Here is a 55,626-nt window from a genome sequence, read left to right on the forward strand (position 1 = left end):
CTGCGAACATGACGTACACCGGAGCGGTGAAGGTCGGCGGCCCGGCCGATGTGCACGAGCTGCAGGACCTGATGATCACCAAGATCGCGGTCGGCCCCATGGACAACAACGCGTACCTGCTGCGCTGCCGGGCCACGGACGCGCAGCTGCTGATCGACGCGGCCAACGACGCCCGGACCCTCCTCGGCAGCATCGGCGACGACTCGATCGCCTCGGTCGTCACCACCCACCGCCACCCCGACCACTGGCAGGCGCTCGCCGAGGTGGTGGCCGCCACCGGGGCGCTCACCTACGCCGGCCGGGAGGACGCCGAGGGCATCCCGGTCCCGACCGACGTGCCGCTGGACGACGGCGACGTGGTCCGGGTGGGCCGGGTCGAGCTCGTCGCCCGTCACCTGGTGGGGCACACGCCCGGCTCCGTCGCGCTGGTCTACGACGACCCGCACGGCCACCCGCACGTCTTCACCGGCGACTGCCTGTTCCCGGGCGGCGTGGGCAACACGCGCAAGGACCCGGAGGCGTTCGCCAGCCTGATCCACGACGTCGAGACCAAGCTGTTCGACGTCCTGCCCGACGAGACCTGGGTGTACCCGGGCCACGGCGACGACACCACCCTCGGTGCGGAGCGCCCGCACCTGCCGGAGTGGCGCGCCCGCGGCTGGTGACCTCAGGCCTTCGCGACGCCCGCCCCGGCCAGCGCGGCGACGCGCTCCACGGCGAAGACGTAGCCCTGGAGCCCGCAGCCCGCGATCACGCCGTCCGCCCGCCGCGAGACGTAGGAGTGGTGCCGGAACTCCTCGCGGCGGTGGATGTTGGAGATGTGGACCTCCACCACCGGCAGGCCGTCACAGGTGTTGAGGGCGTCGAGGATGCCGACCGAGGTGTGCGAGTAGGCCGCGGGGTTGATCACGATGCCGCAGTGGTTCTGCCGGGCCTCGTGGATCCAGTCGATGAGCTCGCCCTCGTGGTTGGACTGGCGCAGGTCGACGGTGCCGCCGTGGGCGGCCGCCGCCTCGGCGCACATCGCCTCCACGTCGGCGAGGGTGCCGGTGCCGTACACGTCCACCTGGCGCTGGCCGAGCAGGTTCAGGTTCGGCCCGTTGAGGATCATGACGGGGGCGTCGGCGAGCGTGCGGGGCATGGGCGGACCTCCGGTGCGTGGATCTTCTGTGATCGGCTCCGAAGGGTCTATCACGGCCCGCTCAGGGGATGACGGACAGTTCCAGATACGCGGCGAGGATCGCCAGGTGCAGGCCCGCCTGGAGCGGTGTGGCCCGCCCCGGGGCGATGGTCAGGGCACCGACCAGGACGGTCAGCGCGAGCAGCACCATGTGCGTGGCGCCCAGGCCCAGGACCAGGGGCCCGCTGAGCCAGATCGACGCCACGGCAACGGCCGGGATGGTCAGGCCGATGCTGGCCATGGCGGAGCCGAGGGCGAGGTTGAGGCTGGTCTGCACCCGGTCCCGGCGGGCGGCGTGCACCGCGGCGATGGTCTCGGGCGCGAGCACCAGCAGGGCGATGACCACACCGACGACCGCGTGCGGCATCCCGGCGGCCTCGACGCCGCTCTCGATGGTGGGCGAGACGCCCTTGGCGAGTCCGACCACGCCGATCAGGGCCAGCAGGAGCAGACCGACGCTGATCAGGGCCGTCCGGGCGGAGGGCCTGTCGGCGTGGTCGTCCTCGGTGAGGACGCCGCCCTCGCGGGCCACCGGCAGGAAGTAGTCGCGGTGCCGCCGCGTCTGGGTGGCGACGTAGAGACCGTAGAGCACGAGCGCGGCGACGGCGGCGAACACCAGCTGGGCGCCGCTGAACTCCGGGCCGGGGGCGCTGGAGGTGAAGTTGGGCAGGACCAGGCTGAGGGTGGCCAGGGTGGCCACGGTGGCGAGGGCCGCGCCGGTGCCCTCGGAGTTGAAGATGGCGGTGCGGTGCCGCAGCGAGGCGACCAGCAGGCTGATGCCGACGATGCCGTTGAGGGTGATCATCGCGGCGGCGAAGACGGTGTCGCGGGCGAGGGTGGCGCTCTGCTCCCCGCCTCCCACCATCAGCATGACGATCAGGCCGACCTCGATGATGGTGACGGCGATCGCGAGGATCAGCGAGCCGAACGGCTCGCCCACCCGGTGGGCTATCACCTCGGCGTGGTGGACCGCGGCGAGCACCGCGCCGGCCAGCGCCAGGGTCATCAGCGCGACCATCACCCCGGGGACCGAACGCCCCCAGGTGAGGATCAGCAGAACGACGGAGAGGACCGGCGCGGCTGTCGCCCAGATCGACCCGGAGGGCCGCTTGCGGGCAGACAGGAATTTCATGCGCCGATCCTCTCAATCGTTGGTCAGGTCCGCACCGTGAGCCGGGTCCCGGCCGGCGGGGTGTCCGTCGGCCGGGACCCGCGCTCAGGAGCCGGTGGTGTCGGCCGCGACCTCCGCCTTCGCCTTCTTCCGGTTGGCCATCAGGCTGGTGATCGTGGTGATCACCAGGACGGAGCAGATGACGCCCAGGGAGACCGGGATGGAGATCTCCGGGACGTGCACCCCGGACTCGTGCAGCGCGTGCAGCACCAGCTTCACGCCGATGAAGCCGAGGATCACGGACAGGCCGTACGACAGGTGGACCAGCTTCTCGAGCAGTCCGCCGATCAGGAAGTACAGCTGACGCAGACCCATCAGGGCGAAGGCGTTGGCGGTGAAGACGATGTACGGGTCCTGGGTCAGGCCGAAGATCGCGGGGATCGAGTCCAGCGCGAACAGCACGTCGGTGGTGCCGATGGCCAGGATGACGACCATCATCGGCGTCATGACCCGCTTGCCGTTCTCACGGATCCACAGCTTGGTGCCGTGGTAGCGGTCGGCCACGCCGAAGCGGCGCTCGGCGGCCTTGAGGAGACGGTTCTCCTCGAACTCCTCCTCCTCGTCCTTGGCCCGCGCCTCCTGGATGAGCTTCCAGGCGGTGTAGATCAGGAACGCGCCGAAGATGTAGAACACCCAGGAGAAGCTGCTGATGATCGCGGCGCCGGCCGCGATGAACACGGCCCGCAGCACCAGGGCGATCAGCACACCGATCAGCAGCACCCGCTGCTGGTACTGCGACGGAACCGCGAACTTCGCCATGATCAGGACGAAGACGAACAGGTTGTCGACGCTGAGCGACTTCTCGGTCACGAAGCCCGCGAAGAACTCACCGGCGGGCGCGCCGCCGGCGAAGACGAGCAGACCGAGGCCGAACAGGATCGCGAGGCCGATCCAGACGGCGGTCCATATGCCCGCCTCCTTGATCGACACGTCATGCGGCTTGCGGCCGATGAAGAAGTCGGCGCCGATGAAGATGGCCAGCACGGCCACCGTGGCAACCCACAGAGACATGGAAACTTCCACAGACACCTCCGGTCACAGAGAGAAACCGGAGGTCTCTTCCACCCGCGGCCTGGACCACGGGCCGACGCCCCGGGCTCGGGACTTCTGGCCCGAGCCGTATTGACGGGAACGCCGCAGCAGACAGGGAGTACTCCCCTCCGTCTGCTCGAAGGTACACCAACGACCAAGGAAAGGTAAAGGGCGTCTTTACCTTTCCTTGGTGCCGCTTTGCCTACGGGGAGTCACCGTCGGCGGGCGGCGGCCACGCCGTCCAGCACCCGCTCCAGGGTCGCGCCGTCCCGGGGCGGCAGGGACGGCTCGTAGGTCCAGGCATGGCAGACCCAGGGGTCGGCGAGGTGGTCCTCGGGCACCGGGGTGAGGCGCAGCAGCGACCTCCACAGCGGATCGAGGAGGGCGCCGAACCCGGCGGCGTCCTCCCGGTCGGCCACCATCAGCAGGTGGACGCCGGCCCGCGGTCCCTCGTCGGCGAGGTAGCGCAGCGCGGTGACCGCCCGGTCGTCGAAGGCGTGCGGGAAGTCGTGGACGATCAGCAGCCGTTGCGACAGGTCGGTGCCGGGCGGCAGCGACTCGGCGGCGCCGGCCCGGACGGCCATCTGCACCAGGTCGACGTGACCGGCGAGGCGGGTGAGCAGCCCGGAGACGCCGCCGGGGCCGACGGCGGGGGGTTCGGCGAGCACACCGCCGCGGGAGAGCGGGGTCAGCGACCGGGCGCCCGCTCCGGCGGCGTCGATGACGTGGACGGTGAAGTCGCCGGGCGGGTGTGTGGCGAGCAGCCGGGTGGCCAGCGCGACGGCCATGTCCAGCGCGAGGCGGCGCCGTTCCTCGGGGGCGACGAGAAGGCTCTCGGCGCCCCGGCCCTGGCCGCTGTCGATCCACAGGCCGCGCTCCAGCGGCAGCTTGAGCAGCAGGGGTATGCGCAGGTCGCCGCTCTCCGGGAGGCTGAGGTCGCCCAGGCGCAGCGCCTGCGGCTGTTCCTCGGGGGCGCGGTAGGCGGCCCACACCGGGCTCTCCCAGCGCGCGTACGCCGGGGGAAGGGCCGGTTCGACCACCGCGGACTCGGCCCTGAGCTGGCCGAGCTGCTGGTCGAGCACCTGCTGGGCGCGCTGCACGAGGTCCTCGCGGCGGGCCCTGGCCTCCCTGCGGACCCGGTCGACCGTGCCGTCGGCCCGGGAGCGGTAGTCGCCCAGCACCCCGTCGAGCTCCTGGTCGAGCCGTTCGTCGGCGAACTCGACGGCGTTGCGGTGGGCGGCCACGGCCCGGGCGAGGTCCTCGAACATGCCCCAGACCTGGTTGTAGAGCCGCTCGTCCATGGACCATCCGGCGGCGTCCCCCGCCACCGGGGCGTCCTCCGCCGTGGGGCCGCCGGGCCGGTCGTCCTCGCGGCGCGGATGCCGGTAGTCGACCCGCTGCCCGCCACCGGGGGTCACCGGCGGCGGCGCGTCCGGGGTCCCGGGGACGGCTCCGGCGGGCGCCGTGGGCGCCGCGTGCTGCGTCGGACCGGCGGGCGCCGGGGGCCCGGCCGGCGGCAGGGGCGGCGTCGGCCCGGCGGGCGCTGTCGGCCCGGCGGGCGCCGCGTGCGGCGTGGTGCCGGTGTCCGTGAACGGCTGCCCGCCCGGGACGGCCGTCGTGCCGGCGCCGTCCGTGCCGCCGCGGCCGGGGTGCCGGTAGTCGACCCCGTGGCCACCGGTGCCGGCGGTGGACTCCACCGCCCCGTGGCCCCCGGTGCCCGCGGAGGACTCCACCGGCGGCGCACCGGGGTCCGGGGAGGGGACGGTCCGCGCCGCCGCGCCGTCGTCGAGGTGCGCCACACCGGCCGGGACACCGGTGCCGGTGCCGCCCGGCGGGTACGGCTGCGGCGTGGCGGAGCCGGTGGCCGCCGGGCCCGCGGCGGGGACACCGCCGGACGCGGCCACGGTCCCGCCCGGCGCCGGGGCGGGCTCTGCCGGGCCGCCCGCGGCGACGGAGTAGGAGGCAGCGGCGCCCGGGGACGGCAGGAGCCAGTCGCCGTCCGCGACGGCCGGAGCGGCGAGGCGCCGCGCGTCGGCGGCGGTCAGGCCGTGGTCGGCCAGCAGGGCCTCCAGCCCCGCGGCGTATCCCTGGCCCACCGCGCGGACCTTCCAGCCGCCCTGCCGCCGGTACAGCTCCAGCGCGACGACCGCGCACTCGCTGTCCAGCCCGGTGATCGTGTAGCTGACCAGCGGCGGCCCCGAGACCCCGCCGGCCACGACCGTGACCGGCGCGGGACCGCCCCCGAAGCGCTGCCCGGCGGGCAGGGCCAGCAGGATCCCGACCCGGTGGACCGTCTCCGGCAGGGCCGCGAGGTCCACGGCGACCCGGTGGTCACCGTCGCCGGCCGGATGCGGCAGGCCCACCCCGGGCGGCCCTGCGGGCCCTCCGGGCAGGACGACGCCCTCCACGCCGGAGAGGCGTCCCTGTTCGTCGGTCAGGACCGCGCCCACGGTGACCGGGCGGCCGACCGACACCCGGACCTCCGGTCGGGGCTCGGTGAGCGGATGGTTCTGGCCCCGCACCAGCTCGGCCGTCATCGCGGTGTTTCCCTTTCGTGTGCCCGCCCCGGACGCCCGCCGGGGCCGCCGCCTGGGTCAGAGCTGCCGTGCGATGTCCGGCAGCAGGTCCTGGAAGGTGCGGCCGTTGGACGGCGTGCCGATCGCGGTCATGCTCCAGCCCTGGCCGCTGCGGTGGACCTTGGCCATGATCTGCGCGGTGTACGCGCCGCCGCCGGCGAGCGTGTAGCGGGCGAGCTCGCGGCCGTTGGTCTCGTCGACCAGACGGCAGAAGGCGTTGGCGACCTCCTCGAAGGTCTGCCCGGTGAAGGAGTTCACCGTGAACACGATCTGGTCCACGTGCACGGGGACACGCTGGAGGTCGACCAGGATGGCCTCGTCGTCCCCTCCGGTGCCCGCTCCGCCGACCAGGTTGTCACCGGTGTGCCGCACCGAGCCGTCGTCGCTGACGAGGTGGCGGAAGAACACCACATCCCTCAGCTGGCCCCCGGCGAACAGCAGGGCGGAGGCGTCCAGGTCGATCTCCCGGACGCGGCGGCCGAACAGACCGCGGCGCGGGGCGGACTGCCAGCCCAGTCCCATGCGGACGGCGGTGAGACTGCCACCGTCGTCCTTCTGCAGACTGATCGCCTGGCCCTTGGTCATGTTGACGGTCACGCGCGGTCCCCTCTCGGGACATGAGTCCCCGTTGATCCCCTCACCCGCGGCCCCCCGCAGGCGCTACGACCCTATGGGCGGGCGCCACCACGGCGCCCGCCCCTTGCGGGTTTTGTGTCGGTCCTGCAACACAGCGGCCCCGGCCCGTCCACCCTCAGGCCACCCCGGCCTCCTTCATCTGCCGGAGCTCCTTCTTCATCTCGGACACCTCGTCGCGCAGCCGGGCGGCGACCTCGAACTGGAGGTCGGCCGCGGCGGCCCGCATCCGCTGGGTCATCTCCTCGATCTGCTGCGCCAGCTCGGCCGCCGGGCGGTCGGTGACCGCGCCGTCCGCCCCGGCCTTGGCGCCCTTGCCCTTCTTCGTCGCCCTCGCGGGCTTGGACGGGACCGGCGCCGTGCCGGCGGCCTTGCCGCCGGACTGCCGGTAGCCGGTGCCGAGGAGCTGCTCGGTGTCGATCTCCTCGCGGGCGATCTGCGACACGATGTCGTTGATCTTCTTGCGCAGCGGCTGCGGGTCGACGCCGTTCGCCTTGTTGTAGGCGACCTGCTTCTCCCGGCGCCGGTTGGTCTCGTCGATGGCCTTGGCCATCGCCGGGGTGATCTTGTCGGCGTACATGTGGACCTGGCCGGAGACGTTGCGCGCCGCGCGGCCGATGGTCTGGATCAGCGAGGTGCCGGAACGCAGGAAGCCCTCCTTGTCGGCGTCCAGGATGGCCACCAGGGACACCTCGGGCAGGTCGAGGCCCTCACGGAGCAGGTTGATGCCGACCAGCACGTCGTACTCGCCCGCGCGCAGCTCGCGCAGCAGCTCGATGCGGCGCAGGGTGTCCACGTCGCTGTGCAGGTAGCGGACCTGGATGCCGAGCTCCAGGAAGTAGTCGGTGAGGTCCTCGGCCATCTTCTTGGTGAGGGTGGTGACCAGCACGCGCTCGTCGCGCTCGACCCGCTCGCGGATCTCGTGCACCAGGTCGTCGATCTGGCCCTCGGTGGGCTTCACCACGACCTCCGGGTCGACCAGGCCGGTCGGGCGGATGATCTGCTCGACCTGCCCGTCGGACCGGGAGAGCTCGTAGGCGCCGGGGGTGGCGGACAGGTAGACCGCCTGCCCGATCCGCTCCTGGAACTCCTCCCACTTCAGCGGCCGGTTGTCCAGCGCGGAGGGCAGCCGGAAGCCGTGGTCGACCAGGGTGCGCTTGCGGGAGGCGTCGCCCTCGAACATGGCGCCGATCTGCGGGACCGTGACGTGGGACTCGTCGATGACCAGGAGGAAGTCCTCCGGGAAGTAGTCCAGCAGGGTGTTCGGCGGGGTGCCGGGGCTGCGGCCGTCGAAGTGCATCGAGTAGTTCTCCACGCCGGAGCAGGTGCCGATCTGGCGGAGCATCTCGATGTCGTAGGTGGTGCGCATCCGCAGCCGCTGGGCCTCCAGCAGCTTGCCCTGCTTCTCCAGCTCGGCGAGGCGCTGCTCCAGCTCCGCCTCGATGTCGCGGACCGCGCGCTCCAGGCGCTCGGGACCGGCGACGTAGTGCGAGGCGGGGAAGACGTAGAGCTGCCGCTCGTCGCTGATGATCTCGCCGGTGAGCGGGTGGAGCGTGGTCAGCGCCTCGATCTCGTCGCCGAACATCTCGATGCGGACGGCGAGCTCCTCGTACACCGGGAAGATCTCGATGGTGTCGCCGCGCACCCGGAAGGTGCCGCGGGTGAACGCCACGTCGTTGCGGGTGTACTGGATGTCCACGAAGCGGCGCAGCAGCTCGTCCCGGTCGATCTCCTCGCCGACCTTCAGGGGCACCATCCGGTCCACGTACTCCTGGGGCGTGCCCAGGCCGTAGATGCAGGAGACGGAGGCGACCACGACCACGTCGCGGCGGGTCAGCAGGGAGTTCGTCGCGGAGTGGCGCAGCCGCTCGACCTCCTCGTTGATCGAGGAGTCCTTCTCGATGTAGGTGTCCGACTGCGGGACGTAGGCCTCGGGCTGGTAGTAGTCGTAGTACGAGACGAAGTACTCGACGGCGTTGTTCGGGAGCAGCTCGCGGAACTCGTTCGCCAGCTGGGCGGCGAGGGTCTTGTTGGGCGCCATCACCAGCGTCGGCCGCTGGAGCTGCTCGATCATCCAGGCGGTGGTGGCGGACTTGCCGGTGCCGGTCGCGCCGAGCAGCACGACGTCCTTCTCACCGGCCTTGATGCGCCGGGACAGCTCGGCGATCGCGGTGGGCTGGTCACCGCTCGGCTGGTAGGGACTGACGACCTCGAAGGGCGCCACCGTGCGTTCGATGTGGGAAACGGGCCGCATGCCTCCACGTTACGACCCGCCACCGACAACGGGCGCGGACCGCGGCGACGGGCGGGGGCCGCGGTCGCGCGGTCAGCCGTGCCGGGCGGCGCTGCGCTCCTCGTGCCGGGCTCCGGCCGGGGAGCCCCGGCGGGCGCCGCGGGGCGCCGGGTGCCGGCCGGGGCGGGCGGCGGGCACGCTCCGGGGCATCGGGGCGTACGGGTCCTCGGGGTCCCGCTTCGGGGCGGGGTGGCTCATCACCATCTGCGGGTCGAACATCACCACGACACCGGCCAGCAGCAGGAAGGCCAGCGGACCGGCCAGCATGGGGCCGAGCAGGGTGTCCGCCGCGTCGCCCGGCGGGACCGCCGCGACGTCCGTGTGCAGGTGGACGCTGGCGGCGGCCATCCCGGTGTAGTGCATGCCGGTGACCGCGAGGCCCATCACCAGGCTGGCGCCCACGCTCCAGAGCAGTCCGCGCACCTGGCTCGCCGCCCACAGGGCGGTGGTGGCGGCGACGACGCCGATGAGGACCGACAGGGCCACCGTGACGGTGTCGTAGCGCAGCTCGCCGTTGAGTCGCATTCCGGCCATGCCCAGGTAGTGCATGGAGGCGATGCCCAGTCCGGTCAGGGTGCCGCCGGTGAACAGCGCCGCGCCGGTGGCGTTCCAGTAGCCCACCAGGAAGGTGCCGATGCCGACCATCACCACCGCCACCGCCAGGCTGGCGAAGGTGGTCGGCAGGTCGTAGTTGACCGGGGTCTCGGCGACGGAGAACCCGGACATGGCGATGAAGTGCATCGTCCAGATCCCGGAGCCTATGGCCGCGGAGCCCAGTGCCAGCCAGGCGGCCCGGCGGCGGCCGACCAGCAGCGCCCGGGTGGTGCAGCGCAGTCCGAGCGCGCCACCGAGGCAGGCCATCACAAAAGCCGCCACCGGAGTGATCATCCCGTGGCTGAAACCGTCGACCGTGCCCTGCATGCGCGGCTTCCCTTCCGCCCCGTGTCGTCCGTGTCGGTGCGTCGCGTCCGTCGTGCCCGGTACCCGCCGAAGCGGCCCGGTACCGGTGGGGAGAGTATGACTCTCACCTGATGGGACCAACGATTCTGCGTCAAAGAATCACATCGTCGACCCACTTGTGGGGCACCGACGAGCGGACTTGGGCACTCCACGTCAATCCACGCGCATTCCGGCATCCCTCCACCGTGCACGCACTGCTGTCACTCTGGAACCGTCCGTGACAGTCGACGCGAGGAGAACGCATGCACGCCCGCGCAGTCGCCGCGACCGCCTCGGCGCTCCTGGGCCTCGCCGCCCTGCTGCTTCCCGTCTCCGGAGCACGCGCCGACCAGGAGGCCGGACGGCCCTCGGTCATCGCCCACCGGGGCGCCTCGGCCCTGGCGCCCGAGAATACGCTGCTCGCCGTCGACCGGGCCCACCGCCTGGGCTTCACCTGGGTGGAGAACGACGTCCAGCGCACGAAGGACGGCGTCCTGGTGGTCATGCACGACGCCGGGCTGGCGCGCACCACCGACGTGGAGCGGGTCTTCCCCGGCCGCGCGCCGTGGCGGGTGCGCGACTTCACGGCGGCGGAGATCGCGCGGCTGGACGCGGGCGGCTGGTTCGGCAGCAGGTTCCGGGGGGCGCGGGTGCCGACGCTGCGGCAGTACCTGGCCCGGGTGGAGCGCAACCGGCAGAGCCTGCTGCTGGAGATCAAGAACCCCCGGCTCTACCCGGGCATCGCCCGGCAGGTGCTGAACGAGCTGGGCCGGTCCGGGTGGCTGGACCGGCGGCACCTGGAGCGGCTGGTCGTCCAGAGCTTCGACGCGCCGACCGTGCGCGCGGTGCACCGGCTGCGGCCGGCCGTCCGCACGGGGGTGCTGGGTTCGCCCTCCGTGGCGCGGCTGCGGGAGTACGCGCGGTTCGCCGACCAGATCAACCCGCAGCACCTGAAGCTCACGGTGGGCTATGTCGCGGCCGTGCAGAGGCTGCGCGGGCCGCACGGGCGGCCGGTCGAGGTGTGCGCGTGGACCGTGGACCGCCCGGTCGACACCCTGCTCGCGGCGGGCTACGGGGTCGACTGCCTGATCACCAACCGGCCGGACGTGGTGCGGCGGGCGCTGTCGGTCTTCTGACGGGCCCGCGGGGGCGGGGAGACGGGCGGTCGGCGGTCGTTGTCGGTGGTGGGTCGTACGGTGGGCGCATGGACAGCTGGGAGCTCGTCGACGGGCCGATCGGGCCGCTGCTTCTCCTCGCCACGCCCCGGGGGCTCGCGGGAGTGGTGTTCCACGCCCGGCCCGAGGTGTGCGAACGGTTCCTCGACCGGGCCGCGGGTCGGCTGGGCGCGCGGCCGGAGCGGGACGCCGGTTCTCCGGTGCTGGCGGAGGCGATACCCCAGCTCACCGGGTACCTCGCCGGCGAGCTGCGGACGTTCTCGCTGCCGCTGGACTGGTCCCTGCTGCCCGGGGGCGCGGAGGGGTTCAACGGGCGGGTGCTGCGGGAGCTGGCGGCGTCGGTGCCGTACGGCTCGGTGGTGGGGTACGGGGAGCTGGCCCGGCGGGTCGGGCGGCCCGGCGGGGCGCAGGCGGTGGGGATGGCGATGGGGGCGAATCCGCTGCCGGTGGTCGTTCCGTGTCATCGGGTCGTCGAGAGCGACGGAGGGGTGGGCGGGTTCTCGGGGGGCCTGGAGACCAAGCGCCGCCTCCTCGCCCTCGAGGGCGTCCTCCCCGAACCCCTCTTCTGACCCCACCGCCGCACGCCGCCGCACACCCCCACGGAGGCCCTCCGCCGGTCCCGCGCCGGGCAATGCCGGGGCACCTTCCGCCCGACCTGGCGCTCCGCACGGGACCTGTATCGCGGCGAGGCACAGGCGCGGCCCGGGCGAACAGCGCTGTCCGTCGCCCGGGCCGCCCAGCGGCACGACGGTCCGCGGGGTAGGGGCACGGTTGCCGCGCGCCCGGTCCGGCGTTCCGCGGGCCGGCCGCGCGGGAGGGTCAGGGGCGGCGGGCTCGGGTGGAGACGAGGGGGGTGGCGGCGAGGTCCATGGTGCCGGTGGCGACGTGGGCCAGGTGGCGGTCGATCTCCTCCGCCGTCGCGACCCCCGCCGCGACCAACGCCTCCCGGTGCTGCCCGACCGTGGCCGCCTCCAGTTCCCCGCACGCCTCGGAGGCGAGCGGGAAGTACACGTCGGCCTCGACCCGCCGCAGCCCCGCCTCCCGCAGCAGCCGCGGCAGGCGGCGCCCGTACGCGAGGTCCACGCCGTGCTCGGCGAGGAGCCTGCGCAGCCCGAGCCGCAGCCGGTTGGCGAGCTGCTGCTCGGGGCCGGACTCCTCGGGGCACAGCAGCGGCTGGAGCTCCAGGTCCGCGTCCTCCACCAGCAGCCGCCCGCCCGGCCGCAGCGCGCGGATCATGGTCCGCAGCGCGCGTTCCCGGTCCGGCGCGCCGACCAGGGCCAGCCGGGCGTGCACCAGGTCGAAGCCCTCGCCCGGCGGCTCGTCGCGGCCCAGCCGGTGGACCCGGGTCTCCACCGGCCTGGTGACGGCCTCGGCCCAGGAGACGTCGGTGTCGGTGAGGACGACCTTCCCCGTCGGGCCGGCCTTCTTGGCCAGCCAGGCGGCGACGGTCGCGCCTCCCGCGCCGATCTCCCAGCAGCGCCAGCCGGGCCCGACGCCCAACTCCTCCAGGTGCCGGCAGGTGACGGGGTCGAAGAGGGCGGCCACCGCGCGACGGCGGGCGCCGAGCGCCTCCTGCCGCGGGCCGTCCTGGTGTCGTGGGGCCTGGCCGGGGTCGGTCCGGTCGTCGGTCCGGTCGTCGGGCGGGTCGTCGAGCTGGTAGCCGTCGAGAGTCGTCATGACGGAATCATCCCAGTTTGCCCGGTTGGGGCATGCCGTTCCACGCCGGATGGCGGGGGTCGTCGGCGCGGACCAGGACGTCCGCGGAGACGGCGGGCTCCGCCTCCCGGTCGTAGCGCTCGAAGGCGGGCAGGGTCCACCGCTCCTCCTCGGCGGTGCGGCGGCGGAGCGCGCCGGCGGAGAGCGAGAGGTGGACGGTGAGGTCGAAGGGGAACCCTTCCCGCAGCAGGAACGGGCCGTGCAGCAGGAGCGGGGAGCCCGGCGGCAGGGCGACGGCGGGGGTGCGGGTGGCCCGGTCGGTGGCGGGGTCCCACAGGTCGGGCAGGACGCGCCCGTCCTCGCCGGGGTACAGCGGGCCGAAGACCTCACGCCACAGGGCGCCCGTGTCGAACCAGCCGTCGTAGTAGGTGTCCACGTCCCGGCGGCCGTACTCGTACCGCAGCGAGGCGGGGCGCAGGAAGCCCTCCGTGCCGACCACCAGGGCGGCGCGGCCGCGGGGGCGCAGGGCCTCGGCGGTCAGGGCGGCGAGGTCGCCGGGCCGGGCGGCGGGGGCGCCGTCGAGGGCGACCCGCGGCCAGGGCGATCCGTCGGCGGGTTCCAGGTCGAGGAGGCGGTCCGCGAGGCGGTCGGCGAGGCGTTCCCAGGTGATCGCTTCGAGTCGCACTCCCCCACCGTAGCGGGGGCCCGGTGGGCCCCCGCCCGGTGCGGTCAGGCCTTGCGGGCCACTGCGACGTAGCCGCCGCTGACGATGTCGTCCTGCCCCGGCACCGGCTCACCGAGCTCGGGGTGCCAGGCCTCGGCGGCCACGATGCCGGGCTCGACGATCTCCAGGCCCTGGAAGAAGCGGGCGAATTCGTCGTGGGTCCGCGGGGCCAGGTTCAGCGCGTTGTTCCGGTACATCTCGTCGACCTTGGCGGCGGCGTCCGGGTGGAAGTCGGCCGTGAGGTGCGAGATCACCAGGTAGCTGCCCGGGGCGAGCGCGTCCATCAGCCGGTCCACCAGTTCGTACGCGCCGTCCTCGTCCTTGACGAAGTGCAGCACGGAGATCAGCGAGACCACGGTCGGGCGGCCGAAGTCCAGGACCTTCCCGGCCCGCTCCAGGATGAGGTCGGTCTCGCGCGCGTCGGCCTGCACGTAGTCGATGGCGCCCTCGGGGGTGCCGCGGAGCAGGGCCTCGGCGTGGGCGAGGACGATCGGGTCGTTGTCGCAGTAGACGACGCGGGACTCCGGGGCGACGCCCTGGACGATCTGGTGCAGGTTCGGCTCGGTGGGGATGCCGGTGCCGATGTCCAGGTACTGGCGGACGCCCTGCTGAGCGAGCCAGCGGGCGGAGCGCTGCATGAACGCACGGTTGATCTTCGCCATCACCGGGATGGTGGGCTCGACGGCCAGCATCTGCCGCCCCATGGCCTCGTCCACGGGGTAGTTGTCCTTGCCGCCGAGGAACCAGTCGTACATCCGCGCGGGGTGCGGCCTGGTGGTGTCGATCCGTACGGCCTCGCCGCCGGGTCCCTGTCCGGACATCGTCAACTCCATCATCGGTTGGGCAAGCGTCAACAACAGCAGAATCAAATCAGCGACAGAATAAGCAAGTTGTGCGCATGGTGTGGACCTTGCGCGTTCAACGGCCGCCCGGCAGCGGCGTCGTGACGGGTCATCGGCCCTCAGGACAGGAGGAAGTCGGCCTCACCCGCCTTCGCTCCCTCGATGAAGGCGGTCATCTCGGCGGAGGTGTAGATCAGCGCCGGCCCGTCCGGGTCGGTGGACTGGCGGACCGCGACCCGGCCGTCGGCCAGCTTCATCGCCTCCAGGCAGTTGCCTCCGTTGGGACCGCTCCACGGCTTGCGCCAGCCCTCGCTGCCCAGCAGGCCGGCCGGCATCCCGTTGTAGATGCGTGTCATGCGTACTCCTCGCGGAGACCCCGGAGGATCTCCTTCGTGCGTTGCGCGGTGGCGGCGGCAGCCGCCATGCGGTCCATGACCTCCAGGTGGGCCGCCACCTCGGCGCGCGCGTCCAGGTAGACGGCCCCGGTCAGGTACTCGCTGTAGACCATGTCCGGGAGCTCCGGCACGGCGAACCGGAACAGCACGAAGGGGCCGTACGTCCCGGCGTGCGGGCCGGCCGAGAACTCGGCGACCTGCAACGTCACATGGGGGAGATCGGCGGCCTCCAGCAGCCGGTCGATCTGGGCGCGCATCACCTCGGGCCCGCCGACCGGGCGGCGCAGCGCCGTCTCGTCCATCACCACCCAGAACCGGGGGGCGTCGGACTTGGTGAGCAGTTCCTGGCGGCGCATCCGCAGCGCCACCAGCCGCTCGGTCTGCTCGGGGTCCTCGCGGCCGGTGGCGCCGGCCATCAGCACGCCCCGGGCGTAGTCCGCGGTCTGCAGCAGGCCGGGCACGAAGTGCGGCTCGTAGCCACGGATCAGGGAGGCGGCGCCCTCCAGGCTGACGTAGAGGGAGAACCAGCCGGGCAGGATGTCGTGGTAACGCTGCCACCAGCCGGGCTTGTTGGCGTCCTCGGCCAGCCGGACGAAGGCCTCCGCCTCGTCGTCGTCGACCCCGTACGCCTTGAGCAGCATCTGCACGTAGGGGATCTTCAGCGCGACCTCGGCGGTCTCCATCCGGCGCACCGTGGCGGGGGCGACGTGGAGGACGCGGGCCGCCTCCTCCCGCTTCATCCCGGCGCGCTCGCGCAGGTCGAGCAGGCGCCGCCCGAGCACCACCTGCCCGACGGTGGGCGCGGACCTCGGCTCACTCATCCCGCTCCTCCTGAAGGGGCGGTGTCACCGGACCGGCCGACACGTGATCCCCCGTTTTCCCGCGACTCTGTCCCGCGGGTTTGACCAACACATCCTCGAGAACCCGCTGTTGGGAACGTTGGGCACTCCCCCCGCGGCATCGAACAGCAGTGTGCCATGGCCGTCCCGGAGAGTCTCCAGGCACTCTGCAATTTTCAGAGTGGCCCTTGCCAAGTGTTCTTGTCACCGCGATAGTGGCATGCGTGATTCCGCCCGCGCCCTTAAGTGCCGCCCCCGCCGAGGGAACGCCGTCCCCGGTGGCCGGCTCCACCGCCGGGCTGAGGCTGCGTTTCCACCTTCCCGCCCACACCTCCGCCCCGTCCAGGGCGCGCCGGCTCGCGCGCGCCGGACTGGCCGGCTGGCGGGTCACGGAAGACACCTACGACAGCACGCTGCTGGTGATCTCGGAGCTGGTCACCAACGCGGTGATCCACACGGGAGGCCGGAGCGTGGTCTGCGAGGTGCGGGCGGTTTCCGGGGCGCTGCGCGTCACGGTGTGCGACGAGGGCTGCGCGGCCGAGGAGATCCAGGTGCGCGCCCCGGACCTGGAGCGCGAGCACGGGCGGGGACTGCTGCTGGTGGACGCGCTGTGCCGGGCCTGGGGCGCGTGGCGGCAGGACGCCGGGCTGCTGGTGTGGGCCGAGGTGCCCCATCTCGACCTCGGCTGGGGAGCGCCGCCCGGGCCGGAGGAGGACGCCGACGGCGAGGGCGAGAGCGACAACCGTGTCCCCCGTCCCCGGGCGGGCGGCACGGGAACGGGGGCCGAATGGGTGTGAGCACGGGATTCGCCGGAGGCCGGAGCATGACCATGGACACACTGGTACGCATGACCCGCCGAACCGGCGAACCGGCTCAGGCCCGGCGTCTCGCCGTGCCCGAACGCATGAGCCTGCCGCTGGGCTGCGACGCCGTCGTGGTCCCGGCCGAGCAGGCGTCCCTGGCCCTCCCCCACCTCCCCCGGGTGGGCTGTGTGTACGCCGACGACACGCAGTGGTGGTGGATCGTGCCGGCCGACTCCGACTACGCCATGGAGTGGCCGGAGCCGGCCCGGTACGTGCGCGGGGCGGTGCTCCCGGAGGTCCCCCGCACCGTGCCGGAGCTGATCCACACCCCCGAGGACACCGTGCCGTACACCCCGCCCATCCCGCTGTACCTGGCGCTGTGCCAGGTGACGGGTGCGGTGCCGAGCTGGTCGGCCGCGGTCACCGCCTGAGACCGCGCGGGCCGCGACACTCCGGGCCGTCGTCTCCCCTGGCCCCGCGACTCCTCATGCCCGGCCTCGGACCCGGCGCCGGACGGCGTCCTCACCAGCCGTGCTGGCCACCAGCCGTACTCGCCACCAGTCGTGCTCGTCACCAGTCGTACTCGTCGTGGAACCGCAGCGCCGGCCGGGCCGCCGCGCCCAGCGCGTCGGCGCGCCCACGCGGCTCCTCCCACTCCTCCTGCCGCCCGAGGGCCGTCAGGTCGAGCAGGCTGGTCAGCGAGCCCACGCCGTCCATGCCCTCCTCGAACGCCGAGTAGGTGTGGAAGACGCGCTCACGCTCCCGCAGGAAGCAGCTGAGCCCCGGCCGGTCGACCGCACGGCCGTCCCGCACCACGGTGACGCCGAGGTCGGCCTCGAACGCGCAGCCGGCCGACGAGTACCAGGGCACCGCCCAGCCCATCCGCGCCTTGAACGGCAGGATCCGCCGGAACGGCGCCCGGGACACCGCGGCGAAGGTGGTGTTCCGTGCCCACAGGTGGGTGAGCGGTCCGATCTGGTCGAGGAAGGCCGCGCTCTCCGGGCACCCCGCCTCCCACTCGGGCGGGAAGACGAAGTGATGCACGATCAGCTGGTGCCGCCCCTCGAAGAGGTCCAGCAGGGTGACCTTGCCGTCGCCGCCGTCGAAGACGTGGTCGCCGGGGATCTCCACCATCGGCAGGTTCCGCCGCCGCGCGTTCAGCGCGTGCCGTGCCCTGCGCAGTGCGTCCTCCTCGGCCTGCAGCGCCTCGCGCGCGGCACGCCACTCCTCCCGCGGGACGATCGGCGGAAGACTCAAGGCCCCTCCCGGAACTGGTGCGAACGGTGTCCGGAGGTGCTGACCGGGGGTCACCGGAAAACTCATCGCCGCCCGGCGGTTTTTTTCCGCCGCTTCTCCGGAGGGCCGTTGCGCCCCGTTCAGCCGGAGCCGAGGAGGGCCGGACGGGGCGTCGGCCGGTGCCGGGCGTTCAGCTCCTCCAGGAGACGGGTCAGCCGGCGGGTGTGACGGGTGGTGAGCCGGCCGGTGTCGTCGAGTTCCACCGCGCAGGCGGTGACGGTGTCGACCAGTTCCTCCAGCAGCACCGCCGTGCGGCCCACGCCGGCCGTGCCGCGGGTGTGGCCCGGCAACGGCAGTTCCGCCGCGGCGAGGGTGGCGGCGGCGCGGGCCTGCGCCAGCGTGCGGTAGGCCTCCCGGCGCAGCGCCCAGCCCTCCGCCCGGTGGCCCGCGGTCCGGGGCGCGTCGGGCGTGTCCAGGACATGGGCGAGGTACGCCTCCGCGGCGCGCCCGGCGTCGGCGAGGTGGGCCCGAACGCGTCCGCCGGCCCCTCCCGGCAGCGGCAGGTGGCCCACGAGGAGGACGATGCCGCAGGCCAGCAGCGTCTCGCCGATCCGCGCCGCGGCGGCCGGGGGTTCCCCGCCGGCCACCATCAGGGCGAGCACCAGCACCGTCACCACCGCGGTCTGCGCGGCGAAGTGCCGGGTGGCCAGCGGGATCAGCGCGGCGGCGCCCACCACCAGCGCCACCTCGCCGCCGGGTGACGGCAGCGACGCCGACGCGGCGGCGAACACCGCCGCGCCCAGCACGGTGCCCGCCACGCGGCACAGCACCCGCGAGACCAGCGGCCCGAGGTCGGGCTTGACCAGGAACACCGCGGTGGCCGGCAGCCAGTACCAGTGCTCGTGGTGCAGGTGCTGCGCGACGGCGGCACCGGCGCCGAAGCAGAGGGCGACCCGCAGGCCGTACTCCCGCCCGCCCGCGCCCAGCGCCGTGCGGACCACGGTGGCCGGGCCGCGTCGCCGGGCGTGCAGCCGGGGCCGGTCGACGCCCCGGTCGAAGGTGAGCGCCGCCTGGAGCAGCGCCTCGTCGAGGCGGCGCAGCGCCGGGGTGGCCCGCTCGGGCGCGGGCAGCGCCCCGGGGTGACCGCCGTCGCGCACGGCGGTGGCGAGGCGGCGCAGCGAGCCGACCGCGCGGGCCGGGACGGGGTCGCCCGCCCAGGCCAGGGCGGTGGCGGCCTCGGCGAGCGGCAGCGCGGCGGCGTAGCCGGCGTGCAGGCGCCGCTCGGCGGCGGAGCTGGCCCTGCTCCGCAGGCGGGGGCCGCCGAGGGCGTCCTGCGCCTGGTCCAGCGCGGCGGTCAGCGCGGTCCGGCGGGCGGTGGCGCGCTCGGTCCCGGCGGCCTCCAGCAGGGCGGCGATCGCCTCGTACACCGCGGCGACGGCGGCGCGTTCGGCCGCCGCGGCCCGCCGGTCGCGGGTGGCGGCGCGCAGTCCGGCCGGACGGAACACCGACCGCAGTGCCAGCAGCCAGCCCGCGCCGATCAGGAAGCACAGTGCCCGTTCCCAGGCGGGGGCGGGCAGCGGGGCGCCGGCGCCGACCGCGCACAGCACCAGGAACTGGGTCCCGGCCGCGGAGGCCACCGGTCCGGCCGCGCTGACCGCGCCGGCCACCAGTCCGAGCAGGGCCATGAGGAGGGGCAGCACGACCGGTCCCGTGCCGTCTCCGGCGAGGGTGCCGGCCGCCAGTCCGGCCGCCCCGGCCACCGCGGGCGTGCCCAGCCGGTGCACCGACGCCCGGCGGCCGCCCGGCCGGTCGTTGATCGTCGCGAACATGGCTCCCAGCGCCGCCGCGACCCCGGCGGGCGGGCGATCGGCGAGCAGCGCGGCGGCGAGCAGGGGGCCCGCCGCGCAGGCTCCCCGGGCCACGGCGCCCCACGGCACGGGTTCCCGCCGGGCCGACAGCGCGTGCGCGAGCCACGGAGGCAGGGAGGGGCGGCGGGGGCGTGCGGACACGGAGACTCCGTCAGGTGCGGTGGGGTCTTCGGGCAGCGGCGGCCGAACGGGACGGAACCGACCGTACCCGGGCCGCGCGAACCGGTGAGGACAACGGTGTTGCGGGCACGTGACGTGCCGGTCCGGGTGCGGCCGAAAGGGGATGCGGCCGGGTGCGGCGGCCCTCCATGATCGGACGTGCTCCACGCCGGAGCAGACCCGACACCTCTGGAGACCGCATGATCGAGCGCGTCGTGACCGCCCCGGGGCTCTTCCCTCCGCCCTCCTACTCCCACGTGTCCGTGGTGGAGGCCGGAACCCGGCTCGCCTTCCTCGCCGGGACGGTGCCGCTGGACGCCGCGGGGAGGCTCGTCGGGGAGGCCGATCCGGTCCGGCAGGCGGAGCAGACCGTCGCCAACCTGCGACGGCAGCTGGCCGCGGTGGGCAGCGGCCCGGCGCACGTGGTGCGGACGGAGGTGTACGTGGTGAGCGACGACCCCGCCGTGCTGGGGCGGGTCTGGGAGGTGGTGACCGCCTCCGGGCTCGCGGCCGGACCGCACTCGTCGACCCTGCTGGGGGTCGCCTGCCTCGGGTACGCCGGGCAGCTGGTGGAGATCACCGCGACGGCGGTGGTGCCGGAGGTGGTGCTCCGGCGGGCCGTCGCCGCGGACGCCGGGCCGGCCGCCGAGGTGTACCTGCGCTCCTACGACGCGGCGCTGCCGACGGTGCGCCGGGCGCACGGCGACGACGAGGTCCGGGAGTGGTTCCGGGAGGTGGTGGTGCCGGGCCGGGAGACCTGGGTCGCGGAGTCCGGCGGGGAGACGGTCGGCGTGATGGTCCTGGGGGACGGGGAGCTGTCCCAGCTCTACCTCGACCCCGGGTGGCGGGGCCGTGGCCTGGGCGACCGGTTCGTGGCGCTGGCGAAGGAGCGGCGGCCCGAGGGGCTGTTCCTGTGGGCCTTCCAGGTCAACGGGCCGGCCGCGCGGTTCTACGAGCGGCATGGGTTCGTGGCGCGGGAACGGACGGACGGTTCCGGCAACGAGGAGGGCGAGCCGGACGTGCGGTACGTCTGGAGTCCCGGGCACCGGCCGGGGCCCCCGGACCCCTCCGCCCCGTCAGCCGCCGTGGGGTGACATGGCCTGGGCGAACAGCGCGGCGGCCCGCGCCACGAGCTCCACGGCGCCGTCCGCCCGGGTGCCGTCCCTCCCGCCGTCGTCCGCCCCGGCGCCGGTGAGCAGGGCGTCCACGCCGCGCAGTCCGGCCGGCGGACCGCCGGGCCGGGACCCGTGGCGGCGGGGTCAGGGCGACAGTCCCGCGGCCTCGGCCGCCTCGGTGAGGACCTCGCGCAGCATCGCGGGCGTCAGCTTTCCGGTGAAGACGTTGCGCTGGCTGACGTGGAAGCAGCCGAGGACGGTCAGCGGGGTCCGTCCGGACTGGGCGGGCTCCAGGCGGACCCGCGTCCCGTGGGCGAACACCGGGCGGGGGCGCGGGACCGTCCAGCCCGACTCGGCCAGGGCCGGCAGCGCGGCCTGCCAGCCGAAGGCGCCGAGGATCACCACCGCGCGCAGCGTGGGGCGCAGCAGCGTGAGTTCCCGTACCAGCCAGGTCCGGCAGGTGTCCCGTTCCCGCGGGGTGGGCCGGTTCTCCGGCGGCGCGCAGTGCACAGGCGCGGTCACCCGCACCCCGTACAGTTCCAGGCCGTCGCCCAGGTGCGTGGAGACCGGCTGGGAGGCGAGCCCGACCTCGTGCAACGCGGCGTAGAGCACGTCGCCGGAGCGGTCGCCGGTGAACATCCGGCCGGTGCGGTTGCCGCCGTGCGCGGCGGGGGCGAGGCCGATCACCGCGAGCCGCGCGTCCGGCGGCCCGAAACCAGGGACCGGCCGCCCCCAGTACTCCTGGTCGGCGAAGGCCGCGCGCTTGACGCGGGCGACCTCCTCCCGCCAGGCGACCAGCCGAGGGCAGGCCCGGCACTCGCTGATCCGCCGGTCCAGGAGGTCGAGGTCGTGATCCATACGGTCCCAGCCTAGGGCCTGCCGGCCGGGGACCGTCGGGTCGAGCCCATCAGGCGGAGCCGTCAGGTGGAGCCGTCAGGTGATCGCCGCGCCCAGCGCCAGGAACAGGCAGACGAGGATGAACAGCAGGCCCAGCAGCGGCAGCACGAACCGGATGTAGCGGTTGTAGCCCACCTTGGCCAGCGCGCAGCCGCCCATGACGACCGCGCTGGTCGGCACCCAGAGGTTCATGATCCCGCTGGACGCCTGCCATGCGGTGACCGCCACCGCCCGGGAGACGCCCGCGAAGTCGGCCAGCGGGGCGACGATCGGCATGGCCAGCGTGGCGTGCCCCGAGGTGGACGGGATCAGGAAGGCCAGCGGCAGGTTCACCACGAACACCAGGATGGCGAAGACGCCCGACGAGGTGCCCTGCACCACCCCCTCGACGCCGTGCAGCACGGTGTCGGTGATCCGCGAGTTGTTCATGATCACGGTGACTCCGCGGGCCAGCACCACCACCAGCGCGGGGGCGATGAAGTCCGCGGCGCCCCGCACCACGGTGTCGCTGACCTTCCGCTCGCCCATTCGGGCGATCACCCCCACCAGCACCGCCGCCACGAGGAACATCGCGGCGAGCTGCGGGAAGTACCACCCCAGCTCGAAGCCGTAGGGCTCGGCGTCGGCGTCGCCGGTGAGCGCGGCGGACCAGGGGACCACCGCGAAGATCATGAACGCGAAGACCAGCACCATGGTGGCCAGGACCGCCCGCTCCGTGCCCCGCAGCGGCGGCACCTCGCGGCGGGACTCGGCGGCCAGTTCCCGGTCCCCGGGCAGGAAACCGGAGAGCGACCGGTCCGGGTTCCGGCGCACCCGGCGGGCGTAGAGCAGGACGTGCCCGACGGTCACCGCGGTGAGCGCCAGCCACATCACGAAGCGCAGCACGATCCCGTCGCCGAGGGAGATCCCGGCGGCCGAGGACGCCACCCCGGTGGCGAACGGGTTCACCGTGGACGTCAGCACGCCGACGCCCGCGCCGAGGACGGTCACCCCGACCGCGGTCATCCGGTCGTAGCCCAGCGCCAGCATCAGCGGCACGACCAGGCCGTAGAACCCGAGGGTCTCCTCGGCGAACCCGGACACCGTGCCGAGCACCGCGAAGACCAGCATGATCGCCACGATCAGCAGCGCGCTGCGGTTCCGCAGCCGGTGGGCCAGCCGCTCGATGCCGTGGTCGAGGGCGCCGGTCGCGAACACCATGGTGATGAACGCGCCGATGGCCAGGACGTAGAGGAAGACCCCGGCCGCGCCGTACAGCTCCCCCGTCAGGTCGGGGCCGACGGTCCCGTTCCCGTCCCGGACGCCGTACAGGCCGTTGACCGGGGCCAGGAACAGGTCGTTCAGCCGTTCGAGGAAGCTCAGCCCGGAGTCGACGCGGTGGTAGGTGCCCTGCACCGGCGCGCCGTCCTCGTCGCGGTCGTAGACGCCGGAGGGGACGACGAAGGCCAGCAGCCAGACCGACACGGTGACGAGCACCAGGACGGTGAGCGCGCTGGGGAAGGCGAACCGGCGCCGGGGCCGCTGCTCGGCGTCCGCCCGCGGCGGCGGTACGGCACTGCTCATGGGCCGGCTGCTCCCCTCTGGCGTCGCTCGCGCCCACCCAGCCTGGAACCGGGCGGCGCCGGACGCACTCCGGATGGTCCGTTCAGCGGCGCGCTTCCGGCCGCCCCGTGGGCCGGGCCCGCGCAGTAGAGTCGACCGCATGAGTGAGAGCGTTCGGGTGGACGTCTGGATCTGGTCCGTGCGGCTGGTCAAGACCCGCTCGCTGGCGGCCGCGGCCTGCCGGGGCGGTCATGTCCGGGTGAACGGCGAGCGGGTCAAGCCCGCCCACGCGCTGAAGACCGGCGACGAGGTCCGGGTCCGGCACGAGGGCCGGGAGCGGGTCGTCGTCGTCAAGCAGCTGATCCGCAAGCGGGTCGGCGCGCCCGCCGCCGTCGAGTGCTACGTGGACAACAGCCCGCCGCCCCCGCCGCGTGAGGCGGTGGCGCCGGCCGGGATCCGTGACCGCGGGGCGGGCCGGCCCACCAAGCGGGACCGGCGTGAGATGGATCGGCTGCGCGGTCTGGAGGCCTCCCGCCGGGCCGCCGCGACCGCCGAGCCGCGGGCCTGACCTCCGCCGCGGGTCTGGCGTTCGCCGCGGGCCCGGCGTCCGCCGCGGGTCTGGCGTTCCCCGCGGGCCCGGCGTCCGTCACGGCAAGCCGTCCCGGGAGGGTGGTGCAGGAGGATGCGCCGTTCGGGAGACGAACCGGTGCACGCCCGCAGCGCGCTGCGGCTGCGGTTGTGGCTCAGCCTGTGGGGCGTAGCCGCCTCGGTGGCCGGCATGGTGCTCTTCGCGCTCGGCGGGCACCCCGGCTGGGCGCTGATCTGCGGGGCCGCTCTGGTGGTGGTCCTGATCGACCTGGCGATGGTGGTGCGCCACCTCCGCCAGGGCCCCCACTACCAGCCGGGCCCCGACATCCCGCCGTACCACTACCCCGACTGAGGGCTGTCCGGCAGGTCAGCGGGCCGGGCCGTCGGCCGGCGGGTCGAAGCGGGCGGCGCTCAGGAAGTCCGGACGCGGGTCCAGCGCGGCCGCCAGCCGGAAGTGCCGCCGCGCCTGGTCGTGGCGGCCCTGCCGCTCGTAGGTCCGCCCCAGCGCGAAGTGCGCGTAGGCGTTGTCCGGCTCGCGCTCCAGCACGACGGTGAACTCCAGCTCGGCCGGCCTGAGCTGCGCCGCGGCGAAGAACGCCCGGGCCCGCAGCAGCCGTGCGGCCGTGTTCTCCGGATGGGCGGCGATCACCGCGTCGAGCAGCTTCACCGCGCCCCGCGGATCCCGCGCCGCGAGCAGCTGCTCGGCGGCACGGAAGTCGATGACATGCGTCTCCGGGGTCCTCCCGGACGCGCCACTGGTGTCGGGCACGTCTGCCCTCCTTCTCTCGGTGAGCAGCCTTCCCTCGGTGGACGGCTTCAACGCGCCGGCGCGTGGCGCTATTCCGCCGGGCGGGCGCGGCGGGCGAGTTCCTCCCACACCTCGGCCACGCGCCGCCTGAGCTCCTCCAGCGGCACGTCGTTGTCGATCACGACGTCCGCGATCTTCAGCCGCTCGTCGCGCGTGGCCTGCGCGGCCATCCGGGCCCGGGCGTCCTCCTCGCTCATGCCGCGCAGCCGCGTGAGCCGGTCGAGCTGGGTGCCGGAGCTCGCGTCGACCACCACCACCAGGTCGTAGAGGGGAGCCAGTCCGTTCTCGGTGAGCAGCGGCACGTCGTGGACCACCACGGCGTCGGCCGGGGCGGCGGCCTCCAGGGCGCGGCTGCGCTCCCCCACCAGCGGGTGCACGATCCCGTTGAGCACCGCCCGCTTCTCCGGGTCGGCGAAGACGACCGCGCCCAGCTTCGGCCGGTCCAGGCTGCCGTCCGCGGCCAGCACCTCGGGGCCGAAGGCCTCCACCACGGCGGCGAGCCCCGGCGTGCCGGGCTCGACGACCTCCCGTGCGATGCGGTCCGCGTCGATCAGCACCGCCCCGTGCTCCACGAGCAACCGGGACACCTCGCTCTTGCCGGCGCCGATTCCGCCGGTCAGCCCCACAGTCAGCATGTCCGCAGCCTAGTCCGCGGCCCCGGCCGCCCGAACGGGGGCCACCACCGCCCGGCACCGCGTGCCCGGCAGCCCGAGGGCGCGGGTACACGGGCGGCCGCGGCGACGGCGTTCCGGGGGTCAGCCCTCGCCGCCCTCCCGTTCGGCCAGGAAGCGCTCGAACTCCTGCCCGATCTCCTCCGCGGACGGCAGATCGGCCGGGTCGGCGAGCAGGTTGCCGCGCGTCTCGGCGCCGGCCGCCGCGTCGTACTGGTGCTCCAGGCCCTGGACCAGGGCGACCAGTTCCTCGTCCCCCTCCCGGATCTGCCGTTCGATCTCGCTCTGGGTGCGCTGCGCGTCGGTGCGCAGCGAGTGCGCGACGGCCGGCAGCACCAGGCCGGTGGCGGAGGTGACCGCCTCCAGGACGGTGAGCGCGGCGTCGGGGTAGCGGGAGCGGGCGAGGTAGTGCGGGACGTGCGCGGCGACGCCGAGGGTGTCGTGCCCGGCCTGGCCCAGCCGGTACTCGACCAGCGCGGCGGCGCTGCCGGGGACCTGCGCCTCCTCGAACGGGCTGCGCGGCGCGGGCACCAGGTCGGCGCGGCTGCCGTGCGGGGTGAGGCCGACCGGGCGGGTGTGCGGGACGCCCATGGGGATGCCGTGGAAGTTGACGCTGAGCCGCACCCGCAGGCGCTCCACGATCTCCCGCACGGCGGCCGCGAAGCGCTCCCACTCGACGTCCGGCTCGGGGCCGGACAGCAGCAGGAACGGGGCGCCGGTGGAGTCCTGGAGGATGCGGAGCTCCAGCTTGGGCTCCTCGTAGGCCGACCAGTGGTCCCTCTGGAAGGTCAGCAGGGGACGACGCGCCCGGTAGTCCACGAGGCGGTCGTGGTCGAACCGGGCGACGACCTGGTGGGGCAGTGTGTCGAGCAGGCGGTCGACGACCTGGTCGCCGGTGTCGCCCGCGTCGATGTATCCGTCGAAGTGGTAGAGCATGACCAGACCGGCCGACTCCTGCGCCAGAGCCATCTCGGCGACGGCCAGGCCTTTCGGCTCCCATGCGTACAAACCCTGCGGATCAAGCACTGTGGCGGTCCTCCTGTCTTTCCTGATGACAGAACGTGTCCGAGGGCGCGCTCATTCCCGCGCCCCCGGGCTGAGGACCTGTCAGGGGCACCGTCCCCCGGTAGGACTCCGCGGTCAGCCGGCCAGCACCCGGCGGTGCAGTTCGGTGACGACCTTGCGGGCCGAGGAGATGGCGCCGTGCTGCCAGGCGTCGAGGTGACTGAGGTGGTCGCCGGCGAAGTAGACGTTGCCCTGAGCCTGGTTCAGCGGCGCGAAGGCGGGCGCGTCGGGGCCGCCGGGCATCGAGTGCCAGGCGCCCTCGAGGTGGGGGACCAGCTTCCACTGGTGGGAGAAGGCGGCCGCGAGCTCGGTGCGGTACTTCTCGCCGTGGATCTTCACGCCCTGGGCGACGGCCCGCTCGGTGCGCTGGGCCGGGGTGAGCGCCGAGTAGGCGTCGGCGTTGGCGCCGGTGTTGTAGTAGCCGATGATCAGGCCGCGCCGGCCGAGGTGTCCGTGGGACGGGTACCAGATGTGGCTGAGGTCGAGGTCGGTCTCGGTGATGCCGCCGAAGATCTTGAAGTCCTTCTCCCACCAGCGGCTGCGGTACTCCAGTCCGATCTTGCCGGCGGAGGACGCCCGCACCGCCTGGAGCGCGGTCTGGACGGACTGCCCCAGGTTGTGGGGGGTGCGCGCGAGGATCCAGGGGGCGAGGGTGGCGATGCAGTAGTCGGCCTTCAGGGTGTGCGGCCGGCCGTTCCTGGTGTAGGTGACCTCGACGCCCTCCGAGGTGTTCCGCATGCCGGTGACGGGGGCGCCGGTGCGGATCCTGTCGTGGCCGATGGCGCGGGCGAACGCCCTGGGTATCGCGTCCATGCCGCCGACCGGCTGGAACATCAGCATGGCCTGGTCGTAGCCGAACTCGAAGGAGAAGTACCGGCCGACGTTGGAGGAGAACACGTCGGAGAGGGAGGGCACGCCGCCGAGGACCTCGCCGGGGGTGCCGGAGGCGCCGGGGTCGATGCTCATGCCGCGGTGCTCGGTGCCCGTGTAGGTGAGGTCGGCGCCGAGCGATCCGTAGCCGCGCAGGAAGGCCAGCAGCCGTTCCTTGTCGTCGGCGGTCAGCTCCGCGTCCAGGGCGCCTGCGTTGGTGGCCTTGGCGAGGAGTTCGGAGACGTACCCGTAGACGTCGGCCTTGGCGGTGCGGTACTGGACGGGGGCCTTCATCCCGGAGCGCTCGTTGTAGATCAGGGCGCTGGCGTTGCTGTTGGCGAAGACCTCGATCTCCACGCCGAGCTCGCGGCAGTAGTCGAGGGTGTTCATCCACTGCGCCAGGCGGCCGGGCCCGGCGTTCATGTACTGGCCCTCGCTGAACCGGGCGGTCTGGCGGACGCCGTTGACGTCGGTGAGGGTGTCTCCGCCGCGGACCGTCAGGTTGCGGCCGCCGACCTCGTCGCGGGCCTCCAGGACCACGCAGTCGTATCCGGCCTTGCCGAGCTCGTAGGCGGCGGTCAGGCCCGCGATGCCGGCCCCGATGATCACGATTCTGGCGGGCTTCCCCGAGCGGCCCTGCAAGGTGAAGTCGCCCTTGGACGGCGGCCGGAACGGGGCCTCCTTCTCGGCGGCGTACGCCGCGGTGGGGGCCAGCCCCAGGGCGCCCATGGTGGCGAGCATCGCGCCGGCCCCGCCGCTGATCCCCACGGCCTGGAGGAAGCTGCGGCGGCTGGTGCCCGAACCCGGCTGCGTCTGTGTCACGGGGGATCCCCTCTCGTCGACGATCTTGATCGACTCGGATCCTCACAGCGGCGCGTTACGGCTCGTCAGTCATGGACATGTCTCACCCGTTTCCCCGCGTTACGTTTCCCGCACGGCCGCACGGCCGTGCGGCCGCACGGTTGCGCGGCCGCACGGTTGCGCGGCCGCACGCGGAAAGGCCCCGCCCGCCCCCGGGAGGGGGTGGACGGGGCCTTCCTCAGGCTCGCGTCAGTTCACGCGGAACGCGTTCAGCTCTGGCCGCCGGCCAGCTTCTCGCGCAGCGCGGCCAGCGCCTCGTCCGAAGCCAGCGCACCGGAGGTGTCGCCGCCCTCGGAGGAGTACGAACCGCCACCGGTCGGGGCCGGAGCGGCCTCGCCACCCTCGGCCGCGGCCTTCTCGTCCGCCTCGCGGGACTTGATGACCTGGGCCTGGTGCTGCTCGAAGCGGGTCTGCGCCTCGGCGTACTGGCGCTCCCACTCCTCGCGCTGCTTCTCGTAGCCCTCGAGCCAGTCGTTGGTCTCGGGGTCGAAGCCCTCGGGGTAGATGTAGTTGCCCTGGTCGTCGTAGGACGCGGCCATGCCGTACAGGGTCGGGTCGAACTCGACCACCGACGGGTCGGCACCGAAGGCCTCGTTGGCCTGCTTCAGCGAGAGGCTGATGCGACGACGCTCGAGGTCGATGTCGATGACCTTGACGAAGATCTCGTCGTTGACCTGGACGACCTGCTCCGGGATCTCCACGTGGCGCTCGGCCAGCTCGGAGATGTGGACCAGACCCTCGATGCCCTCGTCGACGCGGACGAACGCACCGAACGGAACGAGCTTGGTGACCTTACCCGGGACGACCTGACCGATCTGGTGGGTCCGGGCGAACTGCTGCCACGGGTCCTCCTGCGTCGCCTTCAGCGACAGGGAGACACGCTCGCGGTCCATGTCGACGTCGAGGACCTCGACGGTGACTTCCTGACCGACCTCGACGACCTCGGACGGGTGGTCGATGTGCTTCCAGGACAGCTCGGAGACGTGGACCAGACCGTCGACGCCACCCAGGTCCACGAAGGCACCGAAGTTGACGATCGAGGAGACCACGCCGGAGCGGACCTGACCCTTCTGGAGGGTCGTGAGGAAGGTCTGGCGGACCTCGGACTGGGTCTGCTCGAGCCAGGCACGGCGGGACAGGACCACGTTGTTGCGGTTCTTGTCCAGCTCGATGATCTTGGCCTCGAGCTCCTTGCCCACGTAGGGCTGGAGGTCGCGGACGCGGCGCATCTCGACCAGGGAGGCCGGGAGGAAGCCACGGAGACCGATGTCGAGGATGAGACCACCCTTGACGACCTCGATGACGGTACCGGTGACGATCCCGTCCTCTTCCTTGATCTTCTCGATGGTGCCCCAGGCACGCTCGTACTGGGCGCGCTTCTTCGAGAGGATCAGGCGGCCTTCCTTGTCCTCCTTCTGAAGGACAAGGGCCTCGATCTCGTCGCCGACCTTGACGACCTCGTTGGGGTCGACGTCGTGCTTGATCGAGAGCTCGCGGCTCGGGATGACACCTTCGGTCTTGTAACCGATGTCGAGCAGGACCTCGTCCCGGTCGACCTTCACGATGACGCCGTCGACGATGTCGCCGTCGTTGAAGTACTTGATCGTCTCGTCGATCGCGGCGAGGAAGGCTTCCTCGTTACCGATGTCGTTGACCGCTACCTGCGGCGTGGTGGCGGTGGTCTCGGTGCTGCTCGTCATGTGGGAAAGGGCTCCGGTACGGACATTGAAGTCGTAGGTACTGCTTACGCCGGGAGCCCGTTTCGCTCTGATGAAGCCGGACAGCCAAGGAAGCGCCACTTTTTCAAGGGGCGCCTCGACAACCGAGGGGACATACAACAGATGCGAGCGCGACCTGCTACGTCTGAGGTGCGCAGGCCCGCAGCGCAACTTGTAGCATACGGGGGCAGCCGGGCAGGGTCAATGCGCGAAGCGCGCAGCACGGGCGAAATGCCACAATCCCGGCAGAAATTTCGTCGTGCGAGGTCGTCGCCGCGAACATGCGGCATCCGCCGGCAGGCGCCTGTGAAGGACTCCTGGAGCCGTCGCGGACGACTCGCGGACGGTTCGAAGATTAGCGGTGAGGAGCCGGTCATCCAAGAGTCCAACGGTTTTCACGAGGCCACGGATCCGGTCCTGACGCCCGGGGCGGACGGGGCCCGGGGGCCGTCCGGGACGGTCGGGCAGACCGGGGCGGACGATGCGGAGGCCACCCGCCGCGAGGCCTCCGACGCGGAGAGCTCCCGGGCGAACCGCGGCTGGTGGGACCGCAACGCCGACGAGTACCAGACCGACCACGGCGACTTCCTCGGTGACGACCGCTTCGTCTGGGGCCCCGAGGGCCTGGACGAGGAGGACGCGCGCCTCCTCGGCCCGGCCGGCGCCCTCGAGGGCCGGGACGTCCTGGAGATCGGCGCCGGCGCCGCCCAGTGCTCCCGGTGGCTGGCGGCGCAGGGAGCCCGGCCGGTCGCCCTCGACCTCTCGCACCGCCAGCTCCAGCACGCCCTGCGGATCGGGTCCCCCTTCCCCCTGGTCGAGGCGGACGCCTCCGTCCTCCCCTTCGCCGACGGCTCCTTCGACCTGGCCTGCTCGGCCTACGGCGCGCTGCCCTTCGTCGCCGACCCGGGCCGGGTCCTGCGCGAGGTGCGCCGGGTGCTGCGACCCGGCGGACGGTTCGTCTTCTCGGTGACCCACCCCATCCGATGGGCGTTCCCCGACGAGCCCGGTCCGGAGGGGCTGAGCGTGGCCTCCTCCTACTTCGACCGGACGCCCTACGTCGAACAGGACGAGCGGGGCCGCGCCGTCTACGTGGAGCACCACCGGACCGTCGGCGACCGCGTGCGGGACGTGGTGGGCGCCGGGTTCCGGCTGACCGACCTGGTCGAGCCGGAGTGGCCGGTGTGGAACGACGCCGAGTGGGGCGGCTGGTCCCCGCTGCGGGGCGGCCTGATCCCCGGCACGGCGATCTTCGTCTGCGACCGGGACTGACCCGCGGCACCGGCCTGCGGCACCGGCCGGCGGACTGCCCCGCGGACCGACCCGCGGCCCGTCCGGGCCCGCTGGGAGACTGGGCGGGTGATGCGTGATGCGTGATGCCGCCCGGGAACTGCCCGTCCGTTCCGCGCTGCCCCGGCTGGAGGAGGCGCTCGCCGGCCACGGCGCGGCCGTCCTGTCCGCGCCGCCCGGCACCGGCAAGACCACCCTGGTCCCCCTCGCCCTCGCCGGCCTGACCGGCGACGGCCCTGCGGGCGGCCGGGTGGTGGTCGCCGAGCCTCGCCGGATCGCGGCCCGTGCCGCGGCCCGCCGGATGGCCTGGCTGCTCGGCGAGGGCGTGGGCGGCACGGTGGGCTACACGGTCCGCGGCGACCGCGCGGTCTCCGCCCGCACCCGCGTCGAGGTGGTCACCACCGGCGTGCTCCTCCTGCGCCTGCAGCGGGACCAGGAGCTGACCGGCGTGGACACCGTCGTCCTCGACGAGTGCCACGAGCGCCACCTGGACGCCGACACCTCGGCGGCCTTCCTGCTGGACGTACGGGAGACCCTCCGCCCCGAGCTGCGGCTGGTCGCCGCCTCCGCCACCACCGACACGGAGGGCTGGGCGAGGCTGCTCGGCGACGCGCCCGTGGTGGAGGCGCACGGCACCGCGCACCCGGTGGAGACGGTCTGGGCTCCCCCGCCGCGTCCGGTCCGCCCGCCGCACGGCACCCGCGTCGATCCGGCGCTGCTCTCCCACGTCGCCTCCGTGGTGCGGCGCGCACTGGCGGAACGGGCGGGCGACGTTCTGTGCTTCCTGCCGGGCGTCGGGGAGATCGCCCGGGTCGCGGCTGCCCTGGGCGACCTGCCCGCCGCCGGGGTGGACGTCCTCCAGGTGCACGGCCGTGCCCCCGCCGCCGTCCAGGACGCCGTGCTGACTCCGGCCGACCGCCGCCGGGTGGTGCTGGCCACCTCGGTGGCCGAGTCCTCCCTCACCGTTCCTGGCGTCCGCGTGGTGGTGGACTCCGGGCTGGCCCGCGAGCCCCGCGTCGACCACGCCCGCGGGCTCGGCTCGCTGACCACCGTGCGCGCCTCCCGGGCCGCCGGGCGTCAGCGTGCGGGCCGGGCGGGACGTGAGGCCCCGGGCGCCGTCTACCGCTGCTGGAGCGAGGCGGAGGACGTCCGGCTGCCCGCCTTCCCGGCGCCGGAGATCCAGGTCGCCGACCTCACCGCATTCGCCCTGCAGGCCGCGTGCTGGGGCGACCCGGACGCCTCGGGGCTGGCCCTGCTAGACGCGCCGCCCGCCGGGGCGATGGCCGCCGCCCGGTCGGTGCTGAGCGCGGTCGGCGCGGTCGGCGAGGACGGCAGGGCCACCGGCCGCGGCGTCCGGCTGGCCCGGCTGGGGCTGCATCCGCGGCTGGGCCGTGCGCTGCTCGACGCGGCGCCGCTGGTCGGCGCGGGGACGGCCGCCGAGGTGGTCGCGCTCCTCGGCGAGGAGGTGCCGCGCTCCTACGGCGACGACCTCGCCGCCGCTTGGCGGACGGCCCGCGGGGGCGGTGACGCCTACGCCGCGCGGTGGCGCGCCGAGGCCCGCCGGCTGCGGTCCCTGGCCGGGGACACGGGGGACGCCGGGGGTTCCGGGGGCTCCGGGGGTTCCGGACACGGTGGGGACGGCAGGGCCACGGCCAGGGCAGGGGGCCCGTCCCCGATGCGCGCCGAGGGCGCCTCCGGTGACCGCGCGGCCGGTGTGGTGGCCGCGCTGGCCTTCCCGGAGCGGGTGGGGCGGGTGGAGGGCGGTTCCTGTCTGATGGCCGGGGGCACGCGGGCGCAGGTGCCGGAGGGTTCGCCGCTGCGGGCCGGGTCCTGGCTGGCCGTGGCGGTGGCCGACCGGCCGGCGGGGCAGGGGCACGCCCGGATCCGGCTGGCCGCGGTGGTCGACGAGGAGACCGCCCGGCAGGCGGCCGCCCCGCTGCACGCCGAGGGCGAGGAGGTCCGCTGGGCGGACGGCGACGTGGTGGCCCGCCGGGTGGAACGTCTGGGCGCGGTCGAGCTGGCGGTCCGGCCGCTGCGGGACGCCGCCCCGGAGAGGATTCGCGCGGCGCTGCTGGACGGCCTGCGGGCGGAGGGGCTCGGGCTGCTGCGCTGGACCGAGGACGCCCGGGTGCTGCGGCAGCGGCTGGCGTTCCTGCGCGGGCGACTGGGCGGCCCCTGGCCGGACGTGTCGGACGAGGCGCTGATGGCGCGGGCGGACGAGTGGCTGGAGCCCGAGCTGGGGCGGGCCCGGCGCCGGGCCGACCTGGGACGGATCGACGCGGGGCAGGCGCTGTCCCGGTTGCTGCCGTGGGCGTCGGGCGAGGCGGCGCGGCTGGACGAGCTGGCGCCGGAGCGGCTGGAGGTGCCGTCCGGGTCGCGGATCCGGGTCGACTACGGCGATCCGCGGCAGCCGGTGCTGGCGGTCAAGCTGCAGGAGATGTTCGGGCTGGCCGAGTCCCCCACGGTGGCGGGCGTGCCGGTGCTCGTCCACCTGCTGTCCCCGGCCGGGCGGCCCGCCGCGGTCACCGCCGACCTCGCCTCGTTCTGGCGGGACGGCTACCGCGGGGTCCGGGCCGAGCTGCGGGGACGCTACCCCAAGCACCCGTGGCCGGAGGACCCCTCCACCGCGACGCCCACCCGGCACACCAACGCCCGGCTGCGTCGCGAGGGCGGCCGCGACGGCGGCTGAGGCAGCCGCCGAACGGCGAGGGCCGGGGTCACCTCGCGGAGGTGGCCCCGGCCCTCGCCGTTCGTCGCTCTTCTTCCGGTCAGGCGGTTCAGACGGTACCGGCGACCTCGCCGGTGGTGCCGCTCGCACCGTCCTCCACGGTCAGCGTCACGATCTCCTTGCCACCGCCCGGTGTCGCCACCAGCAACAGGTAGGTCCCGGCCGTGTCGCCCGCGAACAGCGGCGGCAGTTCCAGCACGCCGTCGTTGCCGGCGGTCACCTGGATCTTCCGGGTCGGCTCGCCCTCGAGGTCCTTGAAGTAAGGCCCCTTGTCGTTCGGGTCGAGGTCGGCCTCCGCCTTGATCAGGGTGACGGTGGCGCCGACCTTGGCGGCGGGTCCTCCGTCGCGGGTGGCGGTGAGGGTGATCGCCTCGTCGAACTGACCGCCGACGGCGCACACCAGCGGCTCGCTCCCCACCAGACGGACCTCGTCCGCGGTGCGCACGGTGACCATGGCGTCCCACTCGACGGCGGTGAGGTCACGGCCGGCGAGGGTGGCCCGGACCGAGAACGTTCCGGCCTTGTCCCCCGCCACCAGCGCGGGCGCGGTGGCGACGCCGCGGCTGTCGGTCTGCACGGTGGCGACGCTCTCGCCGCCCGCGAAGACCGTGTCCGTGTCGCCGACGATGGTGAAGCGGATCCGCACCTTGCCCACGCCGACGCCCGCGGCGGTCTCCGCCCGGGCCGCGATGTCCTCGTCGAAGGTCGTTCCGGCCATCGTGCTGAGCGAGGCGGCCGTGGCGCGCTCGAGGTGGCGCACGGAGTCGGTGGGCGTCTCCGCGGCCGGCGGAGTGGGCTCCGGGGACGGCTCCTGGGTCGGCGGAGGCGTCGAGGAACCACCGCCACCACCACTGCCGGGCGCCGTGGAGCCGCCGCCCCCCGGGTTGCCGCCGCCGGCCGGCGGCGTGAAGGGCGGCGCCGACGGGGAGCTGGGGGTGATGAGAGCGGGCTTGTTGCGGTTGACCGGCAGCGTGCCCGTGCCGTCGGGGATCTCGTGGGTGCCCTTGCGGTAGAAGTCCAGCCAGCGCAGCACCGTGTTGAGGTACTCGCGGGAGTTGTTGTAGCTGAGGACGGCCCGCTCGAGGTCCTGCGTGTCGGAGAGGTCCCAGTTGTAACGGCACAGGTAGTGCCCGGCGGCCAGGGTGGCGTCGTAGATGTTGTTGGGGTCCTTGGCTCCGTCCCCGTTTCCGTCCTGGCCGGCCCAGGCCCAGGTCGACGGGATGAACTGCATCGGGCCGACGGCGCGGTCGTAGGTCTTGTCGCCGTCGAAGGCGCCGTTGTCGGTGTCACTGATGTGCGCGAAGCCCTTGCCGTTGAGCTCCGGGCCGCGGATGGTCGTGGTGGTGACGCCCTCGCTGTTCACCTTGCCGCCCCAGGCATGACCCGACTCCACCTTGCCGATGGCGGCGAGGAGTTGCCACGGCAGGTTGCAGCCGGGCTTGGCCTGCCGCAGGCTCGCCTCCGCCTTCTTGTAGGCGTCGAGGACGGTCGCGGGAATGCCCGCCTCGGCGGAGGCCTTGCCCTCGGGGGCGGGCGACTTCAGGTCCGGCAGGTCCGTGTAGTACGAGTCGTCGCCCGGGAGCTCCACGGCATCGGGCATCGGCTGCGAGTCGCCCGTCTCCGACCGCGGTCTCTCGGCCACTCCCGGCGCCTGCGACGCGGTCAGTGCCGCGACCGCGACCGCGGCCACCGCCGTGGTCGCCGCTCCTCTGCGCAGGTGCCTGCCGATATGCGCCGCCATCGAGCCTTCCCCTCCCTTGGACGACCGACTTGCTGGTCCCTCGTTCCGCTTCGCGGACAGAGTTTCGATACCGCGATCAGGTGACCCTACGACAACTCGCGTCGCGCGCCTACCCGTTCCTGCCCGATTTCAGGTGGTTGGCGATGAGATCGGACCGGGATCCTGCCCGGAATTCGGACGGGAGCGGGGCGGGAAACCGGCGGTGCGGGGAACCGGCGGTGCGGTCGGGGGCGTCCCTCCTCACCGCGGGGTGGGGTGTGCCGCAGGAACGGCCACGGGGCTCCGCCCGGTCGCGCGGTGCCGTGTCTTGCGTGCCGCGCCTTTCGTGCCGTGCCCTGCGGGGTCGTCCAGGGTCGTTCGGGATCACCGGGATCGGGAGTCGTCTTGCCGTTCACCATCAGCCACGCCGTCGCCGTCCTGCCCGCGATCCGCGGCGACGGCACCGGCCGGGCCGCCGTGCTGGTGCCCTCGGTGCTGGTCGCCGGGTCGTTCGCGCCGGACATGACGTACTACGCGGCGAGCGCGCTGCCCGAGGCGATGGTCTTCGGCGACGTCACCCACTCCTTCGCCGGGGTGCTCACGGTCGACGTGGCGATCGCCTGGCTCCTGGTCGGCGCGTGGCTGCTGCTGCGCGAGCCGCTGGTGGCGCTGCTGCCGGGGCGGATCCGCGGACGGGCGGCCGCGTTGACCCGCTGCGGCGCGCGCCGGGCGCGGCCCCGGCCGGCCCTCGCCGGGGCCTGGTACCTGTCGGCGGTCCTGGGGGCGCTCACCCACGTGGTGTGGGACGCCTTCACGCACCTGGACCAGTGGGGCATGCGGGTGTTCCCGGTGCTGGGCGAGGAGATCGCCGGGTCGCCGCTGTACTGGTACATGCAGTACGGCGGGTCGGCGGTCGCCGCGGTGGTCATCGTCTGGTTCCTGGCACGCGCGTTGCGGCGGGCCGACGCCGACGACGGTGCGGGCGCCGGACACGGTGCGGGCGCAGGGCACGGTGGGGGCGCCGGGCACGGGCTGCCGGTGCTGTCGCGGCGGGACCGGTGGGCGGCCTGGTCGCTGCTGGCGGTCTGCGCGGCGGTCGCGGCGACGGCGCGGGTGATGCGGTGGTGGGCCCACTGGGGGGCCGTCGCCCGGCCCTGGGAGATCATCCCCACGCTCTGTTTCGGAGCGGGCGCGGGTCTCGCCGTGGGGCTGCTCCTGTACGGGGTCGCCGTCAGGGTGCTGCGGCGCCCGTCCCGGGATCCGCGTGCGGCGGCCGGGGCGCCGGCGGCACCGGAGGCGAGGGGAAGCCGGACAGGGGCACGACGGTGACCGCTATCCGCCGGGAGGCCCCCGGGCGGACCAGGCGGACCACCAGGCCCCAGGTGCGGCGGGCGGCCGTCTGGGCGGGACCCACCGCGAGGGAGAGGACGACCACGGGCTGACGTCCGGCCACCGTCTCCCAGAGGTCGCGGGCTTGTCGGCGCATCCCCGCCGTCCAGCCGAGGCGACGACGGACCGTGCTCGCGGCGGGGGCGACGGGACGCACCGGCGGGCGCAGCGCGGATATGACCGCTTCCGCTCCCACCGGAGGCCGGCCGAGCATGCGTATATCCATGCCCCGCATCCTCGCCCCGCCCGTGGTGCGCGTCGCCCTCATCGGGTCCGCCCGAGTGACACGCCTGAGGGACACCGCCGCCCGAGTAGCGCGCCTGACGAGTGCCGCGCCCGGCAAGGCAGGGTGGGGGCGGCGAGGCGGCAGGCGTGAGCCCCGTGGGCCCCCGCAGGGGTCAGGGGTACCGCCCCGCCCCCGTGGCCCGGGGGCGGGGCCGTGGCGCCCTGCCCCCGGGGGGTGTCGCGGGGGTTCAGTGCGCCGCGGACTCCCAGTCGGGGCCGACGCCGACGGAGACGTCCAGGGGGGCCCGCAGCGTGACCGCCCCGGCCATCTCCCGCCGCACCACTTCCTCCACCGCGTCCCGCTCGCCGGGCGCGATCTCCAGCACGATTTCGTCGTGGACCTGGAGCAGTATCCGCGACCCCAGCTCCGCCTCCCGCAGCGCCGCGTCCACCTTCAGCATCGCGATCTTCACGATGTCCGCCGCCGTGCCCTGGATCGGCGCGTTGAGCGCCATCCGCTCGGCCGCCTCCCGCCGCTGCCGGTTGTCGCTGTTCAGGTCCGGCAGGTAGCGCCGACGCCCGAGGATCGTCTCCGTGTACCCGGTCGCCCGGGCCTCGTCGACCACCCGTCGCAGATAGTCCCGCACCCCGCCGAACCGCTCGAAGTACGTGTCCATCAGCGCCCGCGCCTCGCCGGCGTCGATGTTCAGCTGCTGCGACAGCCCGAACGCCGACAGACCGTAGGCCAGGCCGTACGACATGGCCTTGATCTTGCGCCGCATCTCGGGGTCGACCTGCGACCGCTCCACCGAGAACACCTGGGAGGCCACCGTGGTGTGCAGGTCCTCGCCGGAGGTGAACGCCTCGATGAGGCCCTCGTCCTCCGACAGGTGGGCCATCACCCGCAGCTCGATCTGGCTGTAGTCCGCCGTCATCAGCGACTCGTAGCCCTCGCCGACCACGAAGCCGCGCCGGATGGCCCGGCCCTCGTCCGTGCGGACCGGGATGTTCTGCAGGTTCGGGTCCGTGGACGACAGGCGGCCGGTGGCCGCGACCGTCTGGTTGAACGTGGTGTGGATCCGGCCGTCCGCGGAGATCGTCTTGATCAGGCCCTCGACGGTCGTCCGCAGCTTCGCCTGCTCGCGGTGGCGCAGCATGATGACCGGGAGTTCGTTCTCCGTCTGCGCGGCCAGCCAGGCCAGCGCGTCCGCGTCGGTCGTGTAGCCCGTCTTGGTCTTCTTGGTCTTGGGCAGGCCCAGCTCGCCGAAGAGGACCTCCTGGAGCTGCTTGGGGGATCCGAGGTTGAACTCGTGGCCCGCCGCCGCGTGCGCCTCCTGCACGGCCTGCTGGACGGCGCCCGCGAACATCTGCTCCATGTCCCGCAGGTGTTCCCGGTCGGCGGCGATGCCGTGCCGCTCCATCCGCGCCAGCAGCGCGGACGTCGGCAGCTCCATGTCGCGCAGCAGCTCGGCGGCGCCGACCTCGACCAGACGGCCCTCGAACACCTCGGCCAGGTCCAGCACGGCGAGGGCCTGGACCATCAGGGCTTCCGCCTCGGCGTCGTCGTCCGCGCCGAACGCGAGCTGCCCGCCGGCCGCCGCGGCCGGGGCCAGCTCACGGCCGAGGTACTCCAGGGACAGCGCGTCCAGGTCGAAGGACCGGCGCCCCGGCTTGACCAGGTAGGCGGCCAGCGCGGTGTCCATGGTGACGCCCGCGACCGTCCAGCCGTGCTCACCGAAGAGCCGCATCGCGGTCTTCACGTTGTGGAACACCTTCGGGCGGGAGGCGTCGGCCAGCCAGGCCGCCCACGCCTTCTCGTCCGCCTCGTCGAGCTGCGACGGGTCGAACCAGGCGGCCTTGCCGCCCGCGGCGGCCAGCGCCACCTCGGCCACCGAACCGGCGCCCAGCGCCCACGCGCCGACCGCGGTCACGGCGAGCGGGCCGTCCTGCCCGTGCTCGGCCAGCCAGGGGCCCAGCTCGCCGGTGGACAGCACCGAACCGTCCAGCTGGACGCCGCTCTGCGCGGCGGGCGAGGGGCCCTCGTCCACCTCGGCGCCCGGGTCCACGCCGAACAGCCGCTCGCGCAGCGAGGGGTTCCGGATCTCCAGCGTGTCCAGGATCATCGCGACCGACTTGCGGTCGTAGGGGGCCCGCTCCAGCGCGGGCACGCCCACCGGCAGCTCGACGTCCTTGACCATCTCGGTCAGCCGGCGGTTCAGCTTCACCGACTCGAGGTGGTCGCGGAAGTTCTGCCCGGCCTTGCCCTTGACCTCGTCGGCGCGCTCCACCAGCTCGGCGAACGAGCCGAACTGGTTGATCCACTTCGCGGCCGTCTTCTCGCCCACGCCGGGGATGCCGGGCAGGTTGTCCGACGGGTCTCCGCGCAGCGCGGCGAAGTCCGGGTACTGCGCCGGGGTCAGGCCGTACTTCTCGAACACCTTCTCCGGGGTGAACCGGGTCAGCTCCGAGACACCCTTGGTCGGGTAGAGCACGGTCGTGTGCTCGGACACCAGCTGGAAGGAGTCGCGGTCCCCGGTCACGATCAGGACCTCGAACCCCTCCGCCTCGGCCTGGGTCGCCAGGGTGGCGATGATGTCGTCGGCCTCGAAGCCGTCCACCGCGAACCGGCGCACGCTCATCGCGTCCAGCAGCTCGCCGATCAGCTCCACCTGGCCCCGGAACTCGTCCGGCGTCTTCGACCGGTTCGCCTTGTACTCGGTGAACTCCTGGGCCCGCCACGTCTTGCGGGACACGTCGAACGCGACCGCGAAGTGCGTCGGCGACTCGTCACGCAGCGTGTTCGCCAGCATCGATGCGAAGCCGTAGATCGCGTTGGTCGGCTGTCCCTGCGCCGTCGTGAAGTTCTCCGCGGGCAGCGCGAAGAACGCGCGGTACGCGAGCGAGTGCCCGTCCATGAGCATCAGCCGCGGACGCTCGCCGGGGGTCGTGTCGGTCTTCTTCGATGCTGTATCCACCACGCCCTCGATCCTGCCACGCCCCACGGACAGCCCGCGCCCACCCACAGGCGGCCTCCGCCCCGCACCCTCCCCCGTCACTCCTGGCGGTGACGCCCGGAGCGCGTTCGCGGACGTTGTCCACAGGTCCCGAGCAGGCTTCTCCACAGCCCTCCCGCGCCCCGGCACCCCCGTGCAAGGATCTTGGACGAACGACGAACGACGAACGACGAGCCACGCACGATCAGCGGCGCGCGCCGTGCCGCATTCCGCACGGCAGCCGACCCGACAGCCGACCCGACAGCCAACCCGACAGCAGACCCGACAGCCGCACCCCCGGTGCAGAAGAGGTGAGCGCCATGGCGAGCAAGCCCCCCGCCGCCGACCCCGCGCAGGATGCCCCCCGCGTCACCGAGCCCCGGCACGCGGCGGCCGGCCTCCCGGCGCTCGGCCACACCCTGCGCGTCGCCCAGCAGCAGATGGGCGTCCGCCGGACCGCCCTCACGCTGCTCCGGGTCAACCAGAAGGACGGCTTCGACTGCCCCGGCTGCGCCTGGCCCGAGGGCGACAAGCGGCACGCCGCGGAGTTCTGCGAGAACGGCGCCAAGGCCGTGGCGGAGGAGGCCACCCTCCGCCGGGTCACGCCCGAGTTCTTCGCCGCGCACCCGGTGGCCGACCTCGCCGGCCGCAGCGGCTACTGGCTCGGCCAGCAGGGCCGCCTCACGCAGCCGATGTACCTCGCCGAGGGCGCCACCCACTACGAGCCCGTCGGCTGGGACGAGGCCTTCGACATCGTCGCCGAGGAGATCCACGCCCTCGACTCCCCCGACCAGGCCGTCTTCTACACCTCGGGCCGCACCAGCAACGAGGCGGCCTTCCTCTACCAACTCCTCGCCCGCGAGCTCGGCACCAACAACCTGCCCGACTGCTCCAACATGTGCCACGAGTCCTCGGGATCCGCCCTCACGGAGACCATCGGCATCGGCAAGGGCAGCGTCCTCCTCGAGGACCTGTACCAGGCCGACCTGATCATCGTGGCCGGCCAGAACCCGGGCACCAACCACCCCCGGATGCTCACCGCCCTGGAGAAGGCCAAGGCCGCCGGCGCCCGCGTCATCAGCGTCAACCCGCTGCCCGAGGCGGGGCTCGAACGGTTCAAGAACCCGCAGACCCCCAAGGGCCTCACCACGGGCACGGCCCTCACCGACCTCTTCCTCCAGATTCGCATCGGCGGCGACCAAGCCCTCTTCCGCCTCCTCAACAAGCTGATCCTGGAGACCGAGGGCGCCGTCGACGAGGAGTTCGTCCGCGAACACACCCACGGCTACGAGGAGTTCGCCCAAGCCGCGCGGGACGCCGACTGGGAGGAGACCCTCGCCGCCACCGGCCTCACCCGCGAGGAGATCCGGAAGGCACTCGACATGGTGCTGGCCTCCCGGCGCACCATCGTCTGCTGGGCCATGGGCCTCACCCAGCACAAGCACTCCGTCCCCACCATCCGCGAGGTGGTCAACTTCCTGCTGCTGCGCGGGAACATCGGCCGCCCCGGAGCCGGGGTGTGCCCCGTCCGCGGCCACTCCAACGTCCAGGGCGACCGCACGATGGGCATCTTCGAGCGCCCCGCCCCCGCCTTCCTCGACGCGCTGGAACGCGAGTTCGACTTCGCCCCGCCCCGCCACCACGGCCTCGACGTGGTCAACGCCATCCGCGCCCTGCGCGACGGCACGGCCAAGGTGTTCTTCGCCATGGGCGGCAACTTCGTCGCCGCCTCCCCCGACACCGACGTCACCGAGGACGCCATGAGGCGCGCCCGCCTCACCGTTCACGTCTCCACCAAGCTCAACCGCTCGCACGCCGTCACCGGCGCCCGGGCCCTGATCCTCCCCACCCTCGGCCGCACCGAGCGCGACCTGCAGGCGAGCGGCGAACAGTTCGTCACCGTCGAGGACTCCATGGGCATGGTGCACGCCTCCCGCGGGCGCCTGGCACCCGCGAGCCCTCATCTGCTCTCCGAGCCGGCCATCGTCTGTCGCCTCGCCCGGCGCGTCCTCGGGGAGGCGAGCAGCACCCCCTGGGAGGAGTTCGAGAAGGACTACGCCACCGTCCGCGACCGCATCTCCCGCGTCGTCCCCGGGTTCGAGGACTTCAACGCCCGCGTGGCGCGGCCCGGCGGCTTCACCCTGCCGCACGCCCCCCGCGACGAACGCCGCTTCCCCACCGCCACCGGCAAGGCCAACTTCACCGCGGCGCCGGTCGAGTACCCGACGATCCCCGAGGGCCGCCTGCTCCTGCAGACCCTCCGCTCCCACGACCAGTACAACACCACCGTCTACGGCCTCGACGACCGTTACCGCGGCATCCACGGAGGACGCCGCGTCGTCCTGGTCCATCCCGAGGACGCCGCCGGACTCGGCGTCGCCGACGGCTCCTACGTCGACCTGGTCTCCGAGTGGAAGGACGGCACCGAACGCCGCGCCCCCGGATTCCGCGTCGTCCACTACCCCACGGCCCGGCGCTGCGCCGCGGCCTACTACCCGGAGACCAACGTCCTGGTTCCGCTGGACTCGACCGCGGACGTCAGCAACACCCCGGCCAGCAAGTCGGTGGTGATCCGTCTGGAACAATCCGCGACCGACTGAGCGTTTGCTCAGCCACAGACAGAGACAGCACGGACCGCACAGAGGAGCCGGCCCCATGGGCGAGCAGAACACCGTGAAGTTCCCGCAGGAAGTCGTCGAGGAGTACGCCAGTCTCGGCGTGGACCTGCCCGCGCTCTTCTCCGCGGGCCACCTCGGCACCCGGATGGGCATCGAGATCAAGGAGGCCTCCGCCGAGCGGGTCGTCGGCACCATGCCGGTCGAGGGCAACACCCAGCCGTACGGCCTGCTGCACGGCGGCGCGTCGGCCGTGCTCGCCGAGACGCTCGGCTCGGTCGGCTCCATGCTGCACGGCGGCCCGGGCAAGATCGCCGTCGGTGTCGACCTCAACTGCACGCACCACCGCGGCCTGAGCTCCGGCTTCGTCACCGGCGTCGCCACCCCGGTCCACCGCGGCCGCTCCACGGCCACCTACGAGGTCGTGATCAGCGACGAGCAGGACCGCCGGGTCTGCAGCGCCCGCCTGACCTGCCTCCTGCGCGACGCCTGACCCCTCGCACGCGGCGCCGCACCCACCGCGCCCGCGCGCGCCACGCCCCGGCGTCACCCACGTGCCACGCATACGCACCCCACCCACGGCCACACCCACGCGCCACCCACATACGCACACGCACGCGCCACCGCACAAAAGGGGCGCCCCGGCCTCACACCACGGCCGGGGCGCCCCTTTGTTTCCGGAAGAGTAACGCTGTGTAACACGCGGAAAATAAATGCATGTCCCATTCACTTTTCCCGCAACCACCTCATGACAACGCTGTCAGGTAATGAGTGAAAACCTAAAGACACCTGACCGCCGAACCGCTCCATCCTGCGGTTTCTCACCATGCGAAACGGTTGAACCTGCCGGAATTAACCTCTTCCACCCACTCCTTACCGCTCTGCATTACCTCGTGTCATAACAAGAGCGTCACATCCTTGGTCAGGCACTCCTCCCTATAAGCACCTCGCGCCTAGAGTCACCGCCAGTCACCGCGCCCGGGGAATCGCAAATCCGCCCAGCGCCTCGACTCGGCCGCGCTCCGGACCGGAACGGCCGTGCCAGGGAAAGGACACAACGTGCGTCAACGTCTCCTCGCATTGACCGCCGCGCTGGCGGCGGGAGCGCTCACCCTCACCGCCTGTGGCTCTCGCGACGAGGGCAACAACGGCGACGGCGGCTCAGCCACCACCGTCACCATCGGTATCGACGCCCCCCTGACGGGCGACCTCGCCGCCCTCGGCCTGGGCATCAAGAACTCCGTCGACCTGGCGGTCAAGACGGCCAACAAGGAGAAGTACGTCGAAGGCGTCACCTTCAAGGTGGAGTCCAGCGACGACCAGGCCCAGCCGGCCTCCGGCCAGCAGAACGCCACCGCGTTCGTCGGCAAGGAAGACGTCATCGGTGTCGTCGGCCCGCTGAACTCCAGCGTCGGCGAGGCCATGCAGAAGGTGTTCAACGACGCCAACCTGGCGCTGATCTCCCCGGCCAACACCAACCCGGCGCTCACCCAGGGCCTGGACTGGCAGACGAAGGGGAAGCGTCCCTTCGCCTCCTACTTCCGCACGGCCACCACGGACGCCATCCAGGGACCCTTCGCCGCCCAGTACATCTACAACGAGGCCAAGCTCACCAAGGCCTTCATCATCGACGACAAGAAGACCTACGGCGCCGGTCTCGCGGCCACCTTCAAGGCCGAGTACGAGAAGCTCGGCGGCAAGGTCGTCGGCACCGACCATGTCGACCCCGAGTCCAAGGACTTCGCGGCCGTCGCCACCAAGGTCAAGTCCTCCGGCGCCGACGTCGTCTACTACGGCGGCGAGTACCCGGCCGGCGGCCCGCTGAGCAAGCAGATCAAGGACGCCGGCGCCAAGGTCGCCTTCGCCGGCGGCGACGCCCTCTACTCCCCCGAGTACGTCAAGCTCGCCGGCAAGGGCAGCGAGGGTGACTTCGCCACCTCCGTCGGCGCGCCGCTCGAGGAGCTCGAGTCCGCCAAGAAGTTCATCTCGAACTACGAGGCCGAGGGCTACAAGGAGGCCTACGAGGCCTACGGCGGCTACTCCTACGACGCCGCCTGGGCGATCATCGAGGCCGTCAAGTCCGTCGTCGAGAAGAACGACGGCAAGCTCCCCGAGGACGCCCGCAAGCAGGTCGTCGAGGCCATCCAGGGCATCAGCTTCGACGGAGTGACCGGCAAGGTCTCCTTCGACGAGTTCGGTGACACCACCAACAAGCAGCTGACCGTCTACCAGGTCAAGGACGGCGCCTACGCGCCCGTGAAGTCCGGCACGCTGACCACCGGCTGACCCCGCCAACCCACCCGCCAAACCCAGGGCCGCGCGGCGCGCTGCACCCAGCGCCCCGCGCGGCCCTGTCCGTCCCAAGTCTCGGAGGCAATGCGGTGAACGAACTGCCGCAGCAGCTGGTCAACGGCCTGCTCCTAGGAGCCATGTACGGCCTTGTCGCCATCGGCTACACCATGGTCTACGGCATCGTCCAGCTCATCAACTTCGCCCACGGCGAGATCTTCATGATCGGAGGGTTCGGAGCCCTCACCGTCTACCTCTACATCCTGCCCGACGGCACCGGCCTCGCCGTAGCGCTCCCCCTCATGCTCATCGGCGCCGTGATCGCCTCCGTGCTCGTGGCCATAGGCGCCGAACGGCTCGCCTACCGGCCCTTGCGAGGGGCACCCCGCCTCGCCCCCCTGATCACCGCCATCGGCCTCTCCATCGCCCTGCAGCAGGCCGTCCAGGTGCTCTACCCCGAAGCCACCAAGTCGATCACCTTCCCGCAGATCGAGGGCGGCCCCTTCCACATCGGCAGCGTCACCCTGCAGACCGGCGACGTCTTCCTCCTCGCCGCGGCGCCCCTGTGCATGCTCGTCCTCGGCTGGTTCGTCATGCGCACCCGCACCGGACGCGGCATGCAGGCCACCGCCCAGGACCCGGACACCGCCAAGCTGATGGGCGTCAACACCGACCGCATCATCATGGTCGCCTTCGCCATCGGCGCCGTCTTCGCCGCCGTCGGAGCCGTCGCCTACGGCCTCAAGTACGGTGAGGTCCGCGCCAAGATGGGCTTCCTCCTCGGCCTCAAGGCCTTCACCGCCGCCGTCCTCGGTGGCATCGGCAACATCTACGGAGCCATGATCGGCGGCCTCGCCCTCGGCCTCGTCGAAGCGCTCTCCACCGCCTACATCGCGGAGATCCCCGGCATGGAGCAGCTCGGCGGACAGTCCTGGGCCAACGTCTGGGCCTTCGTACTCCTCATCCTCGTGCTCCTCTTCAGGCCGCAGGGCCTGCTCGGCGAGCGCGTGGCGGACAGGGCGTGACACCAATGACGACACAGACCACCAGCACCCCGAGCACCTCCGGCGACGAGACCGCGCGCCCCACCGGACGCCTGGTCCCGCTGCCCGAATCCGCAGCCCGCGCCCTGGCCACCGCCGGCGGCGTGCTCACGGTCGTCGGCTGCTTCCTGGCCTGGACCTGGACCGCCGCCTTCCCCGGCAACCTCACCGTCTACGGCTACCCGGGCGGCCTCCAGTGGCTCGTCCTCACCGGGGGCGCCCTCACCGCGCTCCTCGGCCTGGCCTCCTACGGCGTCAAGGGCCTGCGATGGCTCGCCCCCGCGGGCGCCGACCCGGCCATCCGCCTGGCGGCCCTCGGCACCTTCCTGACCGCCTGGTACACCGTCCTCGCCATCAGCGCGGCCCTCGGCGGCCTGGTCAACCTGGAGCCCGGCGGCTTCGCCGTCGCCGCCACCAGCCTCCTCGCGCTCCTCGGCGCCCTCGCCCTCCCCTTCGCACGGCCCGAGGGCGAGCCCGTCGACCCCGAGGACACCGGCTGGGACCAGTTCAAGCACCGCGCCGGCCAGCGCTGGGCCGTCGTCAAGGCCGCCTTCGCCTCCGGCGACGCCACCCCCGCCCGGAAGCTGCCCGGCTACGTCGAGATCCTGCTGATCACCGCAGCCCTCGCCGTCGGCCTCGGCGTCTTCACCTACGGCATCGGCACGGACCACGACGAACTCTTCGTCGGCTTCCTGATCACGGCCATCCTCGGCACCGCCGCGCTCGCCAAGTCCGGTCTCCTCCAGCGCCTCAGCGCCCTGACCGCACGGCACCAGAACGTCTCCATCGCCGGAGCCTTCGCCGCCGCGGCCGCCTTCCCGTTCACCCAGACCAACGACCAGTACGCCAACCTCGGCGTCAACATCCTCATCTTCGCCACGGTCGCCCTGGGCCTGAACATCGTCGTCGGCCTCGCCGGCCTCCTCGACCTCGGCTACGTCGCCTTCCTCGGCGTCGGCGCCTACGCCGCGGCCCTGGTCTCCGGCTCCCCGTCCAGCCCCACCGGCCTCCACCTGCCGTTCTGGCAGGCGATCATCGTGGGCGCCATCGCCTCCATGATCTTCGGCGTCCTCATCGGCGCGCCCACCCTGCGCCTGCGCGGCGACTACCTGGCCATCGTGACCCTCGGCTTCGGTGAGATCTTCCGCATCGCCGTCAACAACATGGACGGCACCAGCGGCCCGGACATCACCAACGGCGCCAACGGCATCACCAGCATCCCCGACCTCAAGATCCTCGGCTTCGACCTGGGCGTCCCCCACGAGGTCTTCGGCATCACGCTCGGCCGCTTCTCGAACTACTTCTTCCTGATGCTGCTGATCACCGCGGTGGTCGTGCTGGTCTTCCGCCGCAGCGGCGACTCCCGCATCGGCCGCGCCTGGGTCGCCATCCGCGAGGACGAGACCGCCGCCCTCGCCATGGGCATCAACGGCTTCCGCGTCAAGCTGGTCGCCTTCGCCCTCGGCGCGACCCTCGCCGGCCTCGCCGGCGCGGTCCAGGCCCACGTGACCTTCGTCGTCACGCCCGAGCAGTACCAGTTCGCCCACGACGTGCCGCCGAACTCGGCGTTCCTGCTGGCCGCCGTCGTCATGGGCGGCATGGGCACCATCGCCGGCCCCCTCATCGGCGGCGCCCTGCTCTACCTCATCCCCAACAAGCTGGCCTTCATGGACAGGTTCCAGCTCCTCGCCTTCGGCGTGGCACTCATCCTCATCATGCGCTTCCGCCCCGAAGGCATCGTCGCCGACCGGCGGCGCAAGCTCGAATTCCATGAGGACGCCGAAGCTCCCACAGTCCTCGGCAAGACAGGGGCCTGACCACCATGACCACCGAGACCACCACGCAGCAGCGCGAGACCGTGCTCGACGCACGCGGCGTCACCATGCGCTTCGGCGGCCTCACCGCCGTCCGCGACGTCGACCTCCAGGTCAACAGCGGCGAGATCGTCGGCCTCATCGGCCCCAACGGTGCCGGAAAGACCACCTTCTTCAACTGCCTCACCGGCCTCTACGTCCCCACCGAGGGCGAAGTCCGCTACAAGGGCACCGTCCTGCCGCCCAAGCCGTTCAAGGTCACCGCGGCCGGAATCGCCCGCACCTTCCAGAACATCCGCCTCTTCAGCAACATGACGGTCCTCGAGAACGTTCTCGTCGGCCGCCACACCCGCACCAAGGAAGGACTCTGGTCCGCCCTTTTCCGCGGCCCCGGCTTCAAGAAGGCGGAAAGGGAATCCGAGGCGCGAGCCATGGAACTCCTTGAATTCGTCGGCCTCGCCCACAAGCGGGACCACCTTTCCAGGAATCTCCCCTACGGCGAGCAGCGAAAGCTGGAAATCGCCCGCGCCCTCGCCAGCGAACCGGGACTCCTCCTCCTGGACGAGCCCACCGCCGGCATGAACCCCCAGGAAACGCGCGCCACCGAGGAACTCGTCTTCGCCATCCGCGACCGCGGGATCGCCGTCCTCGTCATCGAGCACGACATGCGGTTCATCTTCAACCTCTGCGACCGCGTCGCCGTCCTCGTCCAGGGAGAGAAACTGGTCGAGGGCGACAGCGCCACCGTCCAGAGCGACGAACGCGTCGTCGCCGCCTACCTCGGCGAACCCTACGAGGACGCCCCCGGCGCCGAAGAAGCAGCAGAAGTCGCCGCCGCCGAAGCCGCCGCCGGACACCCCGGACGGGAAGGCGAAGGCGACAGCGCGCCCGGCAAGGAGACCGACCGATGACCGCACTCCTCGAGGTCGAGGACCTCCGCGTCGCCTACGGCAAGATCGAAGCCGTGAAGGGCATCTCCTTCAAGGTCGACGCCGGCCAGGTCGTCACCCTCATCGGCACCAACGGCGCCGGAAAGACCACCACCCTGCGGACCCTGTCCGGACTCCTCAAGCCGTCCGGCGGCACCATCCGCTTCAACGGCCGGAACATCCGCAAGGTCCCGGCGCACAAGGTGGTCAGCCTCGGCCTCGCCCACTCGCCGGAAGGGCGCCACATCTTCCCCCGCATGTCCATCGAGGACAACCTGCGGCTCGGCGCCTACCTCCGCGACGACAAGTCGGGCATCGCCCAGGACATCCAGCGCGCCTACGACCTCTTCCCCATCCTCGGGGAACGCCGCCGCCAGGCCGCCGGAACCCTCTCCGGCGGCGAGCAGCAGATGCTCGCCATGGGCCGCGCGCTGATGTCCCAGCCCAAGCTGCTGATGCTCGACGAGCCCTCCATGGGGCTCTCGCCGATCATGATGCAGAAGATCATGGCGACCATCACCGAGCTGAAGTCCCAGGGCACCACCATCCTGCTCGTCGAGCAGAACGCGCAGGCCGCGCTCTCCCTCGCCGACCAGGGCTACGTGATGGAGGTCGGCAAGATCACCCTCACCGGCACGGGCCAGGAACTCCTGCACGACGAGTCCGTCCGCAAGGCCTACCTCGGCGAGGACTGACCCCGCGCCCGCCCGGCACACGACGAGGCCCGTACCCCTGGCGTCCAGGGGTACGGGCCTCGTCCACGTCCACGTACGTCCGGCGGTACGGGCCGGGCCGGCCGGGGGCGTCAGGCGCGGCCGGCCTTCTTCTCCTCGGAGTCGGCGATGACCGCCTCCGCGACCTGCTGCATCGACATCCGGCGGTCCATCGAGGTCTTCTGGATCCACCGGAACGCGGCCGGCTCGGTCAGCCCGTACTCGGTCTGCAGGATCGACTTGGCCCGGTCCACCAGCTTGCGGGTCTCCAGCCGCTGGGAGAGATCGGCGATCTCCTTCTCCAGCTCCTTCATCTCCGTGAACCGCGACACCGCCATCTCGATGGCCGGGACGACGTCGCTCTTGGAGAACGGCTTCACCAGGTACGCCATCGCGCCGGCGTCCCGCGCCCGCTCGACCAGCTCGCGCTGCGAGAAGGCGGTCAGCATCAGGACCGGGGCGATGGACTCCTCGGCGATCTTCTCCGCGGCGGAGATGCCGTCCAGCTTGGGCATCTTCACGTCCAGGATCACCAGGTCCGGGCGGTGCTCCCGCGCCAGCTCCACGGCCCGCTCGCCGTCCCCGGCCTCGCCGACGACCGTGTAACCCTCCTCCTCCAGCATCTCCTTGAGATCCAGCCGGATCAGAGCCTCGTCCTCGGCGATGACCACGCGGGTGGTCTGCGGGGGGACATGCGACTTGTCGTCGTCGTCAACGGGCTGCGGGGACTCGGGGGCGGTCACACTGGCTCCTCGGCGCTCAGGGCAAGGTACTGCTGACAAGACCTTACCTAGCTGCGGTAAGGTATGAGCGCAGAGGGGGAGGGCAACCTTCGATTCCTCGAGCCCCGGTAGCCCAACTGGCAGCAGGCAATGGATTCAAAACCCATACAGTGTCGGTTCGAATCCGACCCGGGGCACTTTTCCTTCCTTTCAAAGGCGGCCTGAGCGGCCGGATTTCCCGTTCCGGTGAATGTGCGGCCTTTCCCCTCGCGGGTCCGGCGGCGGCGCGCACAGTGACCGTATGTACGACCTCAGCACGCGGCAACGGGCTCTCACGCTCGTGGCACAGGGCCGCAGCCTCAACGCGGTCAGCAAGGAGCTCGGTGTCTCCCGAGCCGCGATCCGTGACTGGCGCACCCGCGTCGAGCCGCTCCGCCCGACGCATCCCTGTCCCCGCTGCGAGGGGACTCCCCGTTCGCCCTGCGCCCCCGCCGCCTACGCCTATCTGCTGGGCCTCTACCTCGGCGACGGCTGCATCAGCGCCGCACGCCGCGGCGTGTACGTCATGCGGATCGCCTGTGCCGACGCGTGGCCCGGGCTGATCGAGGCCTGCGAGGCCGCGCTGCGGGCCGTGCGACCGGGCAACAGTGTCTTCCGCGCGCGGAAGCAGGGCTGCGTGATGGTGAGCAGCGCCAGCAAGCACTGGCCCTGCCTGTTCCCCCAGCACGGCAAGGGCCGGAAGCACGAGCGGCGGATCGCCCTCGAGCCGTGGCAGCGACGCGTGGTCGACGCCCATCCCTGGGAGTTCGTCCGCGGGCTGATCCACTCCGACGGCTGCCGCGTCACCAACTGGACCACGCGCGTCGTGGCCGGCGAAACCAGACGCTACGAGTATCCGCGGTACTTCTTCACCAACCGGTCCGACGACATCCGGGCCCTGTTCGCGGCCGCCCTCGACGCGGTGGGGGTCGAGTGGAAGGAGGTGTCGCGCGGCGGCCGTCCGCTGCACGTCTCCGTCGCCCGCAAGGCGTCCGTCGCGCTGATGGACGCCCACGTCGGGCCCAAGTACTGAGGCTCAGTCCTCGCCGATGTGGTGGACCCGCACCAGGTTGGTCGTCCCGGACACCCCCGGCGGCGACCCCGCCGTGATGACCACGATGTCCCCCTTGCGGCAGCGCCCGTACTTCAGCAGCAGTTCGTCGACCTGTTCGACCATCGCGTCCGTGGAGTCGACGTGCGGGCCGAGGAACGTCTCCACGCCCCAGGTCATGCTGAGCTGGGAGCGCGTCGCCTGCTCGGGGGTGAAGGCGAGGACCGGGATCGGCGAGCGGTACCGGGAGAGCCGCCGCACCGTGTCGCCGGACTGCGTGAAGGCGACCAGGAACTTCGCGCCGAGGAAGTCGCCCATCTCCGCCGCCGCGCGGGCCACCGCCCCGCCCTGGGTGCGCGGCTTGTTCCGCTCGGTCAGCGGCGGGAGCCCCTTCGCGAGGATGTCCTCCTCCGCCGCCTCGACGATGCGCGCCATGGTCCGCACCGTCTCCACGGGGTACTTGCCGACGCTGGTCTCGCCGCTGAGCATCACCGCGTCGGTGCCGTCGATGACGGCGTTGGCGACGTCGGAGGCCTCGGCGCGCGTGGGACGGGAGTTGTCGATCATCGAGTCCAGCATCTGGGTGGCGACGATCACCGGCTTGGCGTTCCGCTTGGCGAGCTTGATCGCCCGCTTCTGAACGATCGGCACCTGTTCCAGGGGCAGTTCGACGCCGAGGTCGCCGCGGGCGACCATGATGCCGTCGAACGCGGCGACGATCTCCTCGATGTTCTCGACCGCGTGCGGCTTCTCGATCTTGGCGATGACGGGGAGCCGGCGCCCCTCCTCGTCCATGATGCGGTGGACGTCCTTGATGTCGAGCGCGCTGCGCACGAAGGAGAGGGCGATGACGTCGAAGCCGGTGCGCAGCGCCCAGCGCAGGTCGGCCTCGTCCTTGCCGGAGAGGGCGGGGACGGAGACGGCGACGCCGGGGAGGTTGAGGCCCTTGTGGTCGGAGACCATGCCGCCTTCGACGACGGTGGTGTGGATCAGCGGGCCTTCGATGCCGCGGACCTCGAGGGTGACCTTGCCGTCGTCGACGAGGATGCGTTCGCCGGTGGCGACGTCGTTGGCGAGCCCCTGGTAGGTGGTGCCGCAGAGGTGGCGGTCGCCGTGGGCGTCGGGGTCGACGCTGATGGTGAAGGCGTCGCCGCGTTCGAGGAGGACGGGACCCTCGCGGAAGCTACCGAGGCGGATCTTGGGTCCCTGGAGGTCCGCGAGGGTACCGACGCTGCGGCCGGTTTCGTCGGCGGCCTGGCGTACGCGGCGGTAGCGCTCCTCGTGTTCGGCGTGGTCGCCGTGGCTGAGGTTGAAGCGGGCGAGGTCCATGCCGGCGTCGACGAGTGCCTTGACGCGGTCGTAGGCGTGGGTGGCGGGCCCCAGGGTGCAGACGATTTTTGCTCGGCGCATGGTTCGACCCTAGGGCCTACCGGCGGGTAGGCCGTTCCCGTTGGGGTTCTGTTCAACAACCTTCACGGCAACTGTTGTTGAGGTGAATGAGGGTTCGATAAAACGACCGCGGCCACCGCCTCCTCACAGCGAGGCCGCCGCCTCCTCACAGCGTGGGCGGGGCCATGGTGAACCGCGCGTTGACCTGGGCGTGGACGTGCTGGCGGCGCGGTTCGAGCTCCAGGGCGGGCGGGGCGGGCGCTCCGGCGGCGCCGGCCGGGGGCGGCGGGGCGCCGAAGAGGGGCGGTGCCGCACCGCGGACGGTGGCGCCGGCGCCGGTGTTGTCGGCGCCGATGTCGGCGACGTCGACGACGCCGGTGAGGGTGGTGCCGAGCGCCTCGGCGTACTCGCGGGCGCGGGCGACGGCCTGGCGGACGGCTTCCTGGCGGGCACGGCGGCGGGCCGGCGAGTTGGTCGTCAGCTGCCAGTAGGGGCCGTTGACGCTGGTGTGCTCGAGGTCGGCGAGGCGGGTGGTGAGTTCGCCGAGGACGGTGAAGTCGGTGATCTCGGCGGTGAGGACGACGCGGCCGTGGTAGGCGCGGATGCGTTCGCCGCGGCCGCGCTGGCTGAGTTCGGGCGTGATGGAGAAGGCGCCGGTCTCGACGTGGGCGACGGCGTCGCCGTAGCCCTTGACGAGGTCGAGGGCGTCGTTGTTGCGCCGGGTGAGGTTGGTGACGGCGTCACGCCGGTCGGTGCCGCGGGCGCTGACGGTGAGGACGAGGCGGGCGACCTCGGGGTCGACCTCGAGGTGGGCCTCGCCGCGGACGGCTATGCGGGGGTGCTCGGTGACGGGTTCGGCGGTCATGGGGTCACCCTGCCAGGGCCCTCGGACAGTCGGCCGTCGCTTACCGGATCGCAACCTGGCGGACCTGTCGGTGGCGGGGGCGGGTGGTGAAGAATCTACGCGCGTTGGCAGGACATCGGGCCAGGGCGCGTTGGCAGTGTTGTCGGGAAGGTGCGGGAGCATGGCGTTGGATCGCCGGAAGTTTCTGAAGAAGTCCGCGGTGACGGGTGCGGGTGTGGCGCTGGCGGGAGGTGCGATGGGAGCTCCGGCTGCTCAGGCGGCTCCGGTGGACGGCCCGGCGGCGGCCGGGGGCCGTCCGGGGAAGCGTTTCTCCTTGACGGTGATGGGGTCGACGGACCTGCACGGCAACGTCTTGAACTGGGACTACTACAAGGACGCCCAGTTCAAGGACGCGGCGGGCAACGCGCTGGGTCTGGCGCGGATCTCCTCCCTGGTGAAGGAGGTGCGGGCGGAGAAGGGCGCCGGGCGGACGATGCTGATCGACGCTGGTGACACGATCCAGGGCACCCCGCTGACGTACTACTACGCGAAGGTCGACCCGATCACCGCCGAGGGCGGGCCGGTGCATCCGATGGCACGGGCGATGAACAGCATCGGCTACGACGCGGTGGCGCTGGGCAACCACGAGTTCAACTACGGCATCGAGCTGCTGCGGACGTTCGAATCGCAGTGCGACTTCCCGCTGCTGGGCGCGAACGCGGTGGACGCGACGACGCTGAAGCCGGCGTTCCCCCCGTACTTCCTCAAGTCCTTCCACGTCCCGGGCTCGGCCCGACCGGTGAAGGTGGCGGTCCTGGGGCTGACCAACCCGGGCATCGCGATCTGGGACAAGGCGTACGTACAGGGGAAGCTGAAGTTCCCGGGTCTGGAGGAGCAGGCCGCGCTGTGGGTGCCGAAGCTGCGGGCGATGGGCGCGGACGTGGTGATCGTCTCCGCGCACTCGGGCACCTCGGGCACGTCCTCGTGGAGCGACCAGCTGCCGTACGTGGAGAACTCGGCGGCGAACGTGGCGCGTCTGGTGCCGGGCATCGACGCGATCCTGGTGGGACACGCCCACAAGGAGATCGCCGAGCTGCGGGTGGTGAACGAGGAGTCGGGCAAGGAGGTCGTGCTGTCCGAGCCGCTGATGTGGGGTGAGCGGCTGTCGCTGTTCGACATCGAGCTGGTCTTCGCGAAGGGCCGCTGGTCGGTGGAGTCGGTGAAGGCGTCGCTGCGCGACTCCAGGAACGCGGTGGAGGACCCGGAGATCGTGGCGCTGCTCCAGGAGCAGCACGACGCGGTCGTCGAGTACGTCAACCAGGTGGTGGGCACGGCCACGGTGACGCTGACGACGACGGAGGCCCGTTACAAGGACGAGCCGATCATCGACCTGATCGCGAAGGTGCAGGAGGACGTGGTGAAGGCCGCGCTGGCCGGCACCGAGTACGCCTCGCTGCCGGTGGTGGCGCAGGCGTCGCCGTTCTCGCGGACGTCGCAGATCCCGGCGGGCGAGGTGACGATCCGGGACCTGTCGAGCCTGTACGTGTACGACAACACGCTGGTGGCGAAGGTCCTGACGGGCGCGCAGCTGAAGGACTACCTGGAGTTCTCGGCGGAGTACTACGCGCGTGTCGCGCCGGGTGCCCCGGTGGACGTGAACGCGCTGACGAACGCGGGCGGACGTCCGGACTACGCGTACGACTACGTGTCGGGCGTGAAGTACGACATCGACGTCGCGCAGCCGGCGGGTTCGCGGATCAGGAACCTGACGTTCGAGGGCGCCCCGGTGGCGGCGGACCGGAAGTTCGTGCTGGCGGTGAACAACTACCGGGCGAACGGCGGCAGCGCGTATCCGCACGTGGCGTCGGCGCCGGAGGTGTGGGCGGAGTCGACGGAGATCCGGACGCGGATCGCGGAGTGGGTGACGGCGAAGGGTGTGCTGGACCCGGAGGACTTCGCGTCGGTGGACTGGCGTCTGACGCGGGACGGCGTTCCGGTCTTCTGACCTGACCCCTGAGCCGGGGTCGGCGGCGTCGGCGGGTTCTCCCGTCGGCGCCGTCGGCGTTTCCCGGGCCCGGGTTCTGCGGGGGGGTGCCTCTATGTCTTTCGTCAAGCGGTGCGGGGGCTTCTCGGTTCGTAGAAGGTTCCGTCGCGGAGCATGGCGAACAGGACGCTGATGC

46 protein-coding genes, 1 tRNA gene and 2 pseudogenes are annotated in these 55,626 nt (G+C 72.6%); 22 read left to right on the forward strand and 27 right to left on the reverse strand.

The genetic code is table 11. The features are described from left to right. Nucleotides 1–8: 8 nt before the first annotated feature. Entirely contained in the window at nucleotides 9–665 is a 657-nt protein-coding gene (locus ACWD3O_RS24675) for an MBL fold metallo-hydrolase (protein WP_451417378.1), read from the forward strand. Between the two features lie 2 nt (nucleotides 666–667). Here the strand turns inward: ACWD3O_RS24675 and aroQ are convergent, their stop codons facing one another. From aroQ to ACWD3O_RS24710, 7 genes are all read right to left on the reverse strand, one after another. Next, nucleotides 668–1,141 (reverse strand): type II 3-dehydroquinate dehydratase, encoded by a 474-nt coding sequence (gene aroQ / locus ACWD3O_RS24680; protein ID WP_451412469.1) that lies wholly within the window; start codon nucleotides 1,139–1,141, stop codon nucleotides 668–670. 61 nt (nucleotides 1,142–1,202) lie between these two features. Further along, nucleotides 1,203–2,312, reverse strand: a complete 1,110-nt coding sequence (locus ACWD3O_RS24685) for a calcium:proton antiporter (protein WP_451412470.1) — start codon at nucleotides 2,310–2,312, stop codon at nucleotides 1,203–1,205. Between the two features lie 84 nt (nucleotides 2,313–2,396). Continuing rightward, nucleotides 2,397–3,374 (reverse strand): TerC family protein, encoded by a 978-nt coding sequence (locus ACWD3O_RS24690; RefSeq protein ID WP_451417379.1) that lies wholly within the window; start codon nucleotides 3,372–3,374, stop codon nucleotides 2,397–2,399. Between the two features lie 221 nt (nucleotides 3,375–3,595). After that, nucleotides 3,596–5,920 (reverse strand): TerD family protein, encoded by a 2,325-nt coding sequence (locus ACWD3O_RS24695; protein WP_451417380.1) that lies wholly within the window; start codon nucleotides 5,918–5,920, stop codon nucleotides 3,596–3,598. A gap of 57 nt (nucleotides 5,921–5,977) precedes the next feature. Beyond that, nucleotides 5,978–6,556, reverse strand: coding sequence for a TerD family protein (locus ACWD3O_RS24700; RefSeq protein ID WP_451417381.1), 579 nt, complete (start codon nucleotides 6,554–6,556; stop codon nucleotides 5,978–5,980). A 154-nt stretch (nucleotides 6,557–6,710) separates the two neighbouring features. Further along, on the reverse strand, nucleotides 6,711–8,846 hold the full coding sequence (uvrB, locus tag ACWD3O_RS24705; protein ID WP_451417382.1) for an excinuclease ABC subunit UvrB: 2,136 nt from the start codon (nucleotides 8,844–8,846) through the stop codon (nucleotides 6,711–6,713). Nucleotides 8,847–8,918: 72 nt separating this feature from the next. Beyond that, nucleotides 8,919–9,806, reverse strand: a complete 888-nt coding sequence (locus tag ACWD3O_RS24710) for an MHYT domain-containing protein (protein ID WP_451412475.1) — start codon at nucleotides 9,804–9,806, stop codon at nucleotides 8,919–8,921. A gap of 281 nt (nucleotides 9,807–10,087) precedes the next feature. On the opposite strand from ACWD3O_RS24710, the gene ACWD3O_RS24715 reads away from it, so the two are divergent. Next, nucleotides 10,088–10,960 (forward strand): glycerophosphodiester phosphodiesterase, encoded by an 873-nt coding sequence (locus ACWD3O_RS24715; protein WP_451417383.1) that lies wholly within the window; start codon nucleotides 10,088–10,090, stop codon nucleotides 10,958–10,960. A 68-nt stretch (nucleotides 10,961–11,028) separates the two neighbouring features. Beyond that, entirely contained in the window at nucleotides 11,029–11,568 is a 540-nt protein-coding gene (locus tag ACWD3O_RS24720) for a methylated-DNA--[protein]-cysteine S-methyltransferase (RefSeq protein WP_451417384.1), read from the forward strand. A gap of 250 nt (nucleotides 11,569–11,818) precedes the next feature. Here ACWD3O_RS24720 and ACWD3O_RS24725 read toward each other — a convergent pair whose 3' ends face one another. From ACWD3O_RS24725 to ACWD3O_RS24745, 5 genes are all read right to left on the reverse strand, one after another. Next, nucleotides 11,819–12,676, reverse strand: coding sequence for a class I SAM-dependent methyltransferase (locus ACWD3O_RS24725; RefSeq protein WP_451417385.1), 858 nt, complete (start codon nucleotides 12,674–12,676; stop codon nucleotides 11,819–11,821). A gap of 7 nt (nucleotides 12,677–12,683) precedes the next feature. Further along, entirely contained in the window at nucleotides 12,684–13,340 is a 657-nt protein-coding gene (locus ACWD3O_RS24730; RefSeq protein ID WP_451417386.1) for a uridine kinase, read from the reverse strand. Between the two features lie 44 nt (nucleotides 13,341–13,384). Continuing rightward, complete coding sequence (locus tag ACWD3O_RS24735) at nucleotides 13,385–14,200, reverse strand: SAM-dependent methyltransferase (RefSeq protein ID WP_451412480.1); 816 nt, start codon at nucleotides 14,198–14,200, stop codon at nucleotides 13,385–13,387. A gap of 140 nt (nucleotides 14,201–14,340) precedes the next feature. Next, a complete protein-coding gene (locus ACWD3O_RS24740; protein WP_361143755.1) occupies nucleotides 14,341–14,577 on the reverse strand; it encodes a DUF397 domain-containing protein in 237 nt (78 codons plus the stop codon). Then, nucleotides 14,574–15,437: a helix-turn-helix domain-containing protein gene (locus ACWD3O_RS24745; protein ID WP_451412481.1), complete on the reverse strand. Its 864-nt coding sequence runs from the start codon at nucleotides 15,435–15,437 to the stop codon at nucleotides 14,574–14,576. The genes ACWD3O_RS24740 and ACWD3O_RS24745 overlap by 4 nt, the downstream gene beginning before the upstream one ends. A 296-nt stretch (nucleotides 15,438–15,733) precedes the next feature. On the opposite strand from ACWD3O_RS24745, the gene ACWD3O_RS24750 reads away from it, so the two are divergent. Then, nucleotides 15,734–16,252 carry an ATP-binding protein gene (locus ACWD3O_RS24750; RefSeq protein ID WP_451417387.1) on the forward strand — a complete coding sequence of 173 codons (519 nt, stop codon included), beginning with the start codon at nucleotides 15,734–15,736 and terminating at the stop codon, nucleotides 16,250–16,252. After that, on the forward strand, nucleotides 16,243–16,689 hold the full coding sequence (locus ACWD3O_RS24755) for a hypothetical protein (protein ID WP_451412483.1): 447 nt from the start codon (nucleotides 16,243–16,245) through the stop codon (nucleotides 16,687–16,689). The genes ACWD3O_RS24750 and ACWD3O_RS24755 overlap by 10 nt, the downstream gene beginning before the upstream one ends. 139 nt (nucleotides 16,690–16,828) lie before the next feature. Here the strand turns inward: ACWD3O_RS24755 and ACWD3O_RS24760 are convergent, their stop codons facing one another. Together ACWD3O_RS24760 and ACWD3O_RS24765 are read right to left on the reverse strand one after the other, a co-directional pair. Further along, on the reverse strand, nucleotides 16,829–17,515 hold the full coding sequence (locus ACWD3O_RS24760; protein ID WP_451417388.1) for a DUF899 domain-containing protein: 687 nt from the start codon (nucleotides 17,513–17,515) through the stop codon (nucleotides 16,829–16,831). A gap of 119 nt (nucleotides 17,516–17,634) precedes the next feature. Next, the gene (locus ACWD3O_RS24765; protein ID WP_451417389.1) at nucleotides 17,635–19,503 is read right to left on the reverse strand and encodes an FUSC family protein; all 1,869 of its coding nucleotides are present in this window, start codon (nucleotides 19,501–19,503) and stop codon (nucleotides 17,635–17,637) included. A 218-nt stretch (nucleotides 19,504–19,721) separates the two neighbouring features. On the opposite strand from ACWD3O_RS24765, the pseudogene ACWD3O_RS24770 reads away from it, so the two are divergent. Next, nucleotides 19,722–20,105: pseudogene (locus ACWD3O_RS24770) on the forward strand (RidA family protein); the annotation flags it as partial. Nucleotides 20,106–20,111: 6 nt separating this feature from the next. Then, nucleotides 20,112–20,615, forward strand: a complete 504-nt coding sequence (locus ACWD3O_RS24775; RefSeq protein ID WP_451412497.1) for an N-acetyltransferase family protein — start codon at nucleotides 20,112–20,114, stop codon at nucleotides 20,613–20,615. On the opposite strand, the gene ACWD3O_RS24780 is transcribed toward ACWD3O_RS24775, so the two are convergent. The 3 genes from ACWD3O_RS24780 to ACWD3O_RS24790 form a co-directional block, all read right to left on the reverse strand. Beyond that, a complete protein-coding gene (locus ACWD3O_RS24780; RefSeq protein WP_451417390.1) occupies nucleotides 20,598–20,729 on the reverse strand; it encodes a hypothetical protein in 132 nt (43 codons plus the stop codon). The two genes, ACWD3O_RS24775 and ACWD3O_RS24780, sit on opposite strands and share 18 nt — an antisense overlap. A gap of 51 nt (nucleotides 20,730–20,780) precedes the next feature. Further along, nucleotides 20,781–21,494, reverse strand: a complete 714-nt coding sequence (locus ACWD3O_RS24785) for a uracil-DNA glycosylase (RefSeq protein ID WP_451417391.1) — start codon at nucleotides 21,492–21,494, stop codon at nucleotides 20,781–20,783. 75 nt (nucleotides 21,495–21,569) lie between these two features. Then, nucleotides 21,570–23,096 carry a YfcC family protein gene (locus ACWD3O_RS24790; protein WP_451417392.1) on the reverse strand — a complete coding sequence of 509 codons (1,527 nt, stop codon included), beginning with the start codon at nucleotides 23,094–23,096 and terminating at the stop codon, nucleotides 21,570–21,572. A 142-nt stretch (nucleotides 23,097–23,238) separates the two neighbouring features. Here ACWD3O_RS24790 and ACWD3O_RS24795 point away from each other — a divergent pair. Together ACWD3O_RS24795 and ACWD3O_RS24800 are read left to right on the forward strand one after the other, a co-directional pair. Continuing rightward, a pseudogene (locus tag ACWD3O_RS24795) lies at nucleotides 23,239–23,643 on the forward strand (RNA-binding S4 domain-containing protein); the annotation flags it as partial. A 114-nt stretch (nucleotides 23,644–23,757) separates the two neighbouring features. Further along, a complete protein-coding gene (locus ACWD3O_RS24800; protein ID WP_451412490.1) occupies nucleotides 23,758–24,015 on the forward strand; it encodes a DUF6343 family protein in 258 nt (85 codons plus the stop codon). 15 nt (nucleotides 24,016–24,030) lie between these two features. Here ACWD3O_RS24800 and ACWD3O_RS24805 read toward each other — a convergent pair whose 3' ends face one another. The 5 genes from ACWD3O_RS24805 to rpsA form a co-directional block, all read right to left on the reverse strand. Next, a complete protein-coding gene (locus ACWD3O_RS24805; RefSeq protein WP_451412491.1) occupies nucleotides 24,031–24,432 on the reverse strand; it encodes a tetratricopeptide repeat protein in 402 nt (133 codons plus the stop codon). A gap of 68 nt (nucleotides 24,433–24,500) precedes the next feature. Continuing rightward, complete coding sequence (gene coaE / locus ACWD3O_RS24810) at nucleotides 24,501–25,106, reverse strand: dephospho-CoA kinase (RefSeq protein WP_451412492.1); 606 nt, start codon at nucleotides 25,104–25,106, stop codon at nucleotides 24,501–24,503. A gap of 120 nt (nucleotides 25,107–25,226) precedes the next feature. Then, complete coding sequence (locus ACWD3O_RS24815) at nucleotides 25,227–26,168, reverse strand: PAC2 family protein (protein WP_451417393.1); 942 nt, start codon at nucleotides 26,166–26,168, stop codon at nucleotides 25,227–25,229. Nucleotides 26,169–26,282: 114 nt separating this feature from the next. Then, a complete protein-coding gene (locus tag ACWD3O_RS24820; RefSeq protein WP_451417394.1) occupies nucleotides 26,283–27,899 on the reverse strand; it encodes an FAD-dependent oxidoreductase in 1,617 nt (538 codons plus the stop codon). A 248-nt stretch (nucleotides 27,900–28,147) separates the two neighbouring features. Beyond that, a complete protein-coding gene (gene rpsA / locus ACWD3O_RS24825; RefSeq protein ID WP_451413182.1) occupies nucleotides 28,148–29,638 on the reverse strand; it encodes a 30S ribosomal protein S1 in 1,491 nt (496 codons plus the stop codon). Between the two features lie 435 nt (nucleotides 29,639–30,073). Between rpsA and ACWD3O_RS24830 the strand changes: the two genes are divergently transcribed. Both ACWD3O_RS24830 and hrpB read left to right on the forward strand, forming a co-directional pair. Then, entirely contained in the window at nucleotides 30,074–30,925 is an 852-nt protein-coding gene (locus ACWD3O_RS24830; RefSeq protein ID WP_451417404.1) for a class I SAM-dependent methyltransferase, read from the forward strand. 97 nt (nucleotides 30,926–31,022) lie between these two features. Then, nucleotides 31,023–33,632, forward strand: coding sequence for an ATP-dependent helicase HrpB (gene hrpB / locus ACWD3O_RS24835; protein ID WP_451417395.1), 2,610 nt, complete (start codon nucleotides 31,023–31,025; stop codon nucleotides 33,630–33,632). Nucleotides 33,633–33,720: 88 nt separating this feature from the next. Here the strand turns inward: hrpB and ACWD3O_RS24840 are convergent, their stop codons facing one another. Then, entirely contained in the window at nucleotides 33,721–35,412 is a 1,692-nt protein-coding gene (locus ACWD3O_RS24840) for a lytic transglycosylase domain-containing protein (protein WP_451417396.1), read from the reverse strand. 384 nt (nucleotides 35,413–35,796) lie between these two features. On the opposite strand from ACWD3O_RS24840, the gene ACWD3O_RS24845 reads away from it, so the two are divergent. Beyond that, entirely contained in the window at nucleotides 35,797–36,720 is a 924-nt protein-coding gene (locus tag ACWD3O_RS24845) for a DUF4184 family protein (RefSeq protein WP_451413178.1), read from the forward strand. A gap of 533 nt (nucleotides 36,721–37,253) precedes the next feature. On the opposite strand, the gene polA is transcribed toward ACWD3O_RS24845, so the two are convergent. Then, nucleotides 37,254–39,983: a DNA polymerase I gene (gene polA / locus ACWD3O_RS24850; RefSeq protein WP_451417397.1), complete on the reverse strand. Its 2,730-nt coding sequence runs from the start codon at nucleotides 39,981–39,983 to the stop codon at nucleotides 37,254–37,256. 335 nt (nucleotides 39,984–40,318) lie between these two features. On the opposite strand from polA, the gene ACWD3O_RS24855 reads away from it, so the two are divergent. From ACWD3O_RS24855 to ACWD3O_RS24885, 7 genes are all read left to right on the forward strand, one after another. After that, complete coding sequence (locus tag ACWD3O_RS24855; protein ID WP_451417398.1) at nucleotides 40,319–42,598, forward strand: FdhF/YdeP family oxidoreductase; 2,280 nt, start codon at nucleotides 40,319–40,321, stop codon at nucleotides 42,596–42,598. Nucleotides 42,599–42,653: 55 nt separating this feature from the next. After that, nucleotides 42,654–43,106, forward strand: coding sequence for a PaaI family thioesterase (locus ACWD3O_RS24860; protein WP_451417399.1), 453 nt, complete (start codon nucleotides 42,654–42,656; stop codon nucleotides 43,104–43,106). A gap of 566 nt (nucleotides 43,107–43,672) precedes the next feature. Continuing rightward, nucleotides 43,673–44,899: a branched-chain amino acid ABC transporter substrate-binding protein gene (locus ACWD3O_RS24865; RefSeq protein ID WP_451413175.1), complete on the forward strand. Its 1,227-nt coding sequence runs from the start codon at nucleotides 43,673–43,675 to the stop codon at nucleotides 44,897–44,899. A 95-nt stretch (nucleotides 44,900–44,994) separates the two neighbouring features. Continuing rightward, the gene (locus ACWD3O_RS24870) at nucleotides 44,995–45,927 is read left to right on the forward strand and encodes a branched-chain amino acid ABC transporter permease (RefSeq protein ID WP_356130954.1); all 933 of its coding nucleotides are present in this window, start codon (nucleotides 44,995–44,997) and stop codon (nucleotides 45,925–45,927) included. Nucleotides 45,928–45,932: 5 nt separating this feature from the next. Then, nucleotides 45,933–47,762: a branched-chain amino acid ABC transporter permease gene (locus ACWD3O_RS24875; RefSeq protein ID WP_451413174.1), complete on the forward strand. Its 1,830-nt coding sequence runs from the start codon at nucleotides 45,933–45,935 to the stop codon at nucleotides 47,760–47,762. A 5-nt stretch (nucleotides 47,763–47,767) separates the two neighbouring features. After that, nucleotides 47,768–48,670, forward strand: a complete 903-nt coding sequence (locus ACWD3O_RS24880; protein ID WP_451417400.1) for an ABC transporter ATP-binding protein — start codon at nucleotides 47,768–47,770, stop codon at nucleotides 48,668–48,670. Then, nucleotides 48,667–49,383, forward strand: coding sequence for an ABC transporter ATP-binding protein (locus ACWD3O_RS24885; RefSeq protein WP_451413172.1), 717 nt, complete (start codon nucleotides 48,667–48,669; stop codon nucleotides 49,381–49,383). Before ACWD3O_RS24880 ends, ACWD3O_RS24885 begins: the two co-directional genes overlap by 4 nt. Before the next feature lie 110 nt (nucleotides 49,384–49,493). Here ACWD3O_RS24885 and ACWD3O_RS24890 read toward each other — a convergent pair whose 3' ends face one another. Next, the gene (locus ACWD3O_RS24890) at nucleotides 49,494–50,144 is read right to left on the reverse strand and encodes an ANTAR domain-containing response regulator (RefSeq protein WP_361143807.1); all 651 of its coding nucleotides are present in this window, start codon (nucleotides 50,142–50,144) and stop codon (nucleotides 49,494–49,496) included. Between the two features lie 101 nt (nucleotides 50,145–50,245). On the opposite strand from ACWD3O_RS24890, the gene ACWD3O_RS24895 reads away from it, so the two are divergent. Continuing rightward, a tRNA-Leu gene (locus ACWD3O_RS24895) sits at nucleotides 50,246–50,320 on the forward strand. A gap of 104 nt (nucleotides 50,321–50,424) precedes the next feature. Then, nucleotides 50,425–51,195 carry a helix-turn-helix domain-containing protein gene (locus tag ACWD3O_RS24900; RefSeq protein ID WP_451413170.1) on the forward strand — a complete coding sequence of 257 codons (771 nt, stop codon included), beginning with the start codon at nucleotides 50,425–50,427 and terminating at the stop codon, nucleotides 51,193–51,195. Between the two features lie 3 nt (nucleotides 51,196–51,198). Here ACWD3O_RS24900 and pyk read toward each other — a convergent pair whose 3' ends face one another. Together pyk and ACWD3O_RS24910 are read right to left on the reverse strand one after the other, a co-directional pair. Further along, nucleotides 51,199–52,623: a pyruvate kinase gene (gene pyk / locus ACWD3O_RS24905; protein ID WP_451413169.1), complete on the reverse strand. Its 1,425-nt coding sequence runs from the start codon at nucleotides 52,621–52,623 to the stop codon at nucleotides 51,199–51,201. 145 nt (nucleotides 52,624–52,768) lie between these two features. Next, entirely contained in the window at nucleotides 52,769–53,467 is a 699-nt protein-coding gene (locus ACWD3O_RS24910; RefSeq protein ID WP_451417401.1) for an SIMPL domain-containing protein, read from the reverse strand. Nucleotides 53,468–53,627: 160 nt separating this feature from the next. Here ACWD3O_RS24910 and ACWD3O_RS24915 point away from each other — a divergent pair, with 160 nt between their 5' ends. After that, nucleotides 53,628–55,451, forward strand: a complete 1,824-nt coding sequence (locus tag ACWD3O_RS24915) for a bifunctional metallophosphatase/5'-nucleotidase (RefSeq protein ID WP_451417402.1) — start codon at nucleotides 53,628–53,630, stop codon at nucleotides 55,449–55,451. Nucleotides 55,452–55,626 lie beyond the last annotated feature (175 nt).

This window comes from Streptomyces sp. NPDC002640 (assembly GCF_053592575.1).

Bases quoted from the DNA above. Each gene is read 5' to 3' on its own strand.
- ACWD3O_RS24735 (WP_451412480.1), bottom strand. From the start codon at position 14,200: ATGTCCGGACAGGGACCCGGCGGCGAGGCCGTACGGATCGACACCACC.
- ACWD3O_RS24915 (WP_451417402.1), top strand. From the start codon at position 53,628: ATGGCGTTGGATCGCCGGAAGTTTCTGAAGAAGTCCGCGGTGACGGGT.
- ACWD3O_RS24740 (WP_361143755.1), bottom strand. From the start codon at position 14,577: ATGACACGCATCTACAACGGGATGCCGGCCGGCCTGCTGGGCAGCGAG.
- ACWD3O_RS24790 (WP_451417392.1), bottom strand. From the start codon at position 23,096: ATGAGCAGTGCCGTACCGCCGCCGCGGGCGGACGCCGAGCAGCGGCCC.
- ACWD3O_RS24745 (WP_451412481.1), bottom strand. From the start codon at position 15,437: ATGAGTGAGCCGAGGTCCGCGCCCACCGTCGGGCAGGTGGTGCTCGGG.
- coaE (WP_451412492.1), bottom strand. From the start codon at position 25,106: ATGCTGACTGTGGGGCTGACCGGCGGAATCGGCGCCGGCAAGAGCGAG.
- ACWD3O_RS24875 (WP_451413174.1), top strand. From the start codon at position 45,933: ATGACGACACAGACCACCAGCACCCCGAGCACCTCCGGCGACGAGACC.
- ACWD3O_RS24720 (WP_451417384.1), top strand. From the start codon at position 11,029: ATGGACAGCTGGGAGCTCGTCGACGGGCCGATCGGGCCGCTGCTTCTC.
- ACWD3O_RS24885 (WP_451413172.1), top strand. From the start codon at position 48,667: ATGACCGCACTCCTCGAGGTCGAGGACCTCCGCGTCGCCTACGGCAAG.
- ACWD3O_RS24800 (WP_451412490.1), top strand. From the start codon at position 23,758: ATGCGCCGTTCGGGAGACGAACCGGTGCACGCCCGCAGCGCGCTGCGG.
- ACWD3O_RS24685 (WP_451412470.1), bottom strand. From the start codon at position 2,312: ATGAAATTCCTGTCTGCCCGCAAGCGGCCCTCCGGGTCGATCTGGGCG.
- ACWD3O_RS24695 (WP_451417380.1), bottom strand. From the start codon at position 5,920: ATGACGGCCGAGCTGGTGCGGGGCCAGAACCATCCGCTCACCGAGCCC.
- ACWD3O_RS24910 (WP_451417401.1), bottom strand. From the start codon at position 53,467: ATGACCGCCGAACCCGTCACCGAGCACCCCCGCATAGCCGTCCGCGGC.
- ACWD3O_RS24710 (WP_451412475.1), bottom strand. From the start codon at position 9,806: ATGCAGGGCACGGTCGACGGTTTCAGCCACGGGATGATCACTCCGGTG.
- ACWD3O_RS24725 (WP_451417385.1), bottom strand. From the start codon at position 12,676: ATGACGACTCTCGACGGCTACCAGCTCGACGACCCGCCCGACGACCGG.
- ACWD3O_RS24755 (WP_451412483.1), top strand. From the start codon at position 16,243: ATGGGTGTGAGCACGGGATTCGCCGGAGGCCGGAGCATGACCATGGAC.
- ACWD3O_RS24675 (WP_451417378.1), top strand. From the start codon at position 9: ATGACGTACACCGGAGCGGTGAAGGTCGGCGGCCCGGCCGATGTGCAC.
- ACWD3O_RS24860 (WP_451417399.1), top strand. From the start codon at position 42,654: ATGGGCGAGCAGAACACCGTGAAGTTCCCGCAGGAAGTCGTCGAGGAG.
- aroQ (WP_451412469.1), bottom strand. From the start codon at position 1,141: ATGCCCCGCACGCTCGCCGACGCCCCCGTCATGATCCTCAACGGGCCG.
- rpsA (WP_451413182.1), bottom strand. From the start codon at position 29,638: ATGACGAGCAGCACCGAGACCACCGCCACCACGCCGCAGGTAGCGGTC.
- ACWD3O_RS24900 (WP_451413170.1), top strand. From the start codon at position 50,425: ATGTACGACCTCAGCACGCGGCAACGGGCTCTCACGCTCGTGGCACAG.
- ACWD3O_RS24880 (WP_451417400.1), top strand. From the start codon at position 47,768: ATGACCACCGAGACCACCACGCAGCAGCGCGAGACCGTGCTCGACGCA.
- ACWD3O_RS24715 (WP_451417383.1), top strand. From the start codon at position 10,088: ATGCACGCCCGCGCAGTCGCCGCGACCGCCTCGGCGCTCCTGGGCCTC.
- pyk (WP_451413169.1), bottom strand. From the start codon at position 52,623: ATGCGCCGAGCAAAAATCGTCTGCACCCTGGGGCCCGCCACCCACGCC.
- hrpB (WP_451417395.1), top strand. From the start codon at position 31,023: ATGCGTGATGCCGCCCGGGAACTGCCCGTCCGTTCCGCGCTGCCCCGG.
- ACWD3O_RS24785 (WP_451417391.1), bottom strand. From the start codon at position 21,494: ATGGATCACGACCTCGACCTCCTGGACCGGCGGATCAGCGAGTGCCGG.
- ACWD3O_RS24855 (WP_451417398.1), top strand. From the start codon at position 40,319: ATGGCGAGCAAGCCCCCCGCCGCCGACCCCGCGCAGGATGCCCCCCGC.
- uvrB (WP_451417382.1), bottom strand. From the start codon at position 8,846: ATGCGGCCCGTTTCCCACATCGAACGCACGGTGGCGCCCTTCGAGGTC.
- ACWD3O_RS24840 (WP_451417396.1), bottom strand. From the start codon at position 35,412: ATGGCGGCGCATATCGGCAGGCACCTGCGCAGAGGAGCGGCGACCACG.